This window comes from Actinocorallia aurea (genome assembly GCF_054783995.1).
Map to the genome: position 1 here is coordinate 616357 of NZ_BAAGPQ010000012.1, position 57383 is coordinate 673739.

The window sequence follows — 57383 nt, forward strand, 5'->3', positions numbered from 1 at the left end:
TCGACCGAGGTCACAACCAACCCCCACACAAGCCGCCTACAGGACAGCGACCACCCTAACGACCACCCTTCACTCAGCGACCCGTTTCGATCACATTCCGCTTACGCCACGGCCCCCGCGACCTCACGACCACCCAAGAGCACCCCAGACCTGGGCACCCTCAAGTCCGCAGCCCCTTTCCGGCGTATTCCGGCTGCCCCCCTCCAGGAACGTCCCGAGCCAACGCACCGTCACGAGTTGAAGCGCGAACCCGACTTTCATGTGCTCACCGCGCCGCCGTCCGACCAGCGCCCGGTCCTCGTCATCGAGGAAGAACACCCGCTCCAGATCGGCCTGCGCCGGCGGTCCTGTGAACCGCCCGTACGCCGCCGCCTCATCATCAGTCAAGAACTCCGTCGGCATACGCCGCAAAGTAGGACCGACCCACCAGTAACCAACCCAGGGCCACCGAACCGTTACAGGAACCGCATCCAACCGCATCAGAACGGCCAGTCACGGTAAGAACCGCCCGCCGGGCTCCTTATCGTGACTGGCCGTTCGGTTGCTGCTCAAGCCCCGACACGGGCCCGGGGGCCCGGCCTCGACCGTGCGGCCGGAGCCGGGCCGGTGGGGTCAGCCGGGCTGGTGGCCCTTGCGGGGGCGGCTCCGGCCGCCGGGGGCGGTCTGCCCGCGGGTGGTGTCGGCCTGGTCCTGGATGGTGGCCAGGACGCGGGCGGGCAGGTGCCGGGCGCGGAAGTGCTCGACCATGCGGTCGAGGGTGGCGCCGGCGGCGGTGTGGTCGCCCGCCTTGGCGTGGACGGTGGCCAGGCGGCGCATGGCGGCGTTGAGGGTGAGGTCGTTGAGTCCCCCGGCACCGGTGGAGGCGTCGACGGCCGCGGTCAGCTGGGTGATGGCGTCCTTGGTGTCGGGTTGCCTGACGTGGATCCTGCCGTCGCGGATGTGCTGGTAGTGGCGGCCGGATCCGGATGGGCAGGTCGGGCGAGACCACGCGGGAGCCGTCGGGCGCGATGTAGAGGGCGCGGACGGTGTAGCGGCCGGGGTCGGCGAAGTACTGGCCGTCGGCGCCCGAGCCGAGGTAGGCCGACTCGTACAGGGCGGGCTGGTCGGCGGTCAGCGTGGTCAGGGCGTTCTCGCCGTGGCCGTGGCACTGCCTGATCAGGCGCGGTCATCGGGGGCTGCCGCCGAAGTGATCCGGCCGCCGCGGAGGCGACCGCCCGTCCATCCCACTCGCGGCGATGCCGATCGGCCGGGCATGGGCGAACCGTCACCAAGCGTGGCGGTTTCTGCTGACGTCCCGGTAACGGAGGGGGCAGCATGGGCCTCCGCCGCGGAAGTGACCCCTGAGACCGGCCGCCGGCCCGCGATGGGACCCGGCCGACATCGGTCAGTGAGACGCAGCCCACGTGCGGTGGCCCGGCGGGTGTCGCCGGGCCACCCGGGTCAGCAGACCTGGCGGGAAGCCCCCTCCCACCAGGGTTTGCGCAGTTCGCGCTTGAGGAGCTTGCCGGAGGCGTTGCGCGGCAGGGCGTCGGAGAAGACGACGGAGGTGGGGCACTTGAAGTGGGCGAGGCGCTCGCGCAGCCAGGAGATCAGCTCCGCCTCGGTGGCCTGCGCGCCCGGTCGGCGGACGACGACGGCCAGCGGGGTCTCGCCCCAGCGGTCCGACGGGACGCCGATGACCGCCGACTCCAGGACGGCCGGGTGGCCCGCCAGGACGCTCTCGACCTCGGCCGGGTACACGTTCTCGCCGCCGGTGACGATCATGTCCTTGAGGCGGTCGTGCAGGTAGAGGAAGCCGTCTGAGTCCATCGACCCGGCGTCTCCCGTGCGGAACCAGCCGTCGGCGGTGAACGCCTCGGCGCTCGCCTCGGGGTTGCGCCAGTAGCCCGGGGTCACGCAGGGGCCCTTCACGACGACCTCCCCGACGGCGCCTGGGGCGGCGGGCTCACCCGTCAGCAGGTCCAGGACCGCGACCTCCATGCCCGGCACCGCAGACCCCGCCGAGCGCAGCCGCCCGGCGACGGGGTTGTCGGGGCGGTGCTGGTCGGGGCCGAGGAGCGTCGTCACGCCGATCGTCTCGGTGAGCCCGTAGGACTGGAAGAACTCCGCGCCGAACAGCGCGACCGCCCGCGCCAGCAGCGGTTCGGAGATGGGCGAGGCGCCGTAGACGATCTGGCGCAGCGCCGAGAAGTCGGCGTCCTGGGCGGCGGGCATCTCGCAGATCACCTGGATGACGGCGGGGACCATCGCGGTGTGCGTCACCTGGAAGTCGGTGAGCTGGGCGAGCATCGACGCGGGGGTGGGCTCGCGCGACTGCACGAGGGTCCCGCCGCGCGCCAGGGTGATCAGCGCCCAGCCCGCGCCAGCGATGTGGAAGTAGGGGATCGGGACCATGCTGCGCGAGTCCGCGTCGACGTCGAAGCAGGCGCCGAACAGGTCGGCGGCCGAGGCGAGCCCGTCGGCGCTGATCCGCACGCCCTTGGGGCGGCCGGTCGTGCCGGAGGAGTACATGAGGACCAGCAGGTCCGTGCCGGAGGCGTCGCGGCGCGGGTCGACCGGCTCGCCGGAGGCGACCCACGCCTCGTACGGGGCGCCGACCTCGATGACGGGCACGTCGAGCCCGGTCAGCGCGGGGGCGTGCTCGGGCGCGGCGACGACCAGGGACACCTCGGCGTCGGCGAGGATCCACCGGATCTCCGGCGCCGACAGCCGGAAGTTCAACGGGACGAGCGCCACCCCGGCCTTGGCGGCGCCGAACAGCAGCTCGAAGTATTCGGTGGCGTTGCGGTCGAGGTAGCCGACGCGGGAGCCGGGCGGCAGCGCCGACAGCAGGTCGCCGACCCGGTCGGACCGCTCGGCGAGCTCGCCGTAGCGGATCGGGCGGCCGTCGCCGGTGACGGCCAGGGCGTCGGGGCGCGCGGAGGCGGAGTGGCGGAGGAGTTCGGGGACGGACAACGGCACGGTGTGCTCCTCACCAGGGGTGGGTGGGGTGGATCAGTCGAGCAGCACGGACACCTCGGTGCCGCGCAGCACCTCGCCGCACTGGTCGCAGGTGAGCCTGACCTTCAGGTCCTGGCCGCAGGCGCGGTGGGTGTAGACGAGGGCGGGGCCTTCGGCGGCGCGGAACCAGCGCTGGCCCCAGTCGATGGCGGTCATGACGGTCGGGAAGAACGCGCGGCCCTTCTCGGTGAGGCGGTAGTCGGGCCAGTCGGCGCGCTCGGCCCCGGGGGACTGGTCGAACACGCCGAGGTCGCAGAAGACCCGCAGCCGGTCGGCGACGATCGTGGGCGGCGCGCCGAGCCACTGCTCGAAGTCGCGGAACCGGTGCGCGCCCTGGAACGACGCGCCGAGCAGGGCCGCCGACCAGCGGTTGCCGATCAGCGCCATGGTCTCGGGGAACAGCCCTGCCTCGCCCGCGGTCTGCGAGCGGCGGCGGGTGGTGGCGGCCGGGACCGAGCGGCTCCAGGTGCCGCTCGGCCCGAACCCGCCGGTGATGTCGCGGGCCTCGGCCGGCCGGTCGCAGGCGCCGCAGCCGAACACCGGCCGGAAGTCCCTGCCGCACAGCTGGTGCACCATGCGCGGCAGGCGCTCGCCGTGGGCGGGCACCCAGGCCGCCTCCCACGCCCAGATCGTCAGCAGGACCGGCCACAGGTCGCGGCCCCGCTTGGTGAGCGTGTACTCGTACCGGCGGGCGCTGGCCTGGTACTCGACCTTCTCGAAGACGCCCATGGCCGTCAGGGACGCGAGCCTGCGGGTGAGGACCGCGTCCGAGATCGGCAGGGCGTCCTTCCAGTCGCCGTACCGGCGCGCGCCCAGCATCGCGTACCGCAGGATCAGCAGGTTCCACTCGTCGCCGATCAGCCCGAGGGTCAGTCCGACGGCGTTGGTGCCGCCGCGTGGGAGCCGGGTGGGCCGGTCGGGCGGGTGCACCAGTTCGGTGGTCGCCGCCGCCTGGGTAGCGCTCTGCCGGGTCACGAAAAAAGGTCGCCTTTCACAGTCCGACGGACGCCGCCGGAGATTCGGCGCCGGCCCAGCCGGGGATGGCGGATCCGGGCGCCCAGGTGGCGTGCGTGCCGCTGGAGATGCGTTCGGGCAGCAGGACGCGGGCGAGCGGGCCGTCGGCCAGGCGGGCGGCATCGAAGATCAGACACTCGGAACGATCTTCGTTCATGTCGGTGGTCAGCGTAACAAGGTAGCCGTCGTCCTCGGCGGCGCTTCCCACGCGCGGCGCCATGGCGGGCTCGCTGCCGTAGACGCCTTCGGGCAGGGTGAACCGCTCCTCGCCTCCGGTCAGCAGGTCGTGCTTGACCAGGCCGTTGAACAGGAACCAGCCGTCGACGCCGCTGGCGGCGTAGGTGTAGCGGTTGCGGCGGCCGCCGAAGGAGTTGTTGAGTACGCCGAACTCGGTGATGGAGTCCGTCAGGCGCTCCTCGCGGCACTGGCCGGTGCGCAGGTTGAGCCGCCAGCGGTGCAGGCGGGTCTGCATCCGGTCGAGCGCGAGGAAGCGGAACATGCGCTCGTAGAAGGTGCCGCTGCCGGTGTCGCGGGGCTCGGGGTCGCCCTGGAAGAACCCGTCGAGGACGATCTCGTCGCCCTCCTCGTAGGCGTTGACGAAGTGCAGCACATAGGTGGGGGCTGCCTCGAACCAGAGGATCTGCGCGGAGGTGCCGCGCCTTGGGATGACGCCGAGGCGCAGCGGCAGGTCGGGGCGGAACCGGGCGGCGTGGTGGCCCTTGGCGAGCAGGTCGGCGTCCCAGAACAGCGGGCAGTCGTTGAGGATCGCGTAGTTCTCGGTGAAGGCCATGTCGTGCGGCAGGCGCGGGCCGGGCAGCGGCACCTCGGTGTAGTGCACGAGGCGGTCGGCGGCGTCGACGACGCCGTAGTGCATGTAGGGGGCGTCCTTGCCGTAGTTGAAGAACAGCAGCTCGCCGGTGTTCTCGTCGGACTTGGTGTGCGCCGAGACGCCGCAGGAGGGGAAATTGCCTCCCCAGTCGGACTTGCCGAGGGTCTCCAGGGTGAGCGGGTCCAGCCGGTAGAGGTCGCCGCACTGGTAGAAGCTGGTGAGGGCGACTCCGGCGTGCACGACGACGTCGGTGCTGGAGGCGTCCTTCATGCGGCCGCGCGCGCCCCACCCGTCCTGGCGGGGGGACTTCTCGGGCCGGTCGGCGATCCCCGCCCACAGGGGGACGCCCGCCTCGCGCTCGGCGATGAGGCCGTCGGTCTGCACGAACCGGTTGCGGTAGAAGGCCTTTCCGTCGCGGAATCCGACGGCGTGGATCATGCCGTCGCCGTCGAACGGGTGGTAGCGCTCCAGCGCCGGGTGGACGGGGTTCTCGGTGTTGCGCAGGTACAGGCCGTCGAGGTCGGCGGGGATCTCGCCGTGCAGGACCTTGAGGTCGTCGGACCTCCACTCCGTCGTCTGGGGCCGCCACGGACCTGTGCGGTAGGGGTGGTCGTCGTCTTCTGGCAGGGTCGACAGGACCCTGCCGAGGATCTCCACGTCCATGGGGGTCTCCTTCAGTCGGTGCCGATGATGAGGCTGACGGCGGTGGTGGTGCTGCCGCCGATGTTCAGGGTGGCGACGCGGCGGGCCCCGTCGACCTGGGTGTCGCCGGCGGTGCCGGTGACCTGGGCGGCGGCGTCGACGAGCATGCGCACGCCGGTCGCGCCGACGGGGTGGCCGCCGCCGATGAGCCCGCCGGAGGGGTTCACCGGGATCCGGCCGTCCTTCTCCAGGTCGCCGCTCTCCACGGCCTGCCAGCTCATCCCGGGCGCGGTGATGCCGAAGTGGTCGATCGCCATGTACTCCGACATGGTGAAGCAGTCGTGGGTCTCGATCGCGTCCACGTCGGCGACGCCGGACAGGCCGGCGCGGGAGAAGGCGTCGGTGACGGTGCGGCGCACGTGCGGCAGGACGTAGGCGTCCTCGCGGGAGCGCTCGGTCTTCTGCGCGAGCGGCAGGCCGACGGTGCGGTGGCCCCAGCCCTGGATGCGGGCCAGGCCGCGCAGCTCGGGGCGGCGGGCCAGGTAGCGGTCGCTGACCAGGACGACGCCCGCGCCGCCGTCGGTGATCTGGCTGCAGTCGTGGCGGCGCAGGCGGCCCTCGACGAGGGGGTTGACCTTGTCGTCGGCCGAGAAGCTGGCGTCGGTGAGCTCCCAGGCGCGGGTCTGGGCCAGCGGGTTGGCTCGGGCGTTGCGGAAGTTCAGCTCGCCGATCGCGCGCAGATGGGCGTCGTCGATGCCGTAGCGGCGGTCGTACTCGTCGGTGAGGGCGCTGAACATGTACGGCCACATGAAGGACGCCTCCTGGCCTTCGTGGCCGACCCAGGCGGCCGCGCCTAGGTGGCGGGCGGCCTGGTCGCCGTGCACGGTCTTCTCCAGCTCCAGGCCGAGCACGAGGGCGACGTCGTAGCGGCCGGACTCCAGGTCGGCCATCGCCTGCAGGATCGCGATCCCGCCGGACGCGCAGGCCGCCTCGTGGCGGGAGGAGGGGACCTCCCACAGATCGGGAAGGACGGTCGCGGGCATGCCGCCGAGCTGGCCCTGGCCGGTGAACAGCTGGCCGAAGGCGTTGCCGACGTGGATCACCTCGACGTCGCCGGGCTCGATCCCCGCGGCGCGCAGGGCGCCGGTCGCGACCTCCTCGGTGAGGTCGGAGAATCCCAGGCCGGCCCGGGACCAGTTGCGTGCGAAGTCGCTCTGGTATCCGCCCAGAACCCATGTTCCAGCGGTCATCGCTTGCTCCCTCCGGGGGTGGTGCGGCCGGGAGGCCACTGCCTCACACTTACTACAACAACGAGAGTGAGCAGTCAACGTGCTCGTCGCGGGAGCCCAGTACAGAGCGGAAGTTCGCGAAAACCGGGGCCTTGTCCCGACTGGGGGATCTCACTACATTTAAAAGAGTAACCGAGGAGGAGAGGAGAGGCCGCATGGCCGAGGCCCTCGTATTGGACTACGTGCGGACCGCCCGCGGGAAAGGATCACCGCGCGGGTCCCTGCACGGCATCGGACCGGTCGACCTGGTCGTCCGGCTCCAGAAGGCGCTCGCCGAGCGCACCGACCTCGACACGGCACGCGTCCAGGACGTGATCGTCGGGTCGGCGTCCCAGGTCGACGAGCAGGGCGCCAACCTCGCCCGCACCGCGACCCTGCTCGCCGGATGGGGCCACGGCGTCCCCGGCGGCGTCATCAACCGGTTCTGCGCCTCCGGCATCGACGCCGTCGCCCAGACCGCCGCCCGCATCCGCGGCGGCGACCTGAACCTCGCCGTCGCCGGCGGCGTCGAGTCGGTCTCGCGCGTCGCCATGTTCAGCGACCGCGGCCCCCTGTGGAGCGACCCGGCCACCGTCCAGGCCATCGGCTCGGTGCACATGGGCATCGCCGCCGACCTCAACGCCACCCTCGACGGCTGGACCCGCGAGGAACTCGACGCCTACGGCGCCGAGACGCAAGCAAAGGCCGCCGCCTCCTGGGACGCCGGCCACCACGACGGCGCCGTCATCCCCATCACCCTGGACGACGGCACGGTCTTCGCCCGCGACGAGCTGATCAGGCCGGGCACCACCCCCGCCGGCCTGTCGAAGTTCCCGCCCGCCTTCACCGAGCTCGGCGCCCAGGGCCAGGACGCGATCGCCCTCGCCGCCCACCCCGAGGCGGGCGAGATCCGGCACCTGCACACCGTCGGCACCTCACCCGCCCTCGCCGACGGCGCCGCCCTGCTCCTGCTCGGCGACGCCGAAGCCGCCCAGGCCGCCGGGCTGCGACCCCGCGCCCGGATCATCGCCTCCGCCACCTGCGCCACCGACCCCGTCATCATGCTGACGGCCGGGCAGCAGGCCGTCGAGGCCGTCATCGCCCGCGCCGGGCTCATCCCCGACGACATCGACGTCTACGAGTTCGCCGAGGCGTTCTCCGCCCTGTGCCTGAAGCTGCGGCGCGACCTCAGGCTCGGCCCCGACCGGCTCAACCCCAACGGCGGCACCATCGCCATGGGCCACGCCTTCGGCGCCACCGGCGCGATCATGGTCGGCGGCTGCCTCACCGAACTGGAGCGCCGCGGCGGCCGCTACGGCGTCGCCGCGGTCTCCGGCGCGGCAGGGCTCGGTGTCGCCGTCCTCATCGAAAGGATCCCCGCGTGAGCGGCCTCGACGGACAGGTCATCGCCATCAGCGGCGGCGGACGCGGCCTCGGCCGGGCCTTCGCCCTGCACCTCGCCGAACGCGGCGCCCTCCTGGTGATCAACAACCGCAACCGGATCGTCGACGACCAGGGACTCGGCCCCGCCGACCACGTCGTCGCCGAGATCCGGGCGCTCGGCGGCGAGGCCGTCGCCGAGCACGGCGACGTCGCCGACCCGGCCACCGCCCAGCGCATCGTCAAACTCGCCCTGGACGGCTGGGGCAGGCTCGACGCCCTCGTCACCAGCGCCGCGGTCTCCGGCCCCGCGATGTTCCACAAGTCCACCCCCGAGGACTTCGGCGCGGTGCTGCGCACCAACGTCCTCGGCACCTCCCAGATCGCCGCGGCCTGCGCCGCCGTCATGCGCGAGCAGCGGCACGGCCGCATCGTGCTCGTCGCCTCCACCGCCGGCCTGCACGGCGAGCCGACCGTCTCGGCGTACGCGGCCAGCAAGGGTGCCGTCATCGCGCTCGGCAAGACCATCGCCGTCGAAGGCGCGCCGCGCGGGGTCTTCACCAACGTGCTCCTGCCGTACGCGCTCACCCAGATGACCGACAACGGCATGGACCCGGGCCACCGTGAGGCGATGGACGCGGCCGCCGTCGCGCCCCTCGTCGCGGCGCTGTGCGACCCGGCCTCGACGGTCAACGGGCAGGTCATCGTCGCCGCCGCCGGAGGCCTGCGCCTGGCCGACGCGGTCGAGTACGGCACGGTCCGCCACGACACGGCCCTCGACGGGCAGGCGCTGGCCGGCCTGCTGAAGGCCAGCCGCTCCGGCCCCGCCCACTCCTACGTCCACGCCCAGGACGCCTTCCAGGACTTCGCCCGAGAGCTGAGCGCACCGTGAACCTCGTCCCCCTCCTGATCAACCTCGGCGCGAGCGCCCTGGCCGTCGCCGTCGCCATGGGCCTCACCATGGCCTACGCCCTGCGCACCCGCACCCACAGCGTCGTCGACGTCGTGTGGGGGCTCGGGTTCGTCGTCATCGCCCTCACCTCGTTCGCCGTCTCCGGCGTGCAGGGCGAGGGCGTCACCGGGCGGCGCGTGCTCGTGCTGGCCCTCACCGCCCTGTGGGGGCTGCGGCTGGGGATCTACATCTTCCGCCGCAACCACGGCAAGGGCGAGGACCCCCGCTACGCGGCCCTCCTGCGGCGCAACAAGGGTCCGGTGCTGCCGTTCGTGCTGCGCCACATCTACTTCTCCCAGGGCTGGATCATGTGGCTGGTGTCCCTGCCCGTCCAGGTCGCCATGTACCAGAACGCCTCCCTCGGCCTGCTCACCTGGCTCGGGACCGCGGTGTTCGCCGTCGGGTTCCTGTTCGAGAGCGTCGGGGACCGGCAGCTCGCGCGGTTCAAGGCCGACCCCGCCAACCAGGGCAAGGTCATGGACCGCGGCCTGTGGGGCTGGACCCGCCACCCCAACTACTTCGGCGACTCCGTCGTCTGGTGGGGCCTGTTCCTCATCGCCTGCTCGCACTGGAGCGGTCTCATCACGGCGATCGGCCCGGCGTTCATGACGCACCTGCTGGTCAACCGCAGCGGCAAGGCGCTGCTGGAGCGCCAGATGGCCCGCCGCCGCGGCCAGGAGTACACCGACTACCTCGCCCGCACCAGCGGCTTCTTCCCCCGCCCCCCACGCCGCCCCAAGCCCGCCGCCTGAGCTCCCCCACACAGGGCCGGTGTCTCTTCTCAGAGACACCGGCCTTTACTGTGAGAAATGCCGGGAATCCGACCATTCGGGGCCCAGCGTCGGAATCCTCGGGTGGGGTCGGCGCAACCGGAACGCCGGCGTTTCGGGCATCAGGAAAAGCAGGTCGACGTCGTCTCCGCAATGGTCACCGAGTTGTGCGGAAAGCCGCTCGACGAAGGCCGACGGGTCGGTGATCGCGCCCCGGGAGAGCCGGGCCAGAAAAGGGAAGGGGCGCTGGGCGGCGCTCACCCCTCCGGTGTGCAGCAGGAGGCCGTCGCCGGGTTCGAGCGGCACCCAATCGGGGGCGGCCCAGCCCGCGTCCAGCGACTGCAGGCCCAGCGGCAGCGCGACGGGCAGCACGCACTCCACGGCCCCGCCCTCGCCGGCGACGACGAGCGGAGGGGCGTGCCCGCAGCAGATCACCTCCGCGTTCAGGGTCTGCGGGTCGAACTCGACCAGCACCGCGGTGGCGTACTCCTCCCCGCGCCCGGCCAGGAACCCGTCGATGCGGAAGGCGATGCCCGCGATCGACGTCTCGTGCATCGCCAGTTCGCCGAAGCCGCGCAGCACCTCGGCGGCGAGCGCGGCGCGCTGCGGCCCGGCCGCGCGCACGGCCATGGCGCGCACGCCGTACGGCGAGTCGACCACCTCGCACCGTGCGCCCCGCGCACCCTCACCACGAACCGCCCTTTCCACTCGAACGGGGCCGCAATGGGATGAGGGAACCTCGCCGGACGTCGGAGTGTCATTCTCGGAATATTCCAAAGGTGGGCCTCCCGTGCCCGAGCGGAGAATCCCATCCTAGCGTTCCGTGTGACAAAGGAAGCAAAGAGCGAGCATTGCCCGGAAGCGGGGAGTATCGTCGCGATTCCTCGACGTCACCATCCCCAGTGAACGGAGCAGGAATTGCACAGGGAGACAAACCCGTCCCGTGGCAACGTCGCCGTCGACGCGTCGAGTTTCGTGGGCCGGGCCGACGAACTCGCCGCCATCGACCGGATCCTGCGCGAGGAGCGGCTGGTCACGCTGACCGGCGTCGGCGGCGTCGGCAAGACCCGCACCGCGCTGGAGGCGGCCTCCGCCGCGGCCGCGGACTTCCCCGACGGCGTCTGGATCGTCCGCCTCGCCCAACTGCGCGACGGCACGCTGCTGCCCCACCTCGTCTGCCGCGAGATGCGCCTGCAGGACCAGACGACCCGCCCGATGGTCGAGGTGCTCGCCGACCGGCTCACCGGAGCCCGGTGCCTGCTCGTCCTGGACGGCTGCGAGCACCTCCTGGAGCCCTGCGCCATGCTCATCATGGTGCTGCTCGGCGTCGCCCCCGACGTCAAGATCATCGCCACGAGCAGGCAGCCCATCGGGGTGCGCGGCGAGGCCCGCGTCACGCTCGAACCCCTGTCGGCCGAGAACGAGGCGGTCCAGCTGTTCGCCGACCGCGCCGCCGCAGCCTGCCCCGGCTTCACCCTCGACGACGGCACCCGCCCGATCGTCACCGAGGTCTGCGCACGCCTCGAAGGCATCCCGCTGGCCGTCGAACTCGCCGCCGCGCTCGCCGCGACACTGCCCGTCGCCGAACTCGGCGCCCGCATCCAGGACAGGTTCGCCCTCGAATCCGGCCGCGGCACGCCGGCCCACCACCGGACCCTGTGGACCGCGATCGGCTGGAGCCACGAGCTGTGCACGCCCAAGGAGCGGCTGCTGTGGGCGCGCCTGTCGGTGTTCGCCGGATCCTTCACCGCCCGCACCGCCGAGAGGGTCTGCGCGGGCGGCCCGCTCAGCCCCGGCGACGTGCGCGCCACCCTCGCCGCGCTCGTCGACAAGTCCCTGGTCAAGACCCGCGACGGCAGGTACGCCCTGCTCGACACGATCGCCGAGTTCGGCGCGCACTGGCTGCGCGACCTCGGCGAGGAACGCGCCCTGCGGATCGGCCACCGTGACCACTACCTGGCCGAGGCCCGCCGCGCGTTCGGCCTCTGGTTCACCGCCGAGCAGGCCGACCTCGCCCGCGGCTTCGCCCACGACTTCGCCGACCTCCAGGTCGCGCTGGAGACCTGCTTCACCGAGCCCGGCGACACGGTCCTGGAACTGCTCGGCGCACTGTGGTTCTTCTGGTACTGCTGCGGCCACCAGCGCGAAGGCCGCCACTACTTCGAGCGCGCGCTCGCCCACGACGCCACCCCCGGCTACCACCGCATGCGCGCCGCCTGGGCCTACGGGCTCGTCGTCCTGGCCCAGGGCGACATCGACGCCGCCAATGACGCCGTCGAGGTCTGCACCGCCGCCGCCCCCGACACCGAGAAGCCACCCTTCGGCCTGTCCGCCCGCGCGTCGGCCTACCTGCGCGGCACCGCCTGGTCCATCCGCGGCGACGCCGACCTCGGCATGCGCATCGTCGCGCCGTTCGACACCCTGCCCGAACCCGGCGGCCCGCACGAGGCCGAGGGCATGCACGAGGCGACGACCCTGATGATGCAGGCGTGCGTGTCCTACATCCACATCGTCCGCGGCGACTACCCCGAGGCGTTCGCGCTCGCCCGGTGGATCAAGGCAGAGGGCGAGCGGCGCGCGGAGTACAAGTACCGCTCCTGGGGCGACTACATCTGGGCGCTGGCGGCGCTCGGCACCGGCGACCTGCCCGCCGCCGTCGACCACGCCCGCCAGGCGCTGGAGGCCAACCGACGGCTCGGCGACTACTGGGGCATGGCCCTGGTCCTGGACACCCTCGCCCTGGCGCTGGCCGGCCTCGGCCAGAGCGAGCAGGCCGCCACCGTCCTCGGCACCGGAGAGCAGGCCTGGCGCTCCACCTTCGGCACCTCCCAGTTCGGCTCGCCCGAACTCGCCGCCGCCCGCCAGGACTGCGAACGCGGCATCCGCGCCGCCATCGGCGACGCCCACTACGACAAGGCCTTCCGCCTCGGCCTCGACACCCCCCTCACCCCGCCCCTGCCCACCGTCTGACGGGGAGTTGCCCGCGGTGGCGGCTAGGCGCACCCTGGACGGGACGCGGGGGAGGCAGGCACATGAGCGGGGACCAGGCCGCCCGGCCGCTGCGCGGCAACCGGGACTTCCTGCTGCTGTGGAGCGGCCAGCTCGTCTCGGAGCTGGGGGTGCGGGCGACGTCGGTGGCCTTCCCGCTGCTGGTCATCGCGCTCACCGGCGATCCGGCCATGGCCGGGCTCGCCGGATTCTGCGCGACGCTCCCGTACGTGCTGTTCTACCTGCCCGCCGGGGTCCTGCTGGACCGGTGGAACCGCAGGACGGTGATGCTCGTGTGCGAAGCGGGCCGCCTTCTGGCCATCGGCGGCATCGCGGCCGCCGCGTGGCTGGAGCGGCTGACGTTCCCGCACCTGCTCGCCGCGTCGTTCGCCGCGGGCACGTTCTTCGTCTTCTTCAGCGTCGCCGACAAGAGCATCGTCCCGTCGCTGGTCGCCCCCGCCCAGGTGCCCGAGGCACTGGCGCGTCTGGAGGCCCGCTCCCGCGCCGCGAGCCTCGCCGGCCCGCCGCTCGGCGGGCTGCTGTACGGGATCGGGCGGGCGCTCCCGTTCGCCTTCGACGCCCTGTCGTACGCGGCGTCCTTCCTCGCCACCCTCCTCCTGCGCACCGACCTGTCGGTCCGGCGCGAGGAGCCCGCGCCGGGCCTGGCCGGTGAACTGCGCGACGGCCTGCGCTGGCTCGCCCGTGAACCGTTCGTCCGGCTGTCGACGGCCCTCGTCGGCGCGCTCAACCTCGTGCTCGAAGCCGTCAAGCTCACCCTCGTCGTCCTGGCCGCACGCCACGGCGCCTCCGGCGCGACGGCCGGGCTGGTCCTCGGCTGCTACGGGGCGGGCGGACTCGCCGGAGCGCTCGCGGCGCCCCTGCTGGCCCGGCGCGCCGCACCCGGAACCGTCGCCACCGCCGTCACCTGGCTGTGGGCGGTCCTGCTGCTCCCGCTGGCCCTGGACCCGCCCGTGCCCGTCCTGTGCGTGCTCGCCGCGGCGGTCGCCTTCCCCGGGCCGCTGTGGAACGTCGTCCTGCTCGGCCACCAGTACCGGCTGATCCCCGGCCACCTCCTGGCCCGGGTCAAGAGCGCGGGCCTGCTCGTCGCCTGGGGCACGATCCCCCTCGGCTCGCTCCTGGGCGGCCTCCTCCTCGACCGGGCCGGGATGCGCGCCACAGGCCTGTGCCTCGCGCTCCTCATGGCCGCGATCGCGCTCGCCGCCACACTCAGCCCGGCACTGCGCACGGCGGCCCCGCCCCGCGATCTCCGGTGACGGGTCGGGCCGTCTCTGTGATCTCCAAGGTGATCTTGTCCTAGGATGCCTCGCATGTCCGGAGAGATCGGGAGACGGCTGGCCGACCGCTACGTGCTGCTCGATGTGCTCGGCAGCGGCGGCATGGGCACCGTGTGGAAGGCCAGGGACGAGACCCTCGGCCGCGACGTCGCGGTGAAGGAGCTGAAGATCGCGCCCGGCCTCGACGAGGCGACCCGCGCCGAAGCCGCCGAACGCGCCGTCCGCGAGGCCCAGGCCACCGCGCGGCTGCGCCACCCCGGCGTCGTCACCGTCCACGACGCGTTCCTCGAAGAGGACCGCCCCTGGATCATCATGCAGCTCCTCGACGGCGCCACCCTCGACCGGGTCCTGGCCGACCGCGGCGCCCTCACGCCCGAGCACACCGCCCGCATCGGCCTCGACGTCCTGTCGGCGCTGGAGGCCGCGCACGCGCTCGGCATCCTGCACCGCGACATCAAACCCGGCAACATCTTCCTCACCGCCGACGGCCGCGCCGTCCTCACCGACTTCGGCATCGCCACCGTCGAGGGCCAGGCCACCCTCACCCGCTCCGGCATGCTCGTCGGCTCACCCGGCCACATCGCGCCCGAACGGCTGCGCGGAGAGCGCCCCGGACCGCCCTCGGACCTGTGGTCGCTCGCCGCGACCCTCTACCGGGCCGTCGAGGGGCACCACCCGTTCCGCGGCGCCGCGCCCATGGCCGTGCTGGCCGCCGTGCTCACCGCGGACCCCGTCGCACCCGTCCGCGCCGGGGACCTCGGGCCGCTGCTGACGCGGCTGCTCGCCCGCGACCCGCGCGCCCGGCCCACCCCCGAGGTGGTCCGCGCCGTCCTGGAGCGCGTCGCGGCAGGACAGCCGTCCGGCGACATCGCCCTGCCCGAGCCGCCGCCCTCCGCGCCGCTGCCGCAGCCCACCCTGCCGTCCGCCGCGCCGGGCCGCCCCCGCACCGGCCTCGCGCTGCTCGCCGGAGGCATCATGGCGACCGTCGCGCTGGCCGCGGCCGCCGTCGTGGTCGTCGCCACCGACGACCGGACCCCCGCCGCCGCCCCCGCGCCGCAGACCACCGCCCCGGCCGCCCCCCAGGTGACGCCCACCGAGGAGACCGCCCGCTTCACGGTGCCCCTCGACCTGTGCACGCTCGTCTCCACCGACAAGGTCCGCCAGATCGTGCCCCGCTACACCAAGGCCGAAGGCGCCGCGTTCACCCAGAGCGGCGCGCCCGCCTGCTCCTGGGACGCCCCCGGCGCGGGCGTCTCGGTCAAGGTGAACAAGCCGTACGACCTCACCGACGTGTGGACCGAATCCAGCCCCGGCCAGGCGCACGACCACTATCTCCAGGGCCTGCGCGCCTCCGACGGCTCGGACAAGGTCATCTGGCACTACGACGGCATCGGCGGAGAGTCCCTCACCTCCGGACCGGCGACCAAGGCCAAGGAACTCGACGGCATCGGCGACGAGGCCTACACCACCGACACCTACGGCAGGCTCGGCGCGCAGATGACCGACGTCGTGTTCCGCATCAGCAACATCGTCTTCGAGGTCACCTACGCCGACGTCACCGACAAGACCGGACCCGCCCAGATCCGCAAACACGCGCAGACGATGGCCCGATGGGTCGTCGAGGCGCTCGACAAAGGCTGAGCGTTTGCACGCCAAGATCGCCGGACGCTACGTCCTCCAGCAGCCCCTTGCCCCGCGCCTGCACCTCGCCCGGGACGAGGCCACCGGCACCGCCGTGTTCGCCCGGCACGTCGCCCTCCCGCCCGAACTCGGCGCGGCGCGGCGCGAAGCCCTCGCCCGGGACGTCCTGGCCGATGCCGCCGCCGCGGCCCGCGTCCGCCACCCGGCCGCCCACCCCGTCCTGGACGCCGTCCTGCACGACGGCGACCCGTGGCTCATCGGCCCGACCATCGCCGGACGCCCCCTGACCGACCTCCTCGCCCAGACCGGGCCCCTCCCACCGCAGGCCGCCGCCCGGATCGGCGCGGACCTCGCCGCCGCCCTGTCGCGCGCCCACCTCCTCGGGACCGTCCACGGCGACGTGCAGCCCGACCACGTGTGGGTGACCGCCGACGGGCGCGGCGTCCTCACCGGCTTCGGCGCCCGCGCCCGCGACGCCGCCCTCGTCGGCACGCCCGGCTACACCGCCCCCGAGCAGACGGCCGAGCCCGCGCCCGCCGCCGACCTGTGGTCGCTCGGCGCGACCGTCTACCTCGCCGTCGAAGGCGTCCCCGCTTTCCTGGGCGACGACCCGATGGCGGTGCTGAGCGCGGTGCTGGCCACCGAGCCGCGCCCGCCCGAGCGCGCGGGAGACCTCGCGCCCGTCCTGCTGGACCTGCTCGCCAAGGATCCCGCCCGCAGGCCGACCGACGCCGCGACGTCCCTCGCGGCGCTCGCCGCGTCCGCCCCGCGCGGCCGGAGGGTGCCCGTCCGCCCGGCGGTCCTCGCCACCGCCGCCGCCTGCCTGGTCGTCTCGGTCGCGGCCGCCACCACCATCGCCACCGCCCTGCTCACCTCGCCGCCCGCGCCCGCCGTCGCGCCGTCGCCCGACACCGACCCCGGCCGCTACGCCGCCGCGCCGCGCGCCTGCGGTCTCATCGACGATGCCCAGGCCGAGGAACTCGTGCCCGGCTCCAGCCGCAGCGACGGAGGCGCCTCCAGCGGCGGCGACCCCAACGCGTCGTGCAGGCTCGTCGGCCCCGACTACTCCACCGACACCTCCGTGCAGACCGAGCTGTTCGTGATGCGGCCCGGCCCGCTCGGCGGCGCGCCCGCCACCGCCCGCGCGTTCCTCGACGGCACCCGCGCCGACGCCCCCGCCGAGGCGCTGGGGGACACCGACACCGTCTCGCCCGTCCGGGACCTCACCGGGATCGGAGACGCGGCGGTGGCCTACGACCTGTACCGGGGGACGTTGCAGGACCAGTCGACGGTGGCCGCCGCCGTCGTCAGCAACATCGCCGTCCGCGTCACCTGCGAGCAGCGCGCCGAAGGCGGCCCCCGGCAGGAGCTCACCGCCGACCTCGCCTCCTGCGCCGAAAAAGCCCTCGGCTGGGCCGTGACGGCACTGGAGAAGACCGGATGACCACCCCCACCGCGCCCTTGGCCGGACGCTACCGGCCGCTGCGCCCCCTGGACGCCGCCGGCACCGCCTGGCACGCCGCCGACGAACTACTGCACCGCGACGTCACCGTCCGGCGGCTGCCCGCCGACGCGCTCGCCGGAGCACGCGCCGCCGCCGTGCTCAAGCACCCCGGCGCCGTCACCGTCCACGACGTCGTCACCGACGAGACGGGCGCCGCCTGGGCCGTCACCGAGCCGACCGACGGCACCACCCTGTACACGTGCGGCGTCCTGCCGCAGGCCGACGCCGCGGCGCTCGGCCTCGACCTGCTCGACGCGCTCGCCCACGCGCACGCCCTCGGCGTCGTGCACGGCGCGGTCGAACCCGGCACGGTCGTGCGATGCGCCGACGGCAGATTCGCGCTCACCGGCTTCGGCACCACCGACCCCGCGCCCGCGTTCACGCCGCCCGAACCCGGCCGGACCCCCGCCTCCGACCTGTGGGGGCTGGCCGCGACGCTGTGCGCCGCCGCCGAAGGCCGCCCGCCCTTCTCCGACCCCGAAGCCCTGCGCCACGGCCGGCCGCTCCCGGCGGCCCGCGCTCTCCCGCTCACCGCCGCCGTGGGGCCCGCGCTGCACCCCGACCCCGCCGCCCGCCCCGACGCCGCCGCGCTCACCTCCGCGCTGCGCAGGCTCGCGCCCCGGACCGGGCCACGCGAGCCGCTGCGCGTCCACCCCGCCCTCCTGGGCGTCGCCGCCCTGGCCCTGGCCGCCGTGACCATCCCGATCACCGTCGCGCTCGCCCGCCCGGACGCCGCCGCCGCGACGGGCGCGCCGACCCTCGCGGCCGTGCCGAACGCCTGCGAGGTCCTCACCGACGAGCAGATCGCGCAGCTCGTCCCCGACGCGGCCGAACCGCTGAACTACATGGCCGGATCCTGCAACTGGCGCACCGACAGCGGGCTCGGCGACCTGCCGGGCACCCTCGACCTGTCCCTCGACGTGAAGATCGAACTCGCCGGGAACCCCGCAGCCGGCCTGAAGAGCGAACGCCGCATGGCCGCCCTCACCGCCGACGAGGTCATCGAACTGGGCGGGCCCGGCGACGAGGCCGTCGTCCTCGACTCGGTGATGGACTCCTCGCGCTCAGGGCAGCGGTTCACCACCGAGGTCGTCTTCCGGCAGGCCAACGCCCTCGTCACCGTGGAGTACTCCCGCAACGGCGGCAAGAGCACCGCGCTGAGGCAGGCCGCCATCCGCGGCGCCTACTGGATCGCCGAGGAGCTCAGACATGGCTGACCGTCCCCCGCTCGCCGGACGCTACCGGCTGGAGCACAAACTCGGCAGCGGCGGCATGGGCGACGTGTGGCGGGCCCGCGACGAGTTCCTCGGCAGGACCGTCGCCGTCAAGGAGGTCAGGCCGCCCGCCGACCTCGACCCCGCCCGGCAGGCCGCGTTCTGCGAACGGCTCCTCAGCGAGGCGCGCGCCGCCGCGGCGCTGCCCCACCCGTCCATCATCACCGTGCACGACGTGTTGCGGCAGGACGGTCGGCCCTGGATCGTCATGGACCTCATCGACGGGCCGTCCCTGGAGTCCGTCCGCACCGGGCAGGGGCCGCTGCCCGCCCGGCGCGTCGCCGAGATCGGCCTTCAGCTCCTGGACGCGCTCCTCCTGGCGCACTCGCGCGGCATCGAACACCGCGACGTCAAACCCGCCAACGTGCTCCTGTCCGGGGACCGGGCCATCCTCACCGACTTCGGCATCGCCACCGTCGCCGGAGACCCGACGGCCGCGGCGGAGAAGGGCATCGTCGGCTCACCCGGCTACATGGCGCCCGAACGGCTCGGCGACGGACCCGTGGACGGGCTCGCCTCCGACCTGTGGTCGCTCGGCGCGACCCTCTACACGGCCGTCGAAGGGCGCCGCCCCTACGAGCGGCCGAACGCGCTGGCGATGATCGGGGCCGTCCTCACCGAGGACGCGGCGCCGACGGAGCTCGCGGGGCCGCTCGGGCCGCTCCTGCTGGACATGCTGCACCGTGAGCCGCACCGGCGGCCCGCCCCCGCCGTGATCCGGCAGGTCCTGGAAGGCGTCGCGGGCCTCGCCCCCGCCCCGATGGCGTTCGCGGCCCCGCGGCTCGCCGCGCCGCCGGGGTTCCCCTCGACCGTGCCGATGTCGGGTGGCGCGGCGAAACGTCCGATGTCCGCCGCGCTGCTCGTCGCCGGGGCCGCGACCGCGACGCTCGTCGTCGTTGCCGCGGTGTCCGTCGTGTTCGCCCTGACGCGCGACGGCTCCCCTACCGGAGGGGGCACGCCCTCCGGGTCGCCGGTCGCGGGCGGCCCGGTCGCGGGCGGCCCGGTCTCCTCCAGCCCCGGGACGGCTCCCGACCCGTGCGCCCTGCTCACCGAGGACCAGGCCCGCACCCTCACCGGCGACCCCGAGGGCTCCGGCACCAACGCCGCGACCTGCTCCTGGGGAACGGGCGACCTCCGCCTGGAGATCAACGTCCGGGCCATGCCTGCGCAGAACGGCAAGACCGCCGAGCAGGTCGCCAAGGACGCCTACGCCCTGAACAAGCGCCAGGCCGCGGGGGACGCCGGCACCTCCACCGACCCCGTCATCAAAGTCGTCACGACAGCCCCGAAGGACCTGCCCGGCGTCGGCGACGAGGCCTTCACCCAGTCCGAGACCTCCCGGAGCTCCTTCGGCGACACCGCCACCACCACCGTGCAGGTCCGCTCCGGCCCGGTCCTGGTCAAGCTCACCCGCGAGGGGCCCTTCGCCCAGGCGTCCGCCGTCCGCGACACGGCCCTCCAGGCCGCGACCAAGGCCCTCGCCAACCTGCCCTCCTGAAGGGGTCCGGCGCGGCGCCCGCCGGGCATGCGCCCGTCGCCGAACGTGCGCACGCGCGGCCGCGGTGCCCGGGGTTTCGACGGCCGACGGCCCGCCGGGGGGTTGATCGTGGCTCTCCAGGGCCGGGCGAACCGAACTTGACAGTGCTCCGCACTGCCATTTCATATGTGTTATATGAGCCCGCTTCATTGATTGTGGGAAGCTTGAGGGGGTCTCATGAAATATGTCTTCGGGGTGTTGCCCCCAGGTTAATTCTTGGGTCTGTCATGCCGTCCGGCCTGCCAGAGTTCCACGCCGTGACCACCGCGTCACTCGGTTGCCGTTGACACCTCTTTGTTCGATTTGTTTTGGTTGCTCTCGTGACCGCGTCCCCGGACGGACGTCATTTCGCACAAAGGGCATACGTGAATACCGTGCTTCCGGAAGAACAGTCGCCGACCCGGCCGAAGGGTTGGGAATTCACCGAGCAGGCCAAAGATCCGCTTTCGGAGCAGCGGATCTACCTGGCCGAGGACGACGCGGACCTCGCGGCCGTCGACATGCTGTGGAACGCGGTCTACGGAGCCGAGTTCGGCTGGCTCCCGCCCGAGGGCGGACCGCGGCACAAGGACCGCTACGACGACCACTCCACCTATCTCATGGCCCGCGTCGAAAACCGGGTCGTCGGCACCATGAGACTCGTCACCGATTCTGCCGCGGGCCTGCCGGTGGAGCAGTTCGCCGACATCGCCGAACTGCGGGCGCCGGGGCGCAGGCTCATCGAGTGCCAGCGCCTGATGATCCTCGCCGACCACCGCAACCAGCGCTTCGCGCACCTGCCCTACGGCGTGCTCGGCGGGCTCGTCAAGGGCTGTCTGCACTGGTGCCTGCGCAACGGCACGACGCATATTCTCGCGGACCTCTTCACCGAGACGAAGACCACTCCCATAGGCCCGCTCAGAGCCCTGGGATTCACCGACACCGGCAAAGAATTCATCGACACCGAACTCCAGCAGGCGGGCACCAGCGTCGCTCTCCTCCTGGATACGGGAGAACTGTTCTCCCGGCCATTCCGGACCACCCATCCATTCTATCGGTACCTGATGGAATACGACGAGATCGTCGACGTCTACCACTGAAATGGAGTCAGCCTTGAGCTCTGTCGAGGAATTCGACATCGTGGTGATCGGGGGAGGCCCCGGCGGTTCCATGGCCGCGACCCTGCTCGCCGACGCGGGAAAACGCGTCGTGCTCTTCGAATCAGCGAAGTTCCCCCGCTACCACATCGGCGAGTCCCTCCTGTCGGGCACGGCCGACCTGATGAAGCGGATCGGTGTCCTGGAGACGCTGGAGAACGACGGCTACATCAAGAAGTACGGCGTCGAGTGGGTCTGGGGCGAGCAGCGCGAACCCTGGAAGGTCTACTTCAAGGACGCCCTGGCCATGCCCTACGACTACGGCTACCAGGTCGAGCGCGCCCCCTTCGACGAGCTGCTGCTCAACAACGCGCGCGAGCACGGCGTCGACGCCCGCGAGGAGCACCGGGTCGTCGACTTCTCGATCGCCGCCGACGGCACCTCCACCGTCGAGTACGAGGCCACCACCGACGGGCGGCGCGGCACCGTCACCGCCCGCTGGATCGTCGACGCCTCGGGCCAGGGCGGCCTGGTCACCAAGCGCCTGCACGAGCAGCAGTGGGACACCAACCTCCAGAACATGGCCATCTGGAGCTACTGGCGCGGCGCCGACCGCGGCGAGGGCCTGGACCGCGGCAACACGTTCCTGCCGACCTTCGAGGACGGCTGGTGGTGGTTCATCCCGCTGCGCGACGACATCACCAGCATCGGCGCGGTCGTGGACCGGGAGTCCTTCCACGAGAACAAGGGCCAGGGCCTGGAGGAGTACTACAAGGCGTGCCTGGCCAAGACGCCCGAGATGGCGGCCAGGCTCGAAGGCGCGGAAATGGTGGACAAGGTCCGCGTCCAGCGCGACTGGTCCTACATCTACGACAAGTTCGCCGGCGACGGCTACATCGCCGTCGGCGACGCCGCCTGCTTCATCGACCCGCTGTTCTCCACCGGCGTCCACCTGGCGATGCTCAGCGGCTTCCTCGCCGCGACCACGGTCAACACGGTCCTGGACAAGCCGGACCTCGACCGCACCCGCGTCCTGGAGTTCTACGAGAACGCCTACCGCAAGGAGTTCGCGCGGCTGCGCGCCCAGGTCTACTTCCTCTACAGCGGCCACGGCAGCACCAAGGACTCCTACTTCTGGCATGCCCGCAGCCAGTTCGACGTCCCCGGCCTGGCCCCGGAGAAGGCGTTCATCTCGCTCATCGCCGGCGCCTTCACCCACCGGTCCTGGTACCGCCGCTACCTGGAGCGCCTGGACGTCCCCTCCGAGCTGCGCGGCACCATCGAGGGCATCTTCGAAGGCAAGTCGACCGGAGTGAACGTCGACGTGGAGACCCCGCTGATCGCGGGCGCCTCCGTCATCGTCGACGACCTGGCCGTCGACGGGCACTACCTGCGCGAGTCCCGCGCGATCACCGGCCCGGACGGCGCCGTCGTGCCGCTCACCGCGGCGATGGAGGCGCTGCTGGCCGCGGCCGACGGCACCCGCACGAGCGCCCAGCTCATGGACCTGATCGTCGAGAGCGGCGTGGGGAGTGTGGACCAGGCGCAGGCCCTGGTCCACGAGGCGGTCAGCTACGGGTTCCTCACCGCGGCGAGGGAGGCGCCCGATGGCGTTCGTTGAGCTGACGGACGGCGCCGACGCCCCACCGGAGGTGCAGGCCGCGTTCAAGGCGGTCGAGGCGCAGTACGGGTTCGTCCCGAACATCCTGCGCGCCCTCGCCCACTGCCCGGACCTCCTCCAGACGTTCGTCCCGTTCTGGGCACAGGTCTACGCCTCGCCGACGATCGGGCCCAGGCTGCGCGCGCTCGCCGCGCTCGGCACCGCGCAGACCCAGGAGTGCGCCTACTGCGTGGCGCACATGACGGCCTCCGCGCGCCGCGCCGGGGTCGGCGAGAAGGAACTGCGCGCGATCGGCGACTCGGTGATCCGGGCGAGCGTCTTCGAGGACCGCGAGGCGCTCATCCTGGAGCTCGCCGAGACGCTCACCCGCGACCCCGACGGCACCACCCCCGCCCTGCGCGAGCGGCTGCGGGCCCTGTTCACCGAGGCCGAGATCGTCAACATCGTCGTCGCGATCGGCCTGTACAACCTCACGAGCCGTTTCCTCAAGGCCCTGGACATCGAGGTCGAGGACCTCTTCGACGCGCACGACGGAGGCACTCCATGAGCAGGACGCCGATGGAAGAGATCATCGAGACCTACGGCGAGGACGTGTGGAACCTCATCCTCACCGTCTACGTCAACTTCCACTCCTCGGAGCTGGAGATCATCGACCTGTGCGCGCGCTGGATCCCGCGCCGCACCGACCTGCGTGAGAAGACGTACCTGGTGCACCACGCCTCGGACGAGGTCACGCACGCCCGCCTGTTCCGGGAGGGCGTGGAGCGGCTGGGCATGCCCTGGGACGGCTTCGACCACGACAAGTACCGCATCCAGGACATCGACGACCGGTTCCAGAAGCTGTTCGAGAGCGACGACGAACTGGAGGTCCTCATCGGCCTCAACCTCTACGCCGAGGGCGTCCTGGCGATGGAGGAGCTCTACCAGCTCGGCCGCAACAAGCCCGAGTACTTCTACCAGTTCGACCGGATCGAACGGGAGGAGCGCAGGCACGTCGGATTCGGCGTCACCGTCGCCAAGCGGCTGCTGGCCGAGAGCGAGGACAACCGGCGCCGCGCCGCCGAGTACTGCAAGTGGTACCAGGAACACCTGGAGGGCTACCTGAACGGCGAGCTCGCCGAGAAGATCGGCTGGGCCGCCGAGGCCGGCTTCGTCAGCGACGACTACATCCCGCGCACCCGGGCGCGCTTCAACGAGACCATGTCCCAGCTCGGCATCCTGGAGGTGGCCTGACCATGGCCAACGGATACGACAGCGCCCTCGCCGAGGTCGCGCCCGTCCTGAAGAACCTCGTGGTGGAGCACCCGTTCATCGACACGATCCTGAACGGCGAGCTCACCAAGCCCGTCTACGCCGCCTACCTGCGCGAGACCTGGCACCTCGTCGGCCAGACCCCGCACTTCCTGTCGAACGCCGCGGCCCACGCCGAGGAGGAGTGGCTCCAGGACTGGTTCCTGGACCTGGCGATCGACGAGCGGCACCACGACCGGCTGTGCGTGCGCGACCTGCGGCAGCTGGAGTACGACCCCGACACCTACCTCGCCGGACTGCCCGGCCTGGGCGCCTGGACGATGATCGGCCAGAACCACTACCTGGCGACGATGGTCGACCCCGCGGCGATCGTCGGGTTCGCCGCCGCCACCGAGGGCCTGGGCGCCTCGCTCGGCCCGCAGGCCGCCGGCGCGATGGGGCAGTACGCGTTCGCGCAGACGGCCAACTCGTTCCTGCGCGTGCACGCCGCGGAGGACCAGGAGCACATCGAGACCGTCAAGAAGGCCTTCGACCGGTGCGCTGAGGACCCGGCCCGCTACCGGCTCATGACCACCACGTGGGAGTACACCCTGCGCGCCTACGCCCAGCTGTTCACCGACGCCCTGGAGGGCGACGGCCGGGGAACGCCGTGATCCAGGCCCCCTGCCGGCTGCGGGAGATCGTGGGGGCGATGCCGGACAAGACCGGCAGCGCCCTCCACTTCCGCCGGGAAGGCCGCCTGACCAGCGTGTCCTACCCGCAATGCCACCACGACGCGATGGCCGTCGCCGCCCTGCTGCGCGCCCGCGGGGTGCGCGGCGGGGACCGCGTCGCCATCCACGGGGACACCTCCTACGCCTGGGTGCTCGCCGACCTCGGCTGCCTGCTCGCCGGAGCCGTCTCCGTCGCGCTGTACCCCAGCGCCCCGCCCGAGCGCGCCACCGCGACGGCCGCCGACAGCCGCTGCCGGATCGTGTTCACCGACCGGCCGGCCTACGTCGCGGAGTTCGCCCGGGCGGGCTTCGAGGTCGTCTTCCTCGGCGCGGGCGGGCCCGAAGGCGTCCCCGCGATCGACGGCGAACTCAAACCGCACGTCGAGGTGGTCTTCAACGACGGCCCAGCCCCCGACGGCCCGTTCACCATCGTGTCCACCAGCGGGACCCTGTCGGAGCCGAAGCTGTTCGCGGTGCACGCCGCGCCCCTGCTGTTCACCATGGACCGCTTCGCCGAGATCTACGGCCTCAGCGGCGCCGACCGGCTGCTGCTGTACCTGCCGCTGTCGCACCTGCCCCAGCGGATGATGCTCTACTGGGGGCTGGGCGCGGGCATGGACTTCGTGCTGTCCGACCCCGTCCACTTCCCGGCCGACACCGCGGCCCTCGCGCCCACTCTGCACGTCGCGGTGCCGCGCTCCCTGCAGCATCTGCACTGGAGGGCGCGCGAAGCCGCCAAGAAGAGCGGCGGGGACGCCGCCGAGCACCTGCGCGCGGTGTTCGGCCCCGCCATCCGCGCCGTGTTCGTCGGCAGCGCCGCGACCGACCCCGCCGTGCTCGGCGAACTCCTGGCGGCCGACGTGCCCGTCTACGAGGTCTACGGGACCACGGAACTCGGCATGGTCGGCATCAACACGCCCGGCGGCACCCGGGCGGGCACCGTCGGCAGGCCGATCCCGTGGGGGAGCATCCGGCTCGCGCCCGACACCGGCGAGATCCTCGTGCGGACCCCGACCCCGTTCCTGTACGGCAGGCTCGCCGACGGCGAGATCGTCCAGGCCGAAGAGCGCGCGGAGTGGGAGCCCACAGGAGACGTCGGCAGCCTGGACTGCGACGGGTTCCTCACCGTCCGCGGCAGGATCCGCGACTTCCTGGCGCTCAGCACCGGAGAGAAGGTCTTCGTCCGGCCCATCGAGGAGGCCGCCGTGCGCGCCACCGGAGCCGCCGAGTGCGTCGTGACCAAACTCGGCGACGCGCCCCTGGGCGCCCTGCTGTTCTTCGACCCCGCAGTCCCCGGGGACGCCGCGGCGTGCGCCGAGCGGATCGCCGAGCTGAACAACGCCCTGCACCCGTGGGAGAGGGTCCGCCGCATCGCCGTCGTGGACCGACTCCCCTCGGTCGCCGAGGGCACCGTCACCGAGACCATGAAGATCCGCCGGCACAAGATCGACGAACTCTACGGGAGCACCGCGGCCTGGCGGCCCGTGCGGACCGGCTGACGAACGGAGAGCGTCCGTGATCACAGACACCGCCCAGCTCAAGGAAGGCGCGATCCGCTACCGGGCGCGCGGCGAAGGCCCCCCGCTCGTCCTGCTGACCACCCTCGGCGGCACCTGGATGCGCCAGATCCCCGCCCTCAGCAAGCACTACACCGTCATCACCTACGACATGCGGGGCTTCGGCGACTCGCCGTCGGCGACCGGATACCCCGCCAACGCCGACCACGCCGACGACCTGGCCGAACTGCTCACCGCGCTCGGCCACGACAGGGCGGCCGTGGCGGGACTGTCGCACGGCGGCCTCGTCGCCCAGCACTTCGCCGCCCGGCACCCCGAACGGCTGTCCGCCCTCGCCCTCGTCGCGACGTTCGCCAAACCCCGCGAGTCCACGGAGCTGTTCCTGCGGATGCTCTACGGCTTCCTGGAGCGCGACGACCTGGCGAACTTCTGGGAGGTCCTCAAGAGCTTCCTGTTCTCCGCCGCGAACTTCGAGGTGCTCGAACGCCGCCAGAGCGCGCTCAAACAGGCGATGTTCGACCAGTACACCACCGCGGCCCTGCGCAGCATCTACGGGCAGGCCCGCACCCACGACAGCACCACCTGGCTCACCCCGCCGCCCTGCCCTGTCCTCGTCGTCGGCGGCGTCCAGGACATGCTCTTCCCCGTCCCGGCCACCGAAGAGCTGGCGGGGCTCCTGCCCGGCGCCCGCACCGCGCTGCTGCCCAGCGCGCACATCCCGCCCGTCGAATCGCCCCGTGCCTTCAACGACACGCTCCTGGACTTCCTGCGGGAGGCCGCGTGAGCACCGCGGCCCCCGACCGCGCCACAGGCCGGATCCTCCGCCTGCCCGGCACCGACGTCCACATCCGCGAGGAGGGACCCGCCGACGGCCCCCCGCTGGTGCTGCTGCACGGCTTCCTCACCTCCTCGCACACCTGGCGCGACGTGGTGCCGCCGCTCGCCCGCGAGCACCGCGTGATCCTGGTCGATCTGCCCGGCAGCGGCGACTCGCCCGCGCCGCGCGGCCGCGACTGGTCCGCCGACCGCTGCGCCGACCTGCTCGCGGACCTCCTCGACGCACTCGAACTACCCGAGGCGGTGCTCGTCGGCAGCCAGATGGGCGGCTCCCTCGCCGCCTGGTTCGCCGCGCGCAGACCCGAGCGGGTCTCCCGGCTCGTCGTCATGGCGGCCGGGGCGCTCGGGGAGACAGCCGCGAACCTCACCCTGTACCGGCTCCTGGCCGCCCCCGTCGTCGGCGCGCTGCTCGCCCGCGTCTTCCCGCGCGGCCCGTTCGAGGAGCGCTGGCGCGCCGCCCATGGTCCCGGCCACCGCCACGATCCGCAGACCCTCGCCTTCCACCACGCCCATCTGCGCAGACGCGGCCACCCGATGGCGGTCTTCGGACTCGGCGTGCGGATGAGCTACGGGCCGGGCTTCGACGCGCTCGCCGAACCGCTGCGCGGTCTGAAGACGCCGACCCTGCTCGTCTTCGGCGAGGTCGACCCGCTCGTCCCGGTCGAGACCGGCCGCCGGTTCGCCGCGCTGCTGCCCGCCTCCCGCCTGCTCGTCCTGCCCGGGTGCGGCGACTTCCCCCAGGAGGAGCGGCCCGCGCAGGTGGCCGAAGCCGTCCTGCGCTTCCTCGCCGAGGATCCGGGGAGCGGCGCGTGAGCGGACCGGCATCCCGCGCGGGCGCGGCCCGCCCGCGCGGTGGAACGCGCCACGCCCCGAGCCGCCGCGGCACGGAGAGGGGAACCCGGTGAGCGCCGTCCCCCCGATGACCAGCCACGCCCTGATGCTGTTCCTCCTGCAGGCCGGTGTGCTGCTCACCGCCGCCGTCCTGCTCGGCAGGCTCGCGGTCCGTCTGGGCTGGCCCGCGGTCGCCGGCGAGCTGACGGCCGGGGTCCTGCTCGGGCCGTCCGTCCTCGGCCAGACCGCACCCGACCTGATGCTCTGGCTGTTCCCCCGCGACCCCGCCCAGTTCCACCTCCTGGACGCCGTCGGCCAGATCGGCGTCCTGCTGCTCGTCGGCGTCACCGGCGCGCAGATGGACCTCGGCCTGGTCCGGCGCAGGGGCCGCACCGCCGCCTACGTCAGCGCGACCAGCCTGGTCATCCCGCTCGGCCTCGGCATCGCCGTGGGCGCCGCCCTTCCCGCGGTGTTCCACGGGCCGCAGGCCGACCGGACGTCGTTCGCGCTGTTCCTCGGCGTCGCGCTGTGCGTGAGCGCGATCCCCGTCATCGCCAAGACCCTCACCGACATGAACCTCCTGCACCGCAACACCGGCCAGCTCACGCTCGCCGCGGCGATGGTCGACGACATCGCCGGCTGGCTGCTGCTGTCCGTCGTCTCGGCGATGGCCGCGGCAGGGGCGAGCGCGGCGGGCACTGCCCTGTCGGCGGCGTACGTGGTGCTCGTCGTCCTCACCGCGTGGCTCGTGGTCAGACCTGTGGCCAGGGTCGCCCTCATCCGGGCCGAGCGGGCGCAGGAACCGCAGGTGGCGATCGCCGTGGTGGTGCTGCTCATGCTGCTGTGCTCCGCGGGCACCCACGCGCTCGGCCTGGAAGCGGTCTTCGGCGTCTTCGCGTGCGGGATGGCGATCCGGGCGAGCGGAGCGGCGCCGCCTTCGGTCCTGGCCCCGCTGCGGACGGTGGTCCTCGGCGTCCTGGCGCCGCTGTTCTTCGCCACGGCGGGACTGCGCATCGACCTGTCGGCCCTCGCCTCGCCGTCGGTGCTCGGCTGGGCCCTGCTCGTGCTGCTCCTCGCCGTCCTCGGCAAGTTCGTCGGCGCCTACCTCGGCTCGCTCCTCGCCGGTCTGAACCGGTGGGAGGCGGTCGCCCTGGGCGCCGGGCTCAACGCCCGCGGCGTCATCGAGATCGTCATCGCCAGCGTGGGCCTGCGCATCGGCGTCCTATCGTCCCGGATGTACACGATCATCGTGCTCATCGCGGTCGCGACCTCGCTCATGGCGCCGCCCCTGCTCCGCTGGGCCATGAACCGGGTGGAGGACACCGCCGAGGAGGAGATGCGCGCCCGGGAGTTCGGCCTGGCCAGGGAGCCCGCCCCGTGAGCCGCGGGACGGGCGGTCAGGCGGGGTCGCGCTCCGCCTCGGGGACCTCGCCGGCCGGCGCCTGCGCGGGGGACTTCGCGGGCCGGTCGGTGACGAGGAAGACCGCGGCCAGCACCATCGCCATGCCGAACGGCATGCTCCAGCTCAGCGGCTCGCCGAGGAACACCGTGCCCCACAGCAGCCCGAACAGCGGGACGAGGAACGTGACCGACAGGGCGCCCGTCGGGCCCATCCGGGTCACCAGGCGGAAGAACAGGAAGAATCCGAGTGCGGTGCTCGCCAGCGCGAGCGTGACGACCGACAGCACGATGCCGCCGTCCGGGGACTCGCGGGGAGGCAGCGCCAGCGAAGGTACGAGGAGTATGGCCGCCGCGGCGAGATTCTGTCCGGTTGCCGTGACCAGAGGATGGGTATCTGGAAACCTGATCTTGGTGTAGACCCCGCCCAGCGCGTAGAACAGCGCGGCCAGCAGACTGGCGCCGACCGCGAGGAGCATCATGCCGTCGATGTGCAGGGGCCCCAGGCCCACCAGCACCGCGACCCCCGTGACTCCCAGCAGCACGCCCGCGATCTGCGGACCGGAAGGGCGGGCCCGCGCGCGCACCGCGCTGACGGCGAGCGCGAACAACGGCGTCGTGGCATTCAGGATCGCCGCGAGAGAAGCAGTGATCTCCAGTTCCGCGACGCCGATCAGGGTGAACGGAAAAGCCGCCATCAATGCACCGAGCACCAGAAATCCGCGCCAATCCCGCCGCAGATCCGGGACCTTCCTCAGCAGCAGCCCGACCACGAGCAATGCCAGGCCGGCGAGCAGGACCCGCGCCTCGGTCATGCTCACCGGCCCCAGCACCGGCGCCGCCTCCCGCATGAACAGGAAGGACGCACCCCACAGTGCGCCCACCGCCAGGAGATACACGAAATCGATGACGGCCATGAAACTCCTCGGCTGCGACGACGGAAGGGTTCATTGATAGACCACGGCGTTTGTTCACGGCAAACAAAAGTAATTCATCTTGAGGATGCGGAAGGCTCATGAATCTCGCGCAACTCCGCGCGCTGCGCGCCGTGCACGAGGCCGGCAGCGTGACCGGCGCGGCGGACCTCCTCGGCGTCACGCAGTCGGCGGTCAGCCACGCGCTGACGTCCCTGGAGAACGAACTCGGGATGCGGCTCGTCATCCGGGAACGGTCCGGGTGCTGCCTCACCGACATCGGCCGCCGCCTGATGCCCCACGTCGCCGGAGCACTGCACCACGTCGAACGGTTCTCCGAGGAGGCGGCCGCCGCGTCCGGGCTGCTCGACGGTCGGGTGCGCATCGGGGCCTTCCCCAGCGCCTGCCGGGTCCTGCCGGAGTTCGTGCGGACCTTCCGCAGACTCCACCCCGCCGTGGACGTGGTCGTGCTGGAAGGCACCGACGGCGAGATCGACGAGTGGATCCGCACCGGCGTCATCGACCTCGGCGTGGTCTCCGGACCCCGCCCCGATCTGCGCGCCGTGCCGCTGGCCGGAGACGAGTTCCTCGCGGTGCTGCCCGCGGCCCATCCGCTGGCCGCCGAAGGCTCCGTCTGCCTCGCCGACCTGGCCGACGACCCGTTCCTGCTGTCGGGCGCGGGATGCGAACCGCTGATCCAGACCCTCTACCGCGCCCTCGGCCTCACGCTGTCGCCCGCGCGCCGCGTCCAGCGGATGGACACCCTGCTGGCGATGGTCCGCGAGGACCTCGGCGTCAGCGTCGTCCCGTCACTGGCGCTGCCCGAACTCCTCGACGGCATCAGCGCGGTGCCGCTGCGGCCGGCCGCCCCGCGCCGTCTGCTGCTCGCCGCGGCGGGCGACGGCGAGCTCACGCCGGCGGCCGGGGCGTTCCTCGACACCGTCCGCGCCCAGACCGCGCCCCGCGCGCCCCGTCCCGACCGGCCCGCGCCGGTGCCGGCCACGGCGTCGTGAACGGCCGCGCGGGTCACGCGTAGTGGTAGACGCGCACGTAGTCGACGACCATCTTGGCGGGGAAAGGGGTCTTGGCGTTCGGCGGGCCGGGGAAGGGGCCGCCGACCGAGAGGTTCAGCACGAGGAAGAACGGGTCGTCGAACACCCACTCGCCCGGCACCGCGGAGCGCTTGACGCTGTGCACGCGGACGCCGTCGACCTTCCAGGTGACGCTCTTCGCCGTCCAGTCGACGGTGAAGGTGTGGAAGGTGTTGAAGGCCTTCATGTCGGCCGGGAGTCTGTACCGCTTGGTGAGGCCGACACCGGAGTAGCCGGGACCCTGCAGGGTGGCGTGGGCGTGGCGGGTGTGGTCGCCGCGCCGCTCCACGATGTCGATCTCGCCGCAGTCCGGCCACGGGTTCGTCAGGTAGTCCGCGCCCAGCATCCAGAACGCGGTCCACAGACCCTTGCCGTTGGGGCTCTTGATGCGCGCGCTGATCCTTCCGTGCGTCGTGGTGAACTTGCCTTCGGTGGTGATGCGCGCGGAGGTGTACTTCTTGCCGTGCGAGGCCTTCTTCTTCGCGGTGATGACGAGATGGCCCTTGCCGTCCAGGCCGACGTTGTCGCGCGAGTTGTGCTGGAGCTCACCGGTGGACGGCGTGCCGGTCTCGATGATCCAGCGGGAGGCCGCGGGCTTGGTCCCGGACTTGCCGGTGAACTCGTCGCGCCAGACGAGCTTCGCGACCCGATTCCCGTCGCGCGCCGCCGCGGGAAGGGCCACACCCGGAACGTCCCGCAGAACCACCGCGGCACCGCCCACAGCGGCCACCGCCACACCCGCCGCCACCATGACCCTCTGAACACGCTGCCTCATGGCCGCCCTCACCCCTCGCCCGTCACCCGACCTCGGAAGAATAGGACGATCACCCCCCGACACGCGCGAGGACACCCGAATCGGACCGCCGTAATTCTCACGCGACATCCCACCACACCCCCTGAGCCGCCTTCCAAGCGGCCCATCTGACCGACGCGCGCCCGCTGTGCCGCTCATTGCGCTCCAGTGGCAAGCTGCGGTTCGTCGAGGTGAGGTGCGGTCGGTGGGCTTGCGGATGGGGGGGAAGGACGTTCCGGTCGATCGGCAGGCCGTGGACGTCCTCGGCCTTGCGGGCCGCGGTGAACATGCGGACCGCGCAGGCGTGCTGCCTGGCTGCCACGAACTCCCTGGCCGCGCGCTCGAAGTACGTCGGCAAGAGGTGCGGCAGCGATTCGGCGATCCGCTCGCCGAGCGCGAGGAACCCGTCGAGCGCGGCGCCTGCTCACTGGCCATGACCCGGAGCCCCGGAGCTCTCTCCGAGGCAGGGCCCGACGACCGCGGGGCGGGGGATCCGCGGCACGCCGAACCGCGGCGTCTCTTCCGCGGCGCTCCACCGACCGGTCCCGCCGTGGACAGGCGGGCCCGGTCGGCACGAGCTCCACCGCAGCTAGCGGCCAGCACCGACACTCCGCAGGCGCGAGCCCCTCGGCCCAGGTGCCGATCAGCGCGCTGTCGGTCTGGTCGTACCCGAGCACGGCGAACAGCCGGGTCGCCGCACCGACGATCCGATCCCTCGTCTCTTCCATGCTCTCCCTCTCCTGCCCCTCCCGGCCCGGGTCACGGGTGCGCCACCTCCGCCTTCTTTCCTCCTCCCGATCCGCCCCCGGCCGGCGCCTGCCCGCGGCGAAACCGGTTCCGCGGCGGGGCGGCGGGGCGGGAGGATGGCCGGGAAGGAGGGCGCATGCGGGTCGAGGTGGAGGATTTCCGGGGCTTCGTCGAGGGGGAGTTCGAGGTGGGCTCCGACGGTGTGGTGCTCGTCGTGGGCGGCAACGGGGCCGGAAAGGGGGCGCTGGTGTCGGCGCTGGACGTGGTGGCGGGCCGCCGCGCGCCGGGCCGGACCGGCCACCTGGGGTCGGGGAGCGCCCTGGTGCGGGCCCGCTTCGGCCTCAGCGTGGCGACGGCGCGGGAGATCGGCGTCGACCCGGTGGCGGCGTGGGCGCGGTGGACCTTCGCCGAAGGCGGGCCGGACGGCATGCGCGCCGTGGCCGTCGAGGCGGGCGGCGGCGACGGGCGCGGTGATCTCGTCGGAAGGCTCGTCGAGGCGGGCGGATCCTGGAGGACGGAGCTCGCCGCCGGGGCGCCGGGAGATCTTCGGGAGGTCCGCGGTGGCGAGGGCGCGGCACCGCCGCGGGCGCTGGAGGAGGCGGTCGGGGCGAGCCCGCTGCGCGGCGTCGCCGATCCGCTGCTGCGCTGGCAGGCCGGCTACGTCCACTTCCGGTTCGGTGCGGGCGCGGGCGCCGGGGCGCTGCCGGTGCGGGAGGTCGGCGGGCCGCTGGCGGAGGACGGCGCGAACCTCGGCGCGGTCCTGCTCGCGCTGAGTACCGGGCGGCCGCGGCCCTGGGCCGAACTGCGGCGCCGCGCGGCGGAGATCCTGCCGGAGTCGGGCACGCCGGCCACCCCCGTCGAGGGGGAGGCGTTCACCGTCGCCTTCTCCCAGGAACGGCTCCTCGACGACGGCTGGGACGGCCCGGACGCGCGCGTCGTCCTGGCCGAGGCCGGGAGCGGGGCCGAACGCGTGCTGGCCCTGCTCGCGGGCCTGCTGACGCGGCCGGAGGGCGTCGTTGTCCTGGAGGAGCCCGAGACGGGCCTGCATCCGGCGGCGCAGCGGGCGGTGCTCGACCTGCTGCGTGAGCACGGCGCCGACCGCTCGTTCGTCGTCACCACCCACGCCCCGGCCCTGATCGACCGCGCCCTGGCCGCACCGGGCGGCCGTGTCCTCGCGGTGCGGCGGCGCGGCGGGGTCTCGACGGTCGCCGAGCTCGACGCCGAGGCGGCCGAGGCCGTCCGGAGGATCGGGCTGCGGTTGAGCGACGTCGCCGGATGCGGGCGGATCGTCGTCCTGGAGAGCGCGGAAGACGAGCGGATCCTCAGCGGCTGGATCCCGGAGGTGCTGCACGACCCGGACGTCGGCGTCATCCTGGAGCCGCGCGCGGCACGCCTGCTGGAGGCCTGGCTCGACGCGGGTGGCGCCATGACCGCGTGGCCGCTGCTGTACGCCGGGGCCATGGACGGCCTGGCCCCGGCCGTTTGGGAGCGCGCGGCCCGCACTCCGGGCGTCCATCTGCTGGGCGCCCGCACGCTGGACAACCTGCTGCTCGACTTCGGCGCGCTGGCCGCCCACCTGGACGCGAGGTTCCCCGCCCCGCGCCCCCCGACCCCGCCGGACCGCCTGCGGGCCGAGGCCCGCGCCATCGCGGACGGCTGGCGCGCCTCGGAAGGGCTCCCCGACGTCGCCGACGAGGAGTGGGAAGCGCGCTGGACCGAACTCGTCCCGGGCTCCGCGCTGCTGGGCGAGCTGTGGCGCAGGCATCTCGGCCGGCCCTACCGCAGGCCTGCCGACGGCGGCGAAGCCGCGGCCGCGATGCGCCCGCCGTCGGCCCTCGTCCGGAGCGTCGCGGCCTTCCTGGAGACCTAGAGCTGCTGTTGGAGGTGCCGTACCGCAGGGTGGTGGATCTGGCCCGGTACGGGATGGCGGCGGCCGCCACGCTGCTGCGCCGTCACGGCCCGTCCCGCAAGCTCGCCACTTTGCTGGCGACGGTCATCTACCTGGAGGGCAAGGTCGTCGCTGACTGCCTGGACCTGCTGGATCTGCTGATGGCGACCGAGCTGATCGGCAGGGCCGAGACCGCCACCAGCAAGGAGCGGGCGCGTCGGCACCCGAAGAGGCGGGCCAGTTCCTGGCCGAGCACGCCCTCGTGCTGCACCAGGCGCTGCGCGACGTCGCCTCACGCCTCGGCGAGGACGGCGTCGGCGCGTCCGTCGACGACCAAGACCGGCTGCACGTCGCCGCCCTCTCAGCGTTGCCCGAGCCGCCGTCACTGCTGGACCTGCGCGAGCGGGCCGCCGGGATGCTGCCGCGCGTCGACCTGCCCGAGGTGCTGCTGGAGACGATGGGCCGGGTGCCGGCCTTCACCGCGGCGTTCGGGTCGGCTGCGGGCGCGGACAGCAGGCTCGCGGACTTCAACGTTTCGGTCGCCGCCTGCCTCACCGCCCAGGCTCGGCCGCGCCCTCGGCCTCGTACCGAACTGCGTCACCCTGTGGAACACCCTCCACAACGACACCGCCCTCGACCAGCTCAAAGCACGCGGCCCCACCGGCATCCGCCCGCTCCACGACCCCGACCAGGATCACGGGACGAGGAGATTCGGTGAGACGCCGCATGCGGCACGATCTACTTTTGGTCGGCGGGTCTGGCTTCGGCTGCCAGCAGCTTTCGCGCTGCGGCCTGGCGTTGCTCGTCACCGGCGAGGCTCGCCTCGACGTAGGCGGGGGCGATGAGGTCTTCGTGGTGGCCGAAGGCGTAGAGGCGGTCCCGGTCGGCAGGGGCCGCGTGGTGCAGGCCGATGTCGCCGACGATGGCGTAGGTGTCGCTGCCGTGGCTGTCGCCCTCGATGATGACGGTGATCAGCATCCCGAGCAGCTCGGCCTTGGTGCATCCGGCGGGAAAGTTCCCGTCCGGGCAGACTTCGAGGAGCGCTCCGATGGTCGGTGAAGTCCGATAGCCGATACCGCGGCGCAGGTACCGGACGATTCCCTCGGCGAGGGGACGCGCGACGGGCCCCATCTCGCCCGCTCCTTCGACGGCGCCGTCCGTGGTCCACGGGTGCTCCAGACAGTCGGCGAGCACAGGAAGGACTCGGTCGGCGTCCCCGGTGATTCTCCACACCGCGATCGCGGCATTGGCCTTCCAGCTTTGGAGGGATTCTCCCTCCGGGATCGGTTCGTCCAAGAGGTCGAGCAGGAGCGGCAGTACCGGCCGCGCTTCCTCGCCCATCTCCCGGCAGATGAACACGGTATTCGCGTGATCTCTCCGAATGCAGTAGTCGTCGTCGGCGTCGCCCGTCGCGACCCGGGTCAGCGCAGCGGACGCCTCGGCGAGCAGCTGCTCGGTGTCGCCCGGGTGGCGCTCCAGGCCGGGAGGGTCCCACTCCTCCTCCAGGTCGGTCCTCTCCGTCCACCGGCAGGCGCGCTCCAGCTCGTCGCGGACGAAGGGATCCCGCTCAGTCTCCAGCCGCTCACGGAGAACCGGAAGAACCGCCTCACGGTCACCGAACGCCGCCACCGCCTCCATCGCACGGCAGCGCACCAGCGAATCGGCATCATCGATCAGGCCGATCAGGAACGGAAGCTCGGCCCGCACGGCCGCGTGGATGTCCCCGGCCAGGCGCCCAGGACGGTTCAAGGTCTCCGTGCCGATCGCTCCGAGGAGAGAGATCAACCTCGGCGCTTGGATTCCGGCCTTGATCAATCGGACCAGGTAAGGGATGGCGTAGAGCGTGACCGGATAGACGGTGTCCAGGTTGAGGAGATTGAAGCTGCCGCGGCTCCGCCGCCCCGGGCCGACCGCGACCCCTGCCATAAGCCGCAACCAATTCCGCGTGCCGCACTCGGGATCGATCTCGTCCCACAGCGGGTCGTCCAGGCCGTCGATCAGTCCCACGTCGTTCATGAGCGAGGATCTTGCCAGGCTACCCGGACACTTCACACTCAGGCTGGTGTTCCGTAAGGGGATCCCCCGACGGAACACCAGCCGAGCGGGGTAGCACCCCAGGTCCACCCCTCGTCGTAGCTGTAGGAGTCCGGGGCCGTTTCGGGCACGCATCTGTGTCCGCATGCCGCGGCGATCCTGCGCGTGAGGGCTAGAGACCGTCGATCCTCGACGGCGGTGCCGGGCCGCGGGTGGGCCCGGCACCGCGGGCGGTCAGGGCTGCGGGATGCCAGCGCTCGGCGGGGTCTCGGGTCGAGGGTTCAGGGCGGCGGCGCGGGCCTCGGCGAGGGCGGCGCGTTCGCGCTGGGCTCCGGCGTCGGCCCGGGCGGCGGCGAGGTCGGCTTCGAGCCGGGCGTGCACGGCCGCGGTGGCCGCCGCGGCGGCGCGGGTCTCGGCCAGGGCGGCGACGGCCTGGTCGGCTTCGGCGCGCGCGGCGGCGGCCTGGGCGGTCGCCTGCTCCAGCGCGCCGGCCAGCCGAGTCCCGGTCTCGGCGGCCTCGCGGCGCGCCGTGTGGAGATCGGCTTCGGCGGCTTCGGCGCGGGCCTGCTGCGCGGTGGCCTGGCCTCGGACGTCCGCGAGGGCCTCGCGCGCCTCGGTGAGCGCGTGCCGCAGCTGCTCGCCCTCGCGACCGCGCGTCTCCAGCAGCGCGGTCAGTTCGGCGAGGCGGGCGCGGGCGTGCTCGGCGTCGTGCTCACGGGCCCGCCGGGCCTCCACGAGGTCGGAGACCGCGCCGTCACGCGCCTGTTCCGCAGAGGTACGGGCCGCCTCGGCCGCGGCCCGCGCCTGCTGGTGCGCCTCGACCCTTTCGGCGGCGTCGGCACGGACCCGTTCCGCCTCAGCGCGGGCGGCCACGGCGTCCCGTTCCGCGCTCGCGCGCGCGGTGCGGTCGGCCCGCGCCTCCTCGACGGCGCGGACGGCGGCGGACTCGGCCGAGTCCGCGCGGGCTTCGGCGTCGGCGGCGGCCTGCCGGGCCGACCGGGTCTCGGCCTCGGCCCGCTCGACCCGGGCCAGCGCCCCGGTCTGCGCCTTGTCGAGGAACCCGGTCAGCTCGGCGAGCTGCGCCTGAAGCACAGCGATCGCGGCGGGCACATGCTGGGCCAGCGCCTCAGCGTGCTTGAGCGGCTCTTCCACCAGCGCGGCATCGGCCGCGCGCCGCTCCCGGCTGGCCTGATCGGCATGCGCCTTGGAGCAGTACTTCGGCGGCCTCCCGCGCCCGGCCGGCGGCAGCGGCAGCTCACACCCGTCCAACCCGCACACACCCCGAGGCGCGGGCACGGGGGACACCTCACCCAACACGCCTGGTCCGGCCTGGCCCTGCTCTGCGCTCACAGCGCTCTCTTCGTTCACACCCACACCCTAGCCCTTTCGCGCATCAACACGCGGAACGCTTTTAGCGTGTCGCGATACGCGTTAATCGATTCATGATCTTGGGCGTTTCGATCTCACAAAATTGAGGTTTTGTGAGATACTCGGGGAGTAGCCCGACCGAGCGCGAACCTTCGAGGAGCCCCGTCCTGTGAGCGAAAAAGACGCCCTGATCCCCTCGGCCGTCTACAACCCCTCCACCGGCGCCCGCCCCCCGCAGACCGTCCGGCTGGACGACGGACGCGAGATCGTCCCGCCCGCGCCGATGCTCGACTCCGTCGGCGCGATAGCCGGACTGTCGCCCCGCAGGGCACGCAAGGACGGGGGCGAGGTCCCCGGCGCGGACGTCGATCTGGTCGACGCGCTGCCGCGCCGGCTGGTGTGGCCGACGGTCGCCGCCTGGCTCACCGCCGCCAAATCGGTGCAGACCAGGCGGGCACGGCTCCAGGACATCTCAGCGTTCCTGCGCTGGCTGGAGATCCACGCGCCCGGCGTGGCCTTGCTCGCCGTCACCGAGGACACGGTCATCGGCTACCGCGAGAGCCTCGCCACCGGCCAGGCACGCGCCGGCGTGCGGGTGGTCGGCAAGCCGCTCGGCGCGGCCATCATCGCCAGGCGCCTTTCCACGCTCTCGTCGTTCTACAAGTACGCGATGCGCCGCGCGGGCCTGCGCGCCAACCCCGCCGACCCCGACTTCGTCGAGCGACCGGTCGTCTCCGGAGAGGGCAAGACCCCGATGCGCACCAAGGAGGAGGCACGAAGCTTGACCTCCGCGGCCGCCGACGCCGACTTCCTCGACGAGTACCCGGCCGACGCCGTCTGCGTGACCCTGTTGTTCGTCACCGGCATGCGCATCGGCGAGATCACCGCCCTGACGTGCGGACAGGTGCAGGACGACTCAGGCCACCGCGTCCTGGCCTTCGCCCGCAAGGGCGGCAAGACCGCCCGCGTTCCGATCCCGCCCGCCGTCGCCGCCCTCCTGCTCCCGTTCATCGCCGGCCGTCCCGCCGAGGAGCCCATCTTCCTCACCGACGACGGACGCCCCTGGAGCCGCTGGCGCGCCTACACCGCCCTGCGCCGCGCCGCCACCGCCGCCAGCCTCAGCTCCCACGGCCTCACCCCCCACACCGCCCGCGCCACCTTCGCCAGCCTCCTGCGCGAAGCCGGCGTCCCACGCGAGAAGGTCCAGGAAGCCATGGGCCACGCCTCCTCGACGACGACGCAACGCTATGAGCGCGGAACCGCCTCCCTCTCCTCCCACGCCGCCTACGACATGGAACGCCTCCTCGACGGCAACGCCTGACGCCCGGGCCCGACCGCGCGTCCCCACGCCACAGCACCCGCTCTCCGGCTGATCTGGTCAGTCCGCTGAGCGGTAGCAGGCCCGGAACCAGTCTCCCGACAGGCGCTGGAGGCCGGGGACGCCGTCGGGGTCGTTGAGCAGGCGTTCCTTCTCGGCCGGGTCGGCCTTCAGGAGCCCGCATCCGGAAGACAGGAAGAAGTCCTGAATGCCGTCGGGGAAAAGGGAGAGACCGAGGTAGGTGCCCTGCTCGTCCTTGTGCGCCCGGCTGACGTGGAGGGGAAAGGCCCAGCGGTCGGTCGTGCCGTCCTCGAAATCCTGGAACACCGGTGTGGTGGCCACGATCTCGTCCAGGCGCGGCTCCGCGACACGGCAGCTCACGGGGAGTCGGCAGATCCGGGGCGGATCATCCGGCAGCCCGGTCGGGGATGCGCCGTCGATGAGGTGCCGGTCGTCCCAGTTTCGAGGTGCGTCGAACTCGACGGTGTTGTAGATGAGGCCGTGGGGGCTTCGGTGCACCCAGGTCGGTGCGGAGTGCCAGATGTCGACGAATCCGTGCTCACAGGGTTCGTCGAACTGCTGGAGCACCTCAAGCTCCCCGTCCTGCCAAATGATCAGACGGCCGTCGCTGCCGATCATTCGTTGCTCGGGCATGAGCGCGGAACCGCCTCCCTCTCCTCTCACGCCGCTTAGAACGAGGGGTCGTGGCGTCTCCGTTCGCCGGGAAGGGGGCCGAGGCCGGGTCGGTTGGTTCACGCGTCCAGCAGGGTCGTCGTCATCAGCCGCAGCGTGCCCGCCAGCCGTTCTCCCTCTCCTTTCTCCAGGAGTTGCAGAAGGGGGTCACTGGCCAGGGGCGACAACAGAACGTGCGCCACCAGTTCGGCGTCCAGCGAGGGGCGCAGTTCGGTGAGCAGCAGGCTGAGGTGGCCGTGCCAGAAACGGTAGACGGGATGGCCTGCTGGTCCCGTGACGCCTTGCACCGTCGTGTGCCCTTCCGTGCTGGGGCGGTGGGTCGGCGCGGTGTGGTCGGCGGGAAGGGTACCCGCGCGGGGCTGGTTACGGAAGGGCGCGTTCGGGTGGGGGCAAGGTTCCTGGTCGTCTCTGCCGATGGGGGGTCATGGGCGGGGCCACGGTCGGCGGGCGGGATCGTAGATCGACGGGTGGGGGCGCCATCGGGGCGGAAAGTTCCGCCCAGGAATGCCGAATCGGTGGCGCCGGCGGGTGTTCGGAGCGCGAGTACACAGGGTGGTAAGAGACGAGGCAGGACAGGCCCTCCTGAACCCTTTGAAATCCTCCGCCAGGACACATCCGCACCGTTCACGCCGTCCCGAGGCGGCGAAGGGCATCATCGGAGGTCAGGGAATGTCCGACGAGAACAAGTATCTGGAAGCGCTCAAGTCCATCGCCGAGATGGCCGAGTCGGCCGGTGCCAATGGCGCCGTCCAGCCGCAGGGCCGGGCGCTGTCGAACGGGCACGCCTCGGTGGAGGCCGGGTGCGTGCTGAAGACGCTGCCCTCCCGGCTCACCGGAAGGGCGGCGGAGACCGCCATCAAGGTGAGTCCGCTGAACTCTCCCCAGCTGCTGGGCTCGGCCGAACGCCGGGTGGCCGGGGGCGGACCGGTGCCGCAGCACATCGCGGTGACCATCCAGAAGTACTGGGGGCCGTCGGCGCGGCAGCTGCCGGTCAGCTTCCTGGAGAGCACCCCGGTGGATCTGCAGGATCGGATCGTGTCGCACCTGAACGCCTGGGCGCAGGTGTCGTGCGTGTCGTTCGCGCGGACCAACGGGGTCGGCGCCGTGCGGATCTCCCGCGGGCCGGGCGGCTACTACTCCTATCTGGGCACCGACATTCTCCTCATTCCGGAGAACACCCAGACGATGAACCTCGAAGGGTTCACCATGTCGGTCAGCGAGCAGGAGTTCCGCAGGGTCGTCAGGCACGAGGCGGGGCACACGCTCGGGTTCCCGCACGAGCACATGCGGGCCGGGCTCGTCGCGCGGATCGACCGGGAGAAGGCCTACGTGTGGTTCCAGGAGCAGTACGGCTGGCCGCCTGCGGTCGTGGACCAGCAGGTCCTCACTCCGCTGGACGAGCTGACGCTGTTCGGCACGCCCGTCGACCAGACGTCGATCATGTGCTACCAACTGCCCGGCCTGATCACCGTCGACGGCCAGCCGATCGTCGGCGGGCTTGACCTCAACGCGACGGATCTCGCGTTCGCCGCGTCGATCTATCCGAAGATCTCGCTTCAGGTGCCGGTCGAGCGGGCCGAGCTCTGGGAGGAGCGCGAGGACGTGAAGGAGCCGAACATGGACGCCGGCCTGATGCGGCTCGGCGCTCCGGTGGGCGTGTGACCCGCCTGGGGGCCGCGGGAGGCGGCGCTTTCCCCGAGGTGCGGGGGGCGCCGTGCCCCGCGTGATCGAGTTGCGGCCAGAGCAGGCGGCCGGGGCGCCGCTCGCCCTCCAGTCCGGTGATCTGCTGCTGTGCTGGGCGATCGGCGGGCGGGTCGTGTCCGGTGGCGAGGCCGTAGAGATGCTGGGGCCGTTCCAGGTCGGGGTCCCGGTCGAGGACGGCCGGATCCTGGCACCGGAGGGACCGCCGAGCCGGACGGTGTTCCTGGCGCGCGGCCCCGGCACCGCGCGGGTCGAGTTGTTCGCGGGCGGCCCGGGGACGGGCGGCGCCGCGACGGTGCTCACGCTCACCGTCGGATGACGGCCTGGAGGGAGCCCCGCTCCTCGCGCCGTGGAACGGGGCTCCGCGGACCTCGTCAGAGGGCGAGGGCCTGGTTGAAGGTGCCGGAGCCCGCGGTGGTCTCGCCGCGGATGGTGTAGGCGGCGGTGACGCTGGCGGTGCCCGGGCACAGGAAGCTGCTGCCGGACTGCTTGGCGAGGGACTGGTTGATGGTGACGTCGAGGTCGGCGTTGTTGTTGCCGTCGGCGACGACGGTGCCGGCGTAGATGCAGGTGATGCTGAAGACGCTGACGACGGCGCGGACACGGAACCCGCCGATGGTGACGGTGCCTTCGCGGCCGCCGGGGACGGCCGTGGTGTTGTCGAAGGAGCCGCCGGTCCACGGCAGGTTCTGCGCGGTGACGGTGGTGTCGCCGCAGTTGGCGAAGCTGGCGGTGCTGATGGTCAGCGCCCCGCCGGAGGTGACGGTGCCACCGAGGGTCGAGCTGGTGCAGGTGCCGCCGCCGAGGGAGGTGGTCACCGACGCCGAGCCGACCAGGCCGCCCTGGACGTTGCCGGAGTAGGTGGTGGTGGTGCCCGCCTTCTTGACGGGCGTCGCCGCGTACGCGGGCGCCGCGAGCGCCACGGCGGCCACGGACGCGGCACCGATGACGGCTGCCTTGCGGAGGGTGTTCATGCGTGGCTCCTTGGTCGGGGTGGGGATGCCAACGTGAACGTAAAAAACCATGACAGTCCGGTCAATACGCGAACGTTCCTCACCTCTGACCGGAATCTGACGCCCTTCGAGGTTTGGCACACGACTCCCCCGAATCCGACACGGCCGAGTGGGAAAGCGCTTCATCTGCACGCTCGACGCGCGTGTGCGCGACGGACGACGGGCCGTAGACCCGGTGGCGTTTCTCGATGCCCTCGCGCAGTGCGGCCTCACCTGGGCGTTCGTGGAGCCGCCGGTCTAGGCGCGGGGTGGCGTCGCGGTGGTCCAGGCGCCGTTGCGCATGAGGGTGCGGGCGGCGAGTTCGTTCTCCTCGCGCCATGCCTGGACGAGGTGCGGGCGGATCCGGAAGTAGGTGTAGGGGGCGGTGAGGGTGCGGGGGTCGAAGCCGGTTCTGGTGGCGAAGGCATCGCCGAGTTCGCCGGTGACATCGTCCGGTCCGAGGGTCTCGACGGTGCCTTCAATGAGGACGACGTCGCGGGTCGGGCCGAGGCCGAGGCGGACCCGGCCGGTGGCGCTCAGGTTGCGGGCGGTGGGGCTGGCGGACGCCGTGGAGATCAGCAGGGTCGTGCCGTCCCACAGGAACGACAGCGGGACCAGGTGGGGGACGCCGTCCGGGCCGGCGGTGGCGATCCAGGCGTCGACGTCGTGCGCCAGCCGGTCCAGCGTGTCGGCCGTGCGCTGCTCCGGGGTCCTGGGCGGTGCGGTCATCGGGGCCTCCGGCGCGTCGGGCCCGGCCGTCGGCCGGGGCGGCACGCCGACGCTACCGCCCCCTGCCGACATTTCCGGGTACACCCTGGTCAGAGGGTCGGGACCGCGTCCAGGAGGGCCCGTGTGTAGGGGTCGGCCGGGTCGGTGAACACCTGGGTGACGGGGCCGGACTCGACGATGCGGCCGGCGGACAGGACGTGGACGTCGGTGCAGAGGTGGTCGATGATGGCGAGGTCGTGGGTGATGAGCAGGAGGCTGAGGCCGTGCTCGTCCTTCAGGCGGGCCAAGAGGTCCAGGACCGCCTTCTGGACGGTGACGTCGAGGGCGCTGGTCGGCTCGTCCAGGACGAGGAGGCGGGGTGCGACGGCCAGGGCGCGGGCGATGACGACGCGCTGGCGCTGCCCGCCGGACATCTCGTGCGGCCGCCGCTCCGCGATCGCGGCGTCGAGGCCGACGTCGGCGAGCAGGGACTCCACGGTCGCCTCGGGTGCGTCGGGTCGGCGCAGCCGCAGGGCCTCGCCGAGCGCGCGGCGCACCCGCATGCGCGGGTCGAGGGCCTCGCTGCCGTCCTGGAAGACGGGCTGGACGTCGGCGCGGTAGCGGCGGCGGCCTTCCCGGTCGAGCCGTCGCAGGTCCTCGCCGCGGTGGCGGACCTCCCCGGACGCGGGCTTGACCAGGCCGAGGAGGGCGCGCGCGATGGTCGACTTGCCCGATCCGGACTCGCCGATGAGGGCGGTGCCGGTCGGCGTGTCGGGCAGCGTGAACGAGACGCGGTCGACGGCCGTCGTGCGGCCGTAGGCGATGGTGAGGTCGTGGGTGCTGAGCATGGGCGTCACCTGCGCAGGACGGGGACCGCGGCCAGCAGGTCGCGGGTGTAGTCGGACTTCGGGGCGGTGAGGACGTCGCGGGCGGCTCCGGCTTCGACGACCTCACCCGCCCGCATGACGGTGACGTGGTCGGCGCAGCCCGACACCACGGCAAGGTCGTGGGAGACCAGGACGACGGCGAGGCCGCGTTCCTCGCGCAGCCGCGCCAGGAGGTCGAGGACCGCTTTCTGCACGGTGGTGTCCAGCGCGCTGGTGGGCTCGTCGGCGAGGATCGCCTTGGCGCCGAGCGCGACGGCGAGGGCGATCGCGAACCGCTGCGCCTGCCCTCCGGACACCTGGTGCGGGTAGCGCTTGAGCAGCGCCTCGTCCAGGCGGACCGCGCCCATCGCGGAGGCGGCCCGCTCCTTGGCGGCCTCGCCCTTGGTCCCGTGCCGGGCCAGGGCCCGCCGCATGAGGGTGCCGAGCCGCATCGTGGGGTTGAGGGAGGCCTGCGGGCTCTGCCCGATGAGCGCGACCGACGAGCCGCGCAGCCCCGCCAGGGTCTTCTCGGACGCGCCGGTGATCTGGTGGCCGTCGACCAGGACGCTGCCGGTGGTCTCCAGGTCGTCGGTGAGTCCGAGCATGGCCCGCAGCGCGGTCGTCTTGCCCGAGCCGGATTCGCCGACGAGCGCGGCGCACTGCCCGGCGGACACGTCGAGGCTCGGCAGGGACGCGATGCGCCGCCCGGCGGCGCGCACCTCCAGGTCCCGGATGGAAAGGAGGCTCATCGGGTCAGCTCCCTGCGGGGGTCGAACGCCGCGCGCAGCCCTTCGCCGAGCACGTTGAAGCAGAACGCGGTGAGCACGATCGCCGCGCCGGGGAACACCACGACCCACCAGTCGGTGGTGAGCAGGCTCTGTCCCTGCTGGACCATCAGCCCCCATTCGGCGGTCGGCTCCCGCACGCCGAGGCCGAGGAACGACAGGGCCGCGGCGGTGAGGATGACGCCGCCCGCGTCCAGGGACAGCTGCACCGAGACGGGCGTGAGGGAGTTCGGCAGGATGTGCCGGGCGACGATCCGGACCGGGGACGTGCCGAGGCAGCGGGCGGCGTCGACGAACCCGCGGGTGCGCAGCGACGAGGCGGTGACCGCCGCCATCCGCGCGTACCAGGGCCACCACGACACCGAGATCGCGAGGATCGCGCCGCCCATGCCGGGCGACAGGACCGCGGCGAGCGCGACCGACAGCAGCAGGGCGGGGAAGGCGAGGAACACGTCGGTGATCCGCATGATCACGTCGTGGATCCGGCCGCCGGCATATCCGGCGACGACGCCGAGGGCGATCCCGACGACCGCGGAGACGGCCAGGACGGCGACGGCGATCGTGAGGGAGGTCCGCGCCCCGTACAGGACGCGGGTGAGGACGTCGCGGCCGACGGTGTCGGTGCCGAACCAGTGCTCGCCCGACGGACCCAGGAGGGATTCGGTCGGGTGGGTCGCCCACGTCCCGTCGTCGGGGTAGGGGGCGATGAGCGGCGCGGCCAGGGCGGCGAGCACGATGAGCGCGAGGATGATCGCGCCGCAGGCGGCGAGCCTGTCGCGGCGGACGGCCTCGCGCAGCCGGGCGCGCCGCGGCCGGGCGGTGATGGTGGTCATCGGAGCCTCACCCTCGGGTCGAGGAGCGCCTGGACGACGTCGACGAGCAGGTTCACCAGCACGTAGGTGAGGGCGACCGCGACGGTGACGCCGGCGATGGCGGGCGCGTCGGAGGAGCGGATGGCGTCGGCGGCGTACCGGCCGAGGCCCGGCCAGGTGAACACCGACTCGACGAGGAACGCGTTGACGAGGGAGAACGCGAACACCAGCGCGATCATCGCCAGGACGGGGCTGATCGCGGGCCGCAGCGAGAACCGGGTGAGGACCTGCAGGCGGGAGAACCCGAGCGAGCGTTCCAGCCTGGCGTGGTCCTGCGCGGCCTCCTCGGTGAGCGCGGCGCGCGTCATCTGCGCGATGACGCCGGTCGGGTAGGCGGCCATGCACAGGGCGGGCAGCACCAGGTGGCGCACGGTCGAGCCGAGCACCGCCCAGTTCCCGGTGATCAGCGCGTCGAGGGCGGTGATCCCGGTGTAGACCGACAGCGGGCTCGTGGTGTCGAGCGCCTGGTCGTATTCGCCGGCGACGGGCAGCCAGCCGAGGCGGGTGGCGAAGACCTGCTGGGCGGCGATCGCCAGGAGGAACACCGGGACGGACACCGCGAGCATTCCGGTGAGCCGCACGCCGGTGTCGGCGGGCAGGCCCCGGTGGCGGGCGGCGAGGATCCCGAGGGGGATCCCGGCGAGCACCGCGAGGATCATCGCGGTGCCGACGAGTTCCAGGGACGCGGGGAACACCCGGCCGATGTCGTCCAGGACGGGCTGGCGGGTGTGCAGGCTGGTCCCCCAGTCGCCGCTCGCCAGTCCCTTGACGTAGGTCCACAGCTGGGCCGGGAGCGGCTCGTCGAGGCCGAGGTCGGCGCGGACCTGCGCCAGTTGGGCCGGCGAGGCGCGCGGTCCGGCGTAGGTGACGGCAGGGTCGCCGGGCACGAGCCGCATGACGGCGAAGGAGAGCACCACCACCCCGGCCACGACCAGCGCGGCCTGGCCGAGGCGGCGGAGCAGGAACCTGGTCATGCGCCCGGCTTCACGTCGTGCACGAACACGACGTTGGGGTAGGCGGGGTTGTCGGTGTAGCCGGTGACGTCGTCGGTGTAGGCGCGCTGGTACTGCTGGACGAACAGGGGCGCGGCGACGGCGAGGTCGCCGAGGAGCCGGTTCTGCAGGTCGGTGAAGGCGGTCTGGGCTCCTTCGCGGTCGGTGGCGCTCTGCTCGGGCAGCGCGTCGATCGCGGTGTCGATCTCGGCGTCCTCGAGGTAGGTGAGGTTGAAGCTCACCGGGTCGGCCGAGTGCAGCACGTTGGCGAACCAGCTGTAGGCGTCGGGGTAGTCGGGGTACCAGTACATGACGAAGATGTCCTGGCGCTGGCCCTCGGCCTTGGCCCGGGACCACTGGGCGTCCCACTGCATGGGCTTGGCGTCGAGTTCGACGTTCAGTCCCTTGAGGGCCGAGGACAGCAGGGTGACGAAGGTCTGCTGGTCGTCGTCGCCCTGGGCGTAGGTGAGGGACAGGGTGAGCTTCTTCTTGCCGGGCCCGTAGCCCGCCTGGTTCAGCAGCCGGGTCGCCTCGGTGAGGTCCTGCTTTCCTTCCAGGCCTGAGGCGTAGCCGGTGAGGCCCTCCGGGACGATGCCGGACGCGGCGGTGACGGAGCCCTTGAGAGCGGCGACGAGGCCGTCATAGTCGATCGCGGCCTGGACGGCCTTGCGCAGCTGCACGTCGGCGAGCGGCCCGGAGGCGGTGTTGAACAGGGCGAGCAGGTTCTGGAACGACGGCGTCTGGCTCGTCTCGATGCCGGGGGTGCTCTCGGCCTGCTCGAACAGCTGCGGGTTGAGCCGCTGCACGAAGTCGACGTCGCCGGTCTGGAGCTGCTGCCACGCGGTGGTGACCTGCGGGGTGACCCGGAACTCCACCGAGGTGTAGTGGGCGCCTTCCCAGCCGCCCCAGTAGCCGTCGACCTTGTCGAGGGTCAGCTCGGTCTCGGCGCCCTTGTTCCACTCGCCGGCGGTGAACGGGCCGGTGCCGGAGTCGTTGCCTTCGCCGTACCAGGCGTCCTTCGCGGACGGGTCGTAGATGTAGGCGCCGTAGTCGGCGGCGGAGATGAGGTCGAGAGGGGCGGCGTACTTGAGGTCGAAGACGAGGGTCTTGTCGTCGGGGGCGCTGATCTTCTTGACGGAGTCCCAGATGTAGGCGGCGCCGCCCGCCTTGGCGATGGTGCGCTCCAGTGACTCCTTGGCGGCCTGGGCCGTCAGGGGGTTGCCGGTGTGGAACTCGACGCCGTCGCGCAGGGTGAAGGTCCACTTCTTGCCGTCGTCCGAGGACTTCCAGTCGGTCGCGAGGAGCGGTTCGACCTTCTGGGTCTCGGCGTTGTAGCGGGTGAGGGACTCGTACATGTTCTGCATCGCGATGATCTCGTTGGAGTACGAGGTCGCGGGGTCCCACTCGGTGACGATGTCGAGGTTGAAGCTGTAGACGAACGGCCCGGACGCGGCTGCCGGGGTCTTGGTCTCGCCTCCGCCGCACGCGGCGAGGGTCAAAGCCAGGCCCGCGCCCGCCAGGGCGGTGAGGAACCGGGAGGTCACTGGGGTCTCCTAGGTGTGGGGACGGTAGGCGGGGTGGGAGGGCGGGTCTAGAGGGTGCCGAGGGGGCCCGCGGCCTTCACCTGCAGGCGCAGGGCGGGCTCGGGCAGGTAGGACAGCGGTACTTCGGCGACCTCGACGATCTCGACGGCCGAAGGGTCGGCGCCGGCCTGGACGGCGCGGCGGCGGGCGGCGTCGCTCGCCTCCTCGACGGCGGCGCGGCGGCCGTCGCCGGCCGGGATGATCGTCTCGATGGAGCCGGAGACGAGGGCGATGGCAGCGCCGACGGCGTTGGCGACGTCGCCGTGGTCGGGCCGGATGACCTCGCTGACGCCCGGCAGGACGTCGGGGATGAGGAACGCGCCGCCGCCGACGACGACCAGGGGCCGGTCGCCGCGGCCGAGCGTCATCCGGTCGACGGCGTCGGCGAGCATCGCGTCGGCGGTGCCGAGCGCGGCGAGCAGGGAGGCGTGGACGGTCTGCGGGACGGCGCCGGAGGGCAGGGTGCCGCGTCCGGCGAGGGATCCGGCGTCGGTGAGGGTCGGGGTGGATCCGCCGAAGACGTAGGCCTCCTCGGTGATGCGGTAGCCGACCGAGCGGGGGCCCACCTCGGAGTTCGGGCCCACGACGGTGCCGCCGCCGAGGGCGAGGGCGAGGATGTCGGGCATCCGGAAGTTGGTGCGGACCCCGCCGATCTCGACGCCGGCCGACGACTCGCGCGGGAACCCGCCGGACAGGACGCCGAAGTCGGTGGAGGTGCCGCCGACGTCGGCGACGAGCGCGTCCTTCAGCCCGGACAGGAACGCCGCGCCGCGGATGGAGTTGGCGGGGCCGGAGCCGATGGTGAGCACGGGGTATTCGGCGGCGTAGTCGACGGCCATGAGGGTGCCGTCGTTCTGCGCGAAGTAGGTGACGACGTCGAGGCCGCGCCCGGTGAGGGTGGCGGCGAGGCCGTCGCGCACCCCGCCGATGACGCGGTAGAGGGCGGCGTTGAGGATCGTGGCGTTCTCGCGCTCCAGCAGGCCGAGCGAGCCGATCTCGTGGCTCATCGACACCGGCAGCGCGCCGAGTTCGGCGCGGACGATCTCGGCGGCGGCCAGTTCCTGGTCGGCGGAGGCCGGGGAGAACACGCCGGACAGGGCGACGGCGTCGGCGCTGCCTGCGATGGAGGCGAGGAAGCGGCGCAGGCCGTCGGTGTCGAGGGGGGACAGCGGGGTGCCGTCGACGTAGTGGCCGCCGGGCAGGATGACCGAGCCCGCGGTGACTGCTGCGGCGAGGTCGCGCGGCCAGGACTGGAGCGGCGGCACGGAGGTGGTGGCGGGCCCGCCGAGGCGGATCGCGGCGACCTTGCCGAGGCCCCGTCGCTCCAGGATGGCGTTGGTGGCGTGGGTGGTGCCGAGCATGACCCGGCCGACGCGGGCGGCGTCGTCGCCGAGGGCGTCGAGCACGTGGTGCAGGGCGGCTTGGAGGCCGCCGGTGACGTCTGCGCTGGTCGGCTGCTTGGTGCGGGCCAGGACCCGGTGGGCGGCGTCGAGGACGACGGCGTCGGTGTTGGTGCCGCCGACGTCGATGCCGATCCGCAGGTCCCCCGAAGGGGAGGAAGACAGGGCCGGGGACGGGGACTGTGGTTCAGGCATGGAGGTCCTCCACTGGCACGTAGTCGAGGTCGTAGCCGAAGGCGCGGGGCCCGGCGGTGTCGAGGCCGCGTAGGGTGCGCCACAGCGGGTGGCAGGCCCAGGCGAGGACGGAGACGCGCTGGCCGTAGCGCAGGGACTCGGTGGAGATGGCGTCGCCGGTCTGGGCGTCGACGACGGTGATGAGGTCGGGCACGGAGGCCAGGACCCTGCCGCTTTCGAGGGCGACGAGGTTCTCGTTCTGGATCTCCACGCGCAGGAGGCGGCCCCGGTCGTCGCCGGTGCCCTCCACGACGAGGCTGCCGCGGACGAAGCCGCCGCCGGTGCGGCGGTCGACGTCGATGAGCTTGCCGGTGAGCAGGACGCGGGCGTCGAGGACGTCGCGCAGGGCGGTGACGGGGTCGGCGGCGCCTTCGACGGCGCGGCCGATGGCGATGGCCTGGCTGACGGTGCCCTCGATGACGGCGCCGCGGGCCTGCGCGCCGGTGAGGACGTAGTCGGCCATGAGGGCGGAGGCGCCGCAGGCGACGCAGACGGCGCGGGCGATCTTCTCCGACCACAGGCCGTCGACGGGCCGGACGGTGACAACGTTGCCCTGGACGTCGGCGAGGACGACGAGGTCGGCGGGCAGGCCGGCGACGTACATGGAGACCATCTGGACTTCGGGGAAGGCGCGGCCCATGCCGTCGGCGTCGATGAGGGGGACGCCGAGGCGGGCGGCCCAGCCGACGGGGCCGACGCCGTTGGAGCCGCCGATCTCCGAGGCCATGACCGCGGTGACGGGTCGGCCGAGGAGCCGCTCGACCTCGTCGCGGAGCAGGACGGGCTCTTCGCCGCTCATGAGCATCTCGTGGGCGACGGTGGGGGCGCCGATGGCCGACAGCGGCAGGATCAGCCCGTCGTCGGGGATGTCGGCGAGGTCCACGAGGGGGACGGGGCCGTATTCCTCCAGGGCGCGTGCCGCGGCGAGCAGGCCGGTGTCGGCCTGGCCGCCTCCTCCGGTGCCCAGGACCGCGCAGCCGCGGGCGAGGGCGGGGAGGTCGTCGAGCGTGACGTTCCTTTGCATGTACATGAGGTTATTGGGGCGTTGACCTGCGGTTTAGACCGGGTACCCCTAAATTCTGATGATCTTTGTGTTGGTGGCACAATGCCTGTCATGCCGCATATCAGCGATCTGGCCGGGTCCCCGATCCCGTTCACGCTGCTGGCCGGACCGTCGGACGGCATCGCCCTCACCGCCGTCACCGCGGTGGAGACCCTCGACCATCTGGAACGCGCGCCCGCCGGGGCCCTGGCCGTCGTCACCGCCCAGCCGTGGGCGCGCACGGCCGGCTACCAGCTCGACATCGGCGTCCGCACCGCCGCCGAACGGCATCTGGCGGCCCTGGTGCTCGTCGGCGGCGTCGAGACCCTGCCGATCACCGCGGCGCGGCTGGCCGAGCGGGCCGGGCTCGCGGTCCTGGCCGTCCCGGCCGGATGGGACGTCGCCGACGTCGTCGTGCAGCTCGACCACGTCATCCGGGGCGGCGCCGCCGACGCGCTCGGCCGCGCCCAGCACGCCCTGCGGATCGTCGCCGACCATCCCGGACCCGTCGAGCGGCTCCTGGCCGACGTGTCCGGGGCGCTGCGCCGCACGATCACCCAGGACCGCGAAGGCGAGGACGGCGAAGGCGAGCCGGTATGGGTGAACGGCCGAAGGCACGGCGCCGTCTCCGGGCCGCCCGACGACGCCGTCCGCCTCGTCCTTCCCGCGCTGGCCGCGGCCGTCGGCAGGATCAGGGGCGCGGAGCTCGACCGGGCCATCGCGCCGGGCCAGACCCGCTCGGACGTTCTGGCCTCGCTCCTGTCGGCCGAGCGCGCCCAGGCCGGGCAGCTCGCCGACCGGGCCCGCGCCCTCGGCTTCGCCGTCGACGAACTCCACACCGTCCTGTGGCTGGTCGTGGAAGGCGGCGACGACGCGGCGGGCCTGGCCGAGCGCCGCCGCCTGTTCGAGACGCTCACCCTGCACGCCCACGACCTCGGCCGCGCCTGGAACCTCGCCCGGGTCGCCGAGGACGTCGCACTCGTCGCCACCGGCCGCACCGGGCTGGGGGAGGCCGCGGCGCGGCGCGCGGTCGCCGCCCTGCGGGAGGCGTGCGCCGACCACCCGGGGCTGCGGGTGCGCTTCGGCGTCGGCACCGCCCAGCGAGGCGTGGACGGGCTGCGGCAGTCGTCGGCCGAGGCGCGGGCCGCCGCCGCGCTCGCCGCGCGCGGCGGCGCCGACCTGCGGATCTTCGACGCGACGGGCATCAACCGGGTCCTGGCGGGGATCGCCGGCTCGCCGCTGTCCCGCAAGGTCGTCGACGACCTCCTCGCCCCCCTCGACGCGCTCGGCCCGCCCCGCGCCGCCGAGGCCATCGCCACCCTGGCGGCCTACCTGGACGCCCGCGGCTCCCTCAAGGGCGCCGCCGCCGTCCTCAACCTGCACCCCAACGCCGTCAACTACCGGATCCGGCGGATCACCGAGCAGCTCGGCCTGCCCGACCTCGCCGACCCCGACACCTCCTTCTCCCTGCACCTGGCCTGCCGCGTCCGGCTGCGCCACTAGACCCCCTAGGAGCCCCGCAGTGCTGGACGGACTCGACGACATCGCATGGGAAGGACTGGAAGGCGCCTACGGGCCAGCAGGGGAAGTGCCCGGCCTGCTCCGCGATGTCGCCGCGGGAGGGGACGAGGCGTGGGGAGCGCTCGCGGAGCTGCGCGCCACGATCCTGCACCAGGGGTCGGTGTGCTCGGCGACGGCGCCGTCCGTCCCGTTCCTTGCCGGGTTCCTCGACGGGGGCGAGGTGACGGCGGGCGTGCTGTGGCTGCTGGGCGACATGGCCGACATCGTGGATCCGGAGGTGCCGGAGCTCGCGGAGGTCCGCGCGGCGGTGACCTGCCTCGCCGACCGGATCGTGCCGCTGCTCGCGGATCCGGACGCGCTCGTGCGCGGTATCGCCGCCTACGCGCTCGCCAAGTGCCCGGCGAGGGCGGCCGATTCCGTCGCGGCGCTGCGCGCCCGCTTCGCCATCGAGGACGATCCGGTGGCCGCCGGAAACATCGTCATCGCCGAGGCCGCCCTGGCGCGGGGCGGGGAGCTGGTCGGGACGGCGCTGGGCGACGGCCGGGCGACGGTCCGGGGCGCTGCCGCGCTCGCGGCGGCGGGCGTCGGCCGGGATCGCGGCGGCAGGCGGCCGGGGCTTGGCTGGCCGGGCGCGGCGGCCGTCGCGGCGGTGCGGGACTGCTTCGCCGCCGCCGATCCGTGGCTGGAGCGTCCCGGGATCGACGACGTCCCGGTCAACCTGGGCTACCCGTGGGGCTGGGACCCGGTCGAGGACCTGGTCGAGAACGTGCCGCCGCCGGTGGTCCCGGACGTCGTCGGCGCGGTGCTCGCCTCGTCGTCCCCGCCCGTCCGGCGGGCGGCCCTGTCCGCCGCGCACGCCGCCCTGTACGCGGACGGCCCCGCCCGCCTGCCCTCCCCGCACCGCGAACGCCTCGCCGACGTGCTCGGCCGCGCCCTCGCCGACCCGGACAACAGGTCCGCCGCCGTCCGCGCCCTCGCCCTCGCGGGCCCTGCCGCGTCCGGGACCGCCGACGCCCTCGCCGCCTCGGGGGAGAGCGCCGCCGTCCCCGTCCTCGCCGCCCTGGCCGACCCCCGCTGGCGCCCCCTGGCCATCGCCCACCTGACGGACGGATCCGCCGACCCCGATCTGGGCGCGGCCCTCGCCGCCCGCGCGGTGCCGCACGACCCGGCCCTCCTGGCCGCGGTCCGCGCCCGGCTGGCCTCCCTCCCCGACGACGAGCCCTTCGACCACGACGCCCACCCGGCCGGCCTGCGCCCCCGCTCCCACGCCCCCGAGCGCCGCGCCCTGCGCGCACTGCTGGCCTCCTGGAACCTCGCCGACTGACGAAGCGGCCTCGCCGTTCCGCATGAGACGCGCCACCATGGTGGAGGCGCCCGACGCCGGTCACGTCGCCGAACAGGAACCCAGCGGCTGCATGCCCGCCGCAGACCGGTGTCCTCCGCGACCTCCGGGTCGGCGAGCCCCCTGCCCGGCCGACATCCCGGCCCGTACGCCTCCGCACGAGCGCGCGCTGACCGCACGCCCTGTCCGCAGCGCCGCCGGGATCCAGACCGCGGAAATCCGGTCGGCGCTGCCGACCGGCCCGCTACCGCCGGCTCCCGTCCCGATCCTCGGCTGGTTCAGGTGAGGGTGGTGATGGCGGCGTGCAGGTGGGCGCGGGTGCGGTCGTCCTGCCAGACGGTCTCGTCGTGGAAGCCGGTGGCGGGCAGGCGGGCGTCGCTGTCGGCGAGTGCGCGCAGGGCGGGGACGGCGTCGGTCGCGCGCATCTCGACGAGGGCGGCGATGGGGTCGCCGCCGCCGCGCGGGTCGGCGAGGGCGGCGAGCAGCGGTTCGGTGAGGTCGGCGGGGTGCGCGCCGTGCCGCCACAGGGCGCGGGCGGCTTGGACGCGGGCCCAGGGGTCGTCCAAAGCGTCGCGCAGCGCCGGGACGAGGTCCGCGCCGTGGTCGGGGGCGAGGTCGCAGGCCAGGCGGGCGGCCGAGCGGGCCGGGACGTCGCCGGAGCGCAGCACCGCCTCGACGGTCGTGAGGACGGGGCCGAGGTCGCCGCCGACCCGCCAGACGACGCGGGCGGCGGCGATCTGGTCGTCCCGGTCGGGGAAGATCGGGGCGGCGGCCCCGGTGAGGTGCCGTGACAGGGCGGGGACGAGCGGCGCGGCGTCGCCTTCGGCGTCGGCGAGCAGTTCCAGCTCCCAGGAGACCCGGGCGCGCGCGGCGAGCGACACGCCGGCCGTGACGAGGGGGCCGGTGTCGCCGGTGATCCGCCAGATCGCGTGCGCCATGCGGACCGCGGCTTCGGGCTGCTCCTCGGCCGCCCTCCGCAGGGCGGGGACGGCGGCGTGCGCGGCCGGGCCGAACGCGCCGAGCGCCGCCGCGGCGGCCCAGGGTGCGGCGTTCAGCGCGGAGGCGATGTCCGGTACGGCTTCGGCGGCGCCCCAGGCGCCGAGCAGTCCGACGAGGGTGATCACGGGGTTGCCGTCCAGTCCCTCGGCCAGTTGCTCGGCGAGGCGGCGACGGGCCGCGTCGATGAGCTCCGGGGTGGCGGCCGGGACGTGGTCGGTGAGGAGCCGGGCGGGGCCGGGGTCTGTGCCGGCCGACCATGCGGCGAGGACGGGGGCCTGCCAGCGCGGGTCGTCCAGGCGGATCAGGATGCCGAGGGCGATGTCGGACTCACGGCTTTCGCCCTGTGCGGCGATGCGGGCGAGGACGTCGGCGACTCCGGCGGCGGGCGGCCCGGCGTGGGCCGCCGCGTGGACGGCGGCGGAGACGACGGCCGGGTCGGGGTCCTCCAGGAGGGCGCGCAGGCGGGGGAGCAGCGCGGCGGGCGCGGATCTGCTGTGCCGGAACCGGTCGCCCATGCCGTGCGCGGCGTTGACGCGTCCGGCGGCCGGTCCGGTGGCCATCAGGCCGGTCAGGTGCTCGGCGGTGTCGGGATCGATGCCTTCGAGCAGTTCCGAGACCGGGTCCTCGGACCAGGGGTTCTCCCACGGGGTGTCGGCGGCGAGTGCCGCGGCGACGGCAGTGGTGTGCTCGCGGGCAAGGCCGGAGCCGGAGCGCTGGACGGCGAGGGCGGCGGCGAGCGGCAGGGGGAAGGGCCCGTCGAACGCGGCGCGCAGCAGGTCGGCGGGCGCTCCGGGGCCGTGCAGGGCCAGGCCCAGGAGCAGGGAGGCGCGGACCGCGGGATCGGGTTCGGCGGCCCAGCGGTGCAGGAGCGCATCGCGGGTGCCGGGTCCGCACCAGGCGGCGGCGTAGGCGGCCTGCTCGCGGACTTCGGTGTCGGGGTCGTCCAGGAGGGCCGCCAGTTCGGCGCCGTGCCGGGCGACCGCGGCGGCGACGGCGGGCTGGTGCGCCCCGTCGCTCTGGGCGGGGTCGCAGAGCATGCCGAGGACCCGGAGCAGCACCGGCCGCCGGTGCGCGCGGGGGTCGGCGGCCAGGGCGACGACGTGGGGGACCGCCACGACCGTCGCCGAGTACACGGTCCCCTGGTGCCAGACCGAGGAGAAGAACCCGTCGAGTCCTTCGTCCACCTGGTCGATGTCGTCCGACGCCAGCGCGGTCAGGATGTCGTGGACCTCCGAGGCGTCCCCGTAGGCGCCCTCGTAGGCGGTCCAGTCGATCTCGTCGAGGTTGTGGGGCATCGCGCCACCTTAGGGGAGTTCCGGGCGCCGGTTGGGGGAACCGGCGCCGCGGTTCAGGCGCGGGCGCGCAGGGCGGCGACGGCCTGGGCGGTCTCCTCGGTGATGAGGTCGGCGTTGAGGTGGGCAGCGGCCAGTGCGCCGGCCGCTGCCGCTCCCCCGACCTGCGCCGACAGATCGGACACGTTGCCCGCGACGAAGACGCCGGGGACCGCGGTGCGGCCGGTCGGGTCGGCGGGGATCTGCTCGCCCATGCCGCTGGGGTGCGGCTGCGGGGTGAGGCCGAGCGGCGCGAGGAAGGCGGCGCGGGCGCGCATCGGCGCTCCCACGGCGACGACCGCGCGCTTGACGAAGGTCCCGTCGGCGAGGCGGACTCCCGTGAGGACGCCGTCCTCGGATTCCAGCGCGGCGACCTCGCCGGCGATGATCGCGATGCCGCGCGCGGTGAGTTCTTCGGCCTGCTCGGTGTTCGGGGGCGCCGCGGTGTGGGTGAACAGGGTGACGTCGTCGCTCCACTGCCGGAAAAGCAGCGCCTGGTGGACGGCCATGGGCCCGACGGCCAGGACGCCGATGGGCTCGTCGCGGATCTCCCATCCGTGGCAGTAGGGGCAGTGCACGACCCCTCTCCCCCACTGCTCCCGCAAACCGGGCAAATCGGGCAGCTCGTCGGTCAGTCCGGTGGCGGCAAGGATCCGCCGGGCCGCGACGCGCCGCCCGTCGGCGAGCGCCACGGCGAAGTGCCCCGACACCCCGCCGACCTCGGTGACCTCCCCGGAGACGACGTGCCCCCCGTAGGACCGCACCTCGCCCCTCCCCCGCGCCAGCAGCTCCGCCGGAGCCGTCCCCTCGCGCGCGAACAGCCCGTGCACC

52 protein-coding genes (2 of these 52 only partly in view) are annotated in these 57383 nt (G+C 73.1%); 26 read left to right on the forward strand and 26 right to left on the reverse strand.

Annotated elements, in window-relative coordinates; genetic code table 11:
• The 7 genes from ACYVOM_RS15405 to ACYVOM_RS15435 form a co-directional block, all read right to left on the reverse strand.
• Positions 1-14, reverse strand: the 5' end (the start) of a protein-coding gene (locus tag ACYVOM_RS15405; protein WP_460304036.1) for a DUF4158 domain-containing protein. The gene continues 955 nt to the left of window position 1, outside the view; 14 of the gene's 969 nt are visible here — the first part of the coding sequence; it begins with the start codon at positions 12-14; the stop codon falls past the left edge of the window.
• 109 nt (positions 15-123) lie between these two features.
• A complete protein-coding gene (locus ACYVOM_RS15410; RefSeq protein ID WP_460304037.1) occupies positions 124-402 on the reverse strand; it encodes a DUF4158 domain-containing protein in 279 nt (92 codons plus the stop codon).
• 210 nt (positions 403-612) lie between these two features.
• Positions 613-816, reverse strand: coding sequence for a hypothetical protein (locus ACYVOM_RS15415; RefSeq protein WP_460304038.1), 204 nt, complete (start codon positions 814-816; stop codon positions 613-615).
• Positions 817-1440: 624 nt separating this feature from the next.
• Entirely contained in the window at positions 1441-2961 is a 1521-nt protein-coding gene (locus ACYVOM_RS15420) for an AMP-binding protein (protein ID WP_460304039.1), read from the reverse strand.
• A gap of 33 nt (positions 2962-2994) precedes the next feature.
• Positions 2995-3975 (reverse strand): winged helix-turn-helix transcriptional regulator, encoded by a 981-nt coding sequence (locus tag ACYVOM_RS15425; protein WP_460304040.1) that lies wholly within the window; start codon positions 3973-3975, stop codon positions 2995-2997.
• 16 nt (positions 3976-3991) lie between these two features.
• Entirely contained in the window at positions 3992-5506 is a 1515-nt protein-coding gene (locus ACYVOM_RS15430) for a carotenoid oxygenase family protein (RefSeq protein ID WP_460304041.1), read from the reverse strand.
• An 11-nt stretch (positions 5507-5517) separates the two neighbouring features.
• Positions 5518-6735: an acetyl-CoA acetyltransferase gene (locus tag ACYVOM_RS15435; RefSeq protein ID WP_460304042.1), complete on the reverse strand. Its 1218-nt coding sequence runs from the start codon at positions 6733-6735 to the stop codon at positions 5518-5520.
• A gap of 194 nt (positions 6736-6929) precedes the next feature.
• On the opposite strand from ACYVOM_RS15435, the gene ACYVOM_RS15440 reads away from it, so the two are divergent.
• From ACYVOM_RS15440 to ACYVOM_RS15450, 3 genes are read left to right on the forward strand one after another with little or no spacing between them, the layout of a single operon-like run.
• Positions 6930-8138: an acetyl-CoA C-acyltransferase gene (locus tag ACYVOM_RS15440; protein WP_460304043.1), complete on the forward strand. Its 1209-nt coding sequence runs from the start codon at positions 6930-6932 to the stop codon at positions 8136-8138.
• Positions 8135-9025, forward strand: coding sequence for an SDR family NAD(P)-dependent oxidoreductase (locus ACYVOM_RS15445; RefSeq protein ID WP_460304044.1), 891 nt, complete (start codon positions 8135-8137; stop codon positions 9023-9025). The genes ACYVOM_RS15440 and ACYVOM_RS15445 overlap by 4 nt, the downstream gene beginning before the upstream one ends.
• Positions 9022-9837: a DUF1295 domain-containing protein gene (locus ACYVOM_RS15450; protein ID WP_460304045.1), complete on the forward strand. Its 816-nt coding sequence runs from the start codon at positions 9022-9024 to the stop codon at positions 9835-9837. Before ACYVOM_RS15445 ends, ACYVOM_RS15450 begins: the two co-directional genes overlap by 4 nt.
• A 45-nt stretch (positions 9838-9882) precedes the next feature.
• Here the strand turns inward: ACYVOM_RS15450 and ACYVOM_RS15455 are convergent, their stop codons facing one another.
• Positions 9883-10515 carry a PP2C family protein-serine/threonine phosphatase gene (locus ACYVOM_RS15455; RefSeq protein WP_460304046.1) on the reverse strand — a complete coding sequence of 211 codons (633 nt, stop codon included), beginning with the start codon at positions 10513-10515 and terminating at the stop codon, positions 9883-9885.
• 258 nt (positions 10516-10773) lie between these two features.
• On the opposite strand from ACYVOM_RS15455, the gene ACYVOM_RS15460 reads away from it, so the two are divergent.
• The 15 genes from ACYVOM_RS15460 (at position 10774) to ACYVOM_RS15530 (ending at position 29321) form a co-directional block, all read left to right on the forward strand.
• The gene (locus ACYVOM_RS15460; RefSeq protein WP_460304047.1) at positions 10774-12825 is read left to right on the forward strand and encodes an ATP-binding protein; all 2052 of its coding nucleotides are present in this window, start codon (positions 10774-10776) and stop codon (positions 12823-12825) included.
• A 62-nt stretch (positions 12826-12887) separates the two neighbouring features.
• Complete coding sequence (locus tag ACYVOM_RS15465) at positions 12888-14117, forward strand: MFS transporter (protein ID WP_460304048.1); 1230 nt, start codon at positions 12888-12890, stop codon at positions 14115-14117.
• Positions 14118-14171: 54 nt separating this feature from the next.
• On the forward strand, positions 14172-15779 hold the full coding sequence (locus ACYVOM_RS15470; protein ID WP_460304049.1) for a serine/threonine-protein kinase: 1608 nt from the start codon (positions 14172-14174) through the stop codon (positions 15777-15779).
• A gap of 4 nt (positions 15780-15783) precedes the next feature.
• Positions 15784-17223 (forward strand): protein kinase domain-containing protein, encoded by a 1440-nt coding sequence (locus ACYVOM_RS15475; RefSeq protein ID WP_460304050.1) that lies wholly within the window; start codon positions 15784-15786, stop codon positions 17221-17223.
• Positions 17220-18500 (forward strand): hypothetical protein, encoded by a 1281-nt coding sequence (locus tag ACYVOM_RS15480; RefSeq protein WP_460304051.1) that lies wholly within the window; start codon positions 17220-17222, stop codon positions 18498-18500. Before ACYVOM_RS15475 ends, ACYVOM_RS15480 begins: the two co-directional genes overlap by 4 nt.
• A complete protein-coding gene (locus ACYVOM_RS15485) occupies positions 18493-20055 on the forward strand; it encodes a serine/threonine-protein kinase (protein WP_460304052.1) in 1563 nt (520 codons plus the stop codon). Before ACYVOM_RS15480 ends, ACYVOM_RS15485 begins: the two co-directional genes overlap by 8 nt.
• A 404-nt stretch (positions 20056-20459) precedes the next feature.
• Complete coding sequence (locus ACYVOM_RS15490) at positions 20460-21173, forward strand: GNAT family N-acetyltransferase (protein ID WP_460304053.1); 714 nt, start codon at positions 20460-20462, stop codon at positions 21171-21173.
• A 13-nt stretch (positions 21174-21186) separates the two neighbouring features.
• Positions 21187-22791, forward strand: coding sequence for a tryptophan 7-halogenase (locus ACYVOM_RS15495; protein ID WP_460304054.1), 1605 nt, complete (start codon positions 21187-21189; stop codon positions 22789-22791).
• Positions 22778-23338 carry a carboxymuconolactone decarboxylase family protein gene (locus ACYVOM_RS15500; RefSeq protein ID WP_460304055.1) on the forward strand — a complete coding sequence of 187 codons (561 nt, stop codon included), beginning with the start codon at positions 22778-22780 and terminating at the stop codon, positions 23336-23338. Before ACYVOM_RS15495 ends, ACYVOM_RS15500 begins: the two co-directional genes overlap by 14 nt.
• Positions 23335-24024, forward strand: coding sequence for a ferritin family protein (locus ACYVOM_RS15505; protein ID WP_460304056.1), 690 nt, complete (start codon positions 23335-23337; stop codon positions 24022-24024). The genes ACYVOM_RS15500 and ACYVOM_RS15505 overlap by 4 nt, the downstream gene beginning before the upstream one ends.
• A 2-nt stretch (positions 24025-24026) precedes the next feature.
• Positions 24027-24695, forward strand: coding sequence for an iron-containing redox enzyme family protein (locus ACYVOM_RS15510; RefSeq protein ID WP_460304057.1), 669 nt, complete (start codon positions 24027-24029; stop codon positions 24693-24695).
• Positions 24692-26254 carry an AMP-binding protein gene (locus tag ACYVOM_RS15515; RefSeq protein WP_460304058.1) on the forward strand — a complete coding sequence of 521 codons (1563 nt, stop codon included), beginning with the start codon at positions 24692-24694 and terminating at the stop codon, positions 26252-26254. Before ACYVOM_RS15510 ends, ACYVOM_RS15515 begins: the two co-directional genes overlap by 4 nt.
• A 16-nt stretch (positions 26255-26270) precedes the next feature.
• Positions 26271-27056, forward strand: coding sequence for an alpha/beta fold hydrolase (locus ACYVOM_RS15520; protein ID WP_460304059.1), 786 nt, complete (start codon positions 26271-26273; stop codon positions 27054-27056).
• Positions 27053-27922 (forward strand): alpha/beta fold hydrolase, encoded by an 870-nt coding sequence (locus ACYVOM_RS15525; RefSeq protein ID WP_460304060.1) that lies wholly within the window; start codon positions 27053-27055, stop codon positions 27920-27922. The genes ACYVOM_RS15520 and ACYVOM_RS15525 overlap by 4 nt, the downstream gene beginning before the upstream one ends.
• Before the next feature lie 88 nt (positions 27923-28010).
• Positions 28011-29321 carry a cation:proton antiporter gene (locus ACYVOM_RS15530; RefSeq protein WP_460304061.1) on the forward strand — a complete coding sequence of 437 codons (1311 nt, stop codon included), beginning with the start codon at positions 28011-28013 and terminating at the stop codon, positions 29319-29321.
• A 16-nt stretch (positions 29322-29337) separates the two neighbouring features.
• Here ACYVOM_RS15530 and ACYVOM_RS15535 read toward each other — a convergent pair whose 3' ends face one another.
• Positions 29338-30255 carry a DMT family transporter gene (locus ACYVOM_RS15535; protein ID WP_460304062.1) on the reverse strand — a complete coding sequence of 306 codons (918 nt, stop codon included), beginning with the start codon at positions 30253-30255 and terminating at the stop codon, positions 29338-29340.
• Between the two features lie 98 nt (positions 30256-30353).
• Here ACYVOM_RS15535 and ACYVOM_RS15540 point away from each other — a divergent pair, with 98 nt between their 5' ends.
• Positions 30354-31265 carry a LysR family transcriptional regulator gene (locus ACYVOM_RS15540; protein ID WP_460304063.1) on the forward strand — a complete coding sequence of 304 codons (912 nt, stop codon included), beginning with the start codon at positions 30354-30356 and terminating at the stop codon, positions 31263-31265.
• A gap of 13 nt (positions 31266-31278) precedes the next feature.
• On the opposite strand, the gene ACYVOM_RS15545 is transcribed toward ACYVOM_RS15540, so the two are convergent.
• Both ACYVOM_RS15545 and ACYVOM_RS15550 read right to left on the reverse strand, forming a co-directional pair.
• Positions 31279-32025 (reverse strand): glycoside hydrolase family 16 protein, encoded by a 747-nt coding sequence (locus ACYVOM_RS15545; RefSeq protein ID WP_460304064.1) that lies wholly within the window; start codon positions 32023-32025, stop codon positions 31279-31281.
• A 190-nt stretch (positions 32026-32215) separates the two neighbouring features.
• The gene (locus ACYVOM_RS15550; protein WP_460304065.1) at positions 32216-32458 is read right to left on the reverse strand and encodes a hypothetical protein; all 243 of its coding nucleotides are present in this window, start codon (positions 32456-32458) and stop codon (positions 32216-32218) included.
• 561 nt (positions 32459-33019) lie between these two features.
• Here ACYVOM_RS15550 and ACYVOM_RS15555 point away from each other — a divergent pair.
• Positions 33020-34753, forward strand: a complete 1734-nt coding sequence (locus ACYVOM_RS15555; RefSeq protein WP_460304066.1) for an AAA family ATPase — start codon at positions 33020-33022, stop codon at positions 34751-34753.
• A gap of 280 nt (positions 34754-35033) precedes the next feature.
• Positions 35034-35489 carry a hypothetical protein gene (locus tag ACYVOM_RS15560; RefSeq protein WP_460304067.1) on the forward strand — a complete coding sequence of 152 codons (456 nt, stop codon included), beginning with the start codon at positions 35034-35036 and terminating at the stop codon, positions 35487-35489.
• A 20-nt stretch (positions 35490-35509) separates the two neighbouring features.
• On the opposite strand, the gene ACYVOM_RS15565 is transcribed toward ACYVOM_RS15560, so the two are convergent.
• Together ACYVOM_RS15565 and ACYVOM_RS15570 are read right to left on the reverse strand one after the other, a co-directional pair.
• Positions 35510-36787 carry a HEAT repeat domain-containing protein gene (locus ACYVOM_RS15565; RefSeq protein WP_460304068.1) on the reverse strand — a complete coding sequence of 426 codons (1278 nt, stop codon included), beginning with the start codon at positions 36785-36787 and terminating at the stop codon, positions 35510-35512.
• 252 nt (positions 36788-37039) lie between these two features.
• Positions 37040-38074: a hypothetical protein gene (locus ACYVOM_RS15570; protein ID WP_460304069.1), complete on the reverse strand. Its 1035-nt coding sequence runs from the start codon at positions 38072-38074 to the stop codon at positions 37040-37042.
• A gap of 268 nt (positions 38075-38342) precedes the next feature.
• Between ACYVOM_RS15570 and ACYVOM_RS15575 the strand changes: the two genes are divergently transcribed.
• Positions 38343-39494 carry a tyrosine-type recombinase/integrase gene (locus ACYVOM_RS15575; protein ID WP_460304070.1) on the forward strand — a complete coding sequence of 384 codons (1152 nt, stop codon included), beginning with the start codon at positions 38343-38345 and terminating at the stop codon, positions 39492-39494.
• Between the two features lie 57 nt (positions 39495-39551).
• Here ACYVOM_RS15575 and ACYVOM_RS15580 read toward each other — a convergent pair whose 3' ends face one another.
• Together ACYVOM_RS15580 and ACYVOM_RS15585 are read right to left on the reverse strand one after the other, a co-directional pair.
• Entirely contained in the window at positions 39552-40145 is a 594-nt protein-coding gene (locus tag ACYVOM_RS15580; RefSeq protein ID WP_460304071.1) for a hypothetical protein, read from the reverse strand.
• A gap of 98 nt (positions 40146-40243) precedes the next feature.
• A complete protein-coding gene (locus ACYVOM_RS15585) occupies positions 40244-40471 on the reverse strand; it encodes a hypothetical protein (RefSeq protein ID WP_460304072.1) in 228 nt (75 codons plus the stop codon).
• Between the two features lie 382 nt (positions 40472-40853).
• On the opposite strand from ACYVOM_RS15585, the gene ACYVOM_RS15590 reads away from it, so the two are divergent.
• Both ACYVOM_RS15590 and ACYVOM_RS15595 read left to right on the forward strand, forming a co-directional pair.
• Positions 40854-41846 carry a M12 family metallopeptidase gene (locus ACYVOM_RS15590; RefSeq protein WP_460304073.1) on the forward strand — a complete coding sequence of 331 codons (993 nt, stop codon included), beginning with the start codon at positions 40854-40856 and terminating at the stop codon, positions 41844-41846.
• A gap of 52 nt (positions 41847-41898) precedes the next feature.
• Positions 41899-42204 (forward strand): hypothetical protein, encoded by a 306-nt coding sequence (locus ACYVOM_RS15595; RefSeq protein WP_460304074.1) that lies wholly within the window; start codon positions 41899-41901, stop codon positions 42202-42204.
• 55 nt (positions 42205-42259) lie between these two features.
• Here the strand turns inward: ACYVOM_RS15595 and ACYVOM_RS15600 are convergent, their stop codons facing one another.
• The 9 genes from ACYVOM_RS15600 to ACYVOM_RS15640 form a co-directional block, all read right to left on the reverse strand.
• On the reverse strand, positions 42260-42859 hold the full coding sequence (locus ACYVOM_RS15600; protein ID WP_460304075.1) for a hypothetical protein: 600 nt from the start codon (positions 42857-42859) through the stop codon (positions 42260-42262).
• A 276-nt stretch (positions 42860-43135) separates the two neighbouring features.
• Complete coding sequence (locus tag ACYVOM_RS15605) at positions 43136-43606, reverse strand: pyridoxamine 5'-phosphate oxidase family protein (RefSeq protein WP_460304076.1); 471 nt, start codon at positions 43604-43606, stop codon at positions 43136-43138.
• An 89-nt stretch (positions 43607-43695) separates the two neighbouring features.
• Complete coding sequence (locus ACYVOM_RS15610) at positions 43696-44433, reverse strand: ABC transporter ATP-binding protein (protein WP_460304077.1); 738 nt, start codon at positions 44431-44433, stop codon at positions 43696-43698.
• A 5-nt stretch (positions 44434-44438) separates the two neighbouring features.
• Positions 44439-45200 carry an ATP-binding cassette domain-containing protein gene (locus ACYVOM_RS15615; protein WP_460304078.1) on the reverse strand — a complete coding sequence of 254 codons (762 nt, stop codon included), beginning with the start codon at positions 45198-45200 and terminating at the stop codon, positions 44439-44441.
• The gene (locus ACYVOM_RS15620) at positions 45197-46069 is read right to left on the reverse strand and encodes an ABC transporter permease (RefSeq protein WP_460304079.1); all 873 of its coding nucleotides are present in this window, start codon (positions 46067-46069) and stop codon (positions 45197-45199) included. Before ACYVOM_RS15620 ends, ACYVOM_RS15615 begins: the two co-directional genes overlap by 4 nt.
• Positions 46066-47082, reverse strand: coding sequence for an ABC transporter permease (locus tag ACYVOM_RS15625; protein WP_460304080.1), 1017 nt, complete (start codon positions 47080-47082; stop codon positions 46066-46068). The genes ACYVOM_RS15620 and ACYVOM_RS15625 overlap by 4 nt, the downstream gene beginning before the upstream one ends.
• Positions 47079-48644, reverse strand: coding sequence for an ABC transporter substrate-binding protein (locus tag ACYVOM_RS15630; protein WP_460304081.1), 1566 nt, complete (start codon positions 48642-48644; stop codon positions 47079-47081). The genes ACYVOM_RS15625 and ACYVOM_RS15630 overlap by 4 nt, the downstream gene beginning before the upstream one ends.
• Before the next feature lie 47 nt (positions 48645-48691).
• The gene (locus ACYVOM_RS15635) at positions 48692-50278 is read right to left on the reverse strand and encodes a hydantoinase/oxoprolinase N-terminal domain-containing protein (protein ID WP_460304082.1); all 1587 of its coding nucleotides are present in this window, start codon (positions 50276-50278) and stop codon (positions 48692-48694) included.
• Positions 50271-51341 carry a DUF917 domain-containing protein gene (locus ACYVOM_RS15640; RefSeq protein ID WP_460304083.1) on the reverse strand — a complete coding sequence of 357 codons (1071 nt, stop codon included), beginning with the start codon at positions 51339-51341 and terminating at the stop codon, positions 50271-50273. The genes ACYVOM_RS15635 and ACYVOM_RS15640 overlap by 8 nt, the downstream gene beginning before the upstream one ends.
• A gap of 90 nt (positions 51342-51431) precedes the next feature.
• Here ACYVOM_RS15640 and ACYVOM_RS15645 point away from each other — a divergent pair, with 90 nt between their 5' ends.
• Positions 51432-52862, forward strand: a complete 1431-nt coding sequence (locus ACYVOM_RS15645; RefSeq protein ID WP_460304084.1) for a PucR family transcriptional regulator — start codon at positions 51432-51434, stop codon at positions 52860-52862.
• Positions 52863-52881: 19 nt separating this feature from the next.
• Positions 52882-54204, forward strand: coding sequence for a hypothetical protein (locus tag ACYVOM_RS15650; RefSeq protein WP_460304085.1), 1323 nt, complete (start codon positions 52882-52884; stop codon positions 54202-54204).
• A gap of 296 nt (positions 54205-54500) precedes the next feature.
• Here ACYVOM_RS15650 and ACYVOM_RS15655 read toward each other — a convergent pair whose 3' ends face one another.
• Positions 54501-56516, reverse strand: coding sequence for a hypothetical protein (locus ACYVOM_RS15655; RefSeq protein ID WP_460304086.1), 2016 nt, complete (start codon positions 56514-56516; stop codon positions 54501-54503).
• A 53-nt stretch (positions 56517-56569) separates the two neighbouring features.
• Positions 56570-57383: the 3' portion of an NAD(P)/FAD-dependent oxidoreductase gene (locus ACYVOM_RS15660; protein ID WP_460304087.1), read on the reverse strand. The gene runs 155 nt beyond the window's last position; 814 of the gene's 969 nt are visible here — the last part of the coding sequence; its start codon lies off the right edge, out of view; it ends in the stop codon at positions 56570-56572.

Bases quoted from the DNA above. Each gene is read 5' to 3' on its own strand.
- ACYVOM_RS15535 (WP_460304062.1), bottom strand. From the start codon at position 30,255: ATGGCCGTCATCGATTTCGTGTATCTCCTGGCGGTGGGCGCACTGTGG.
- ACYVOM_RS15435 (WP_460304042.1), bottom strand. From the start codon at position 6,735: ATGACCGCTGGAACATGGGTTCTGGGCGGATACCAGAGCGACTTCGCA.
- ACYVOM_RS15500 (WP_460304055.1), top strand. From the start codon at position 22,778: ATGGCGTTCGTTGAGCTGACGGACGGCGCCGACGCCCCACCGGAGGTG.
- ACYVOM_RS15640 (WP_460304083.1), bottom strand. From the start codon at position 51,341: ATGCAAAGGAACGTCACGCTCGACGACCTCCCCGCCCTCGCCCGCGGC.
- ACYVOM_RS15465 (WP_460304048.1), top strand. From the start codon at position 12,888: ATGAGCGGGGACCAGGCCGCCCGGCCGCTGCGCGGCAACCGGGACTTC.
- ACYVOM_RS15410 (WP_460304037.1), bottom strand. From the start codon at position 402: ATGCCGACGGAGTTCTTGACTGATGATGAGGCGGCGGCGTACGGGCGG.
- ACYVOM_RS15590 (WP_460304073.1), top strand. From the start codon at position 40,854: ATGTCCGACGAGAACAAGTATCTGGAAGCGCTCAAGTCCATCGCCGAG.
- ACYVOM_RS15480 (WP_460304051.1), top strand. From the start codon at position 17,220: ATGACCACCCCCACCGCGCCCTTGGCCGGACGCTACCGGCCGCTGCGC.
- ACYVOM_RS15615 (WP_460304078.1), bottom strand. From the start codon at position 45,200: ATGAGCCTCCTTTCCATCCGGGACCTGGAGGTGCGCGCCGCCGGGCGG.
- ACYVOM_RS15635 (WP_460304082.1), bottom strand. From the start codon at position 50,278: ATGCCTGAACCACAGTCCCCGTCCCCGGCCCTGTCTTCCTCCCCTTCG.
- ACYVOM_RS15620 (WP_460304079.1), bottom strand. From the start codon at position 46,069: ATGACCACCATCACCGCCCGGCCGCGGCGCGCCCGGCTGCGCGAGGCC.
- ACYVOM_RS15610 (WP_460304077.1), bottom strand. From the start codon at position 44,433: ATGCTCAGCACCCACGACCTCACCATCGCCTACGGCCGCACGACGGCC.
- ACYVOM_RS15430 (WP_460304041.1), bottom strand. From the start codon at position 5,506: ATGGACGTGGAGATCCTCGGCAGGGTCCTGTCGACCCTGCCAGAAGAC.
- ACYVOM_RS15645 (WP_460304084.1), top strand. From the start codon at position 51,432: ATGCCGCATATCAGCGATCTGGCCGGGTCCCCGATCCCGTTCACGCTG.
- ACYVOM_RS15470 (WP_460304049.1), top strand. From the start codon at position 14,172: ATGTCCGGAGAGATCGGGAGACGGCTGGCCGACCGCTACGTGCTGCTC.
- ACYVOM_RS15605 (WP_460304076.1), bottom strand. From the start codon at position 43,606: ATGACCGCACCGCCCAGGACCCCGGAGCAGCGCACGGCCGACACGCTG.
- ACYVOM_RS15415 (WP_460304038.1), bottom strand. From the start codon at position 816: ATGCGCCGCCTGGCCACCGTCCACGCCAAGGCGGGCGACCACACCGCC.
- ACYVOM_RS15510 (WP_460304057.1), top strand. From the start codon at position 24,027: ATGGCCAACGGATACGACAGCGCCCTCGCCGAGGTCGCGCCCGTCCTG.
- ACYVOM_RS15555 (WP_460304066.1), top strand. From the start codon at position 33,020: ATGCGGGTCGAGGTGGAGGATTTCCGGGGCTTCGTCGAGGGGGAGTTC.
- ACYVOM_RS15625 (WP_460304080.1), bottom strand. From the start codon at position 47,082: ATGACCAGGTTCCTGCTCCGCCGCCTCGGCCAGGCCGCGCTGGTCGTG.
- ACYVOM_RS15580 (WP_460304071.1), bottom strand. From the start codon at position 40,145: ATGCCCGAGCAACGAATGATCGGCAGCGACGGCCGTCTGATCATTTGG.
- ACYVOM_RS15440 (WP_460304043.1), top strand. From the start codon at position 6,930: ATGGCCGAGGCCCTCGTATTGGACTACGTGCGGACCGCCCGCGGGAAA.
- ACYVOM_RS15565 (WP_460304068.1), bottom strand. From the start codon at position 36,787: ATGAACGACGTGGGACTGATCGACGGCCTGGACGACCCGCTGTGGGAC.
- ACYVOM_RS15485 (WP_460304052.1), top strand. From the start codon at position 18,493: ATGGCTGACCGTCCCCCGCTCGCCGGACGCTACCGGCTGGAGCACAAA.
- ACYVOM_RS15655 (WP_460304086.1), bottom strand. From the start codon at position 56,516: ATGCCCCACAACCTCGACGAGATCGACTGGACCGCCTACGAGGGCGCC.
- ACYVOM_RS15600 (WP_460304075.1), bottom strand. From the start codon at position 42,859: ATGAACACCCTCCGCAAGGCAGCCGTCATCGGTGCCGCGTCCGTGGCC.
- ACYVOM_RS15540 (WP_460304063.1), top strand. From the start codon at position 30,354: ATGAATCTCGCGCAACTCCGCGCGCTGCGCGCCGTGCACGAGGCCGGC.
- ACYVOM_RS15505 (WP_460304056.1), top strand. From the start codon at position 23,335: ATGAGCAGGACGCCGATGGAAGAGATCATCGAGACCTACGGCGAGGAC.